Source organism: Aeromonas sp. QDB30 (assembly GCF_027707645.1).
Lineage (GTDB): Bacteria > Pseudomonadota > Gammaproteobacteria > Enterobacterales > Aeromonadaceae > Aeromonas > Aeromonas caviae.
The window spans coordinates 1-52177 of the sequence record NZ_JAPCIY010000025.1; the positions used below are offsets into that span (position 1 = coordinate 1).

A 52177-nucleotide genomic window follows, 5' to 3' on the forward strand; every position below is an offset into this window, starting at 1 on the left:
CTCTGCTGTCTGAATGAACAATATTTGTTCGAATGTATGGGGTTGTTCAAAGTATAAACACTGATGCGTCAGCCCTGATGACCGTACGAGGCCGCAGCTTGGGCAGATGGTGTTCACGAAAATGCTCGCAGCACTGTTTAAGTGTGACATCATGCTTCTGGTGGAGCTTATCCCAGAAAACTCTGGGATGTTCATTACGCTCAAGTGCACCACGGATTGCAGGGATCAACGCCCTGGCATCAGCGAGTTTAAGGTCGGGATAGCGTCCAATTTTGAGTCTCGCCGCTTTTCCTTGCCAGCGATAGCGATATTGCCACGAGATGGTGCCTCGCTCGGTGACCCGAGCTGACAATCCATCACGGTCTGACAATTCCGTCTTGCCAAAGTAGGGCTTACCATAGAGGGCCCGTAGCTTCGTATCAGTAAGTGGCATATGACTCTCCTGTGACTGGTCATCTGATTTTTCACTGACACATTAACGCGTCCTAACGTGTACACAGATATGTACCAAACTGGTCTGAAACGGACTGAATCAAGATCGGACAAAGTGAGACAATCTGAGATAACACTCCGTATAACGACTTGTTTTTCAAGCATATAGACACAATTCAGAACCACGAAATGAACCAGCAGACAAATCCTACCTTCTATTTCCACGATTATGAGACCAATAATTAATTAATTGAAATTAATTAACTAATTCCCTCCGCATCATATTCTGTACCAGATTTGGTACCGTTTTTGTCTGTGAGCTATTCAGGCTCTGTGAGCGACCCTGCACTAAGTTAAACCTCCATCACTAACTGGATCGATTTTTTGCGCCCAGCCCAGCAGCACGGCGACCACGCTCGCCGTGATGGGCTCGAGACGGACGATCACTCTTCCGCCCCACGGGCCACCGGGTAGCGCAGCTTGATCTCCGCCACCTTGTCGCGCCATGCCTGCTCGGCCTCCGGCGTTTTGTCGTACTGCCACTCCAGGAACAAGGGGTCGGACTCCGCCACGTAGGCGCGCTGGCGGCGCGCCAGTTGCCCCTCTGTCAGCTCATAGTTGTGCTGGGCGAGCACGGAGGCTATGACCTCCTCACTCATGCCCAGCTCCGCCATAAAGGCCGGATCGTAGTTGTCGTGCGTTTCGCCGTCGTATAAGTAGCTCATCTATTTGCCCCGCTCGAAATGTTAAACAGGCTGCAGCGCAGCCGCCAGGTGTTTGCATGCGCGGCGTGCGCACACCACGATTGGATGCATGGTCGGCAGTCGCCTGCCGTTAGCCTGCCTGCCGCTATCGCCCGTTTGAAGCGGCGCAGCTTGTAGCGGATGCGCTTGATGCTGTTTTTGCGCAACAGGCGGTGGGTGGGGTAGATGCGGTAGCCGAGGAAGTCGAGCGCCCTGCCGTTATCCGGCCCAACCGGGAATATCTGGGTCTTGCTGTTAGTGGTCAGGCGCAGCGCACTCCACAGGAACTGCTCGATGCGCGCCCGCCACGTCTGCAGCTGCGCCTTGTCGTGATGCAACACCACAAAATCATCCATGTAGCGGATGTAGTACCGGATGCCGAGATCGTGCTTTGCGTAGCGATCCAACTCGTTGAGATAGAGATTGGCAAACAGCTGACTTGTCAGGTTGCCGAGCGGGATCCCGACACCCGGCCGCCCTGGGCTCGAGTCGATAATGGCATCGAGCAGCCTGAGCGTGCGATCGCAGTGGATGTGGCGGCGCAAGATCGCCTTGAGGCGGGCGTGATCGATGCTGGCGAAATACTTGCTGATGTCCGCCTTCAGGCAGAATAGTGGGCCGTGAGCTTGCCTGATCGCCCGCATCCAGCGCTGTGCCCTGTTTGCCCCGGCATGTACCCCCTTGCCTTTGCGGCAGGCGTAGCTATCGAATATAAAGCGCGGGTCAAGCGCTGGCTCCAGTACATTCATGATCGCCCGGTGGACAACTCGATCCACGAAGCGGGGTGCCGAGATCAGGCGCTGTTTCGGCTCAAAAACATAAAACTCCTCGTATCCGCCGGGCTGATAGCTGTCGTGCAGCAGATGATTGTGGGTGTCGTGCAGGTGCTCTTCCAGGCGCTGCATGTAGCGCAGGGAGGCGGGCGAGGTGCGTTTTCCGCACAGGCAGCGCAGGGCAGCCTGGTGCAGATTGTCAAACGATATGATTTGGTCGTACATGAGGGCCTTAAAGTCGGCGGACCGGCGCACCGGTGCCGCCTGTTCAGTTTTTCGGCGATAGCCGAGGCATCGACATCCCTTTGATAATGCACTGGACAACGCCCCGTGAGGTGTTGCCTTCTGGCTGCTGCCAAAGGCGGGGCGAAACCCAATGTTCGTGTTCGTGTTCGCGCGTGAATTGTTCAGATTGAGCGCAGCCAGGCCAGCGTTGGCCCCGTTGTTCCAATTGCCGCCACGATACGGGAGTCGCATGATGTCGGAGCCCATGATTAGGCGGCTCGCTCGTATTTGAGCCAGCCGCCGATCATCCTGCCGATCTCGAGATTGAGACCGCTCCAGTGCTGATATTTGTTGATGGGTAGATAGGTCAGGTCTTTGGCCAGCCTGATCTGGTTTTGCAACACCGCCAGTTCGACATCGAGATCGGTGAGCGTGGTCTTCTTGTGATAGCGCTTCGCCGCCGTAATGACGAGGCGCAATAGCGTCAACATGCTGGTCCTGATCTCGGCCGCCAACACATGCTTCTCTGACTTCGGAAACTGGCGCAGGGCGATGTGCCCATACTGCATCATGTCGCGGATCCGCTGCTCAATAACAAGAGGCTGTTTATCCATATCAATCCTATTTACATAAGCGCCGCTATCGCGACGCCATCAAAACTCAAGGCTCAGGGCTCAAGCAAAGGCGGGGCGAAACCCAACGCTCGTGGTCGTGTACGCGCGTGAATAGCTCAGAATGAGCGCAGCCAGGCCAGCGCTGGCCCCGTTGTTCCAATCGCCGCCACGACACGGGAGCCGCTCGCCGAAGTTACGCATATAAAGGGTGCCCTGTGGCAATGCATTGGCTGGCTCCAGCAGCAGCCGCTTCATCGCCAGATTGCTGACGTAGCCGCCCGACTTTGTCATTGAGCGCCAATCTACGCCGGCTGAGTTGCCAGCGTTCGCATTGTCGCCGACAGTGCCGAGCCGATTGATGATCTTGTTTGACAGGATTGTGACGCCGCCAGTTGGGGTGCTGGCGTCGAGATAGGCACCGACAAACGTCCAGCTCGCCTCGGCCTGCGTATTGTGGGAGGACAGCTTAAAGCAGCCGTCTTGCAGCAGGAATCCGTCCTGCCACTCCCATACGTTTCCCACCAGATCGGCGATGCCGGCCGGTGATTTGTTGTGCGTTGCCTCGACGCCCATCGAGCCGGTCTGGGTTCGCCCCGTGCCGGCTGTATCACCCGGCGCCCTATTGTCGGCCCGATCGCCTACCATCCAAGTCTGGGCGTGACTGCGCCCCCAGTTGGTATTGCCAATTGGCTCGTAGCCGTTGGCCATGCACCATAGGGCGATTGCCGCCCATTCGTGCGCTGTCATCAGATGCCAGCCTGCGCCTTTTGCACTACAGGCGTTGCGGGCGGCGGTGTGATCGAGCCAGGTGCGGGGATCTTGCCGCGGCGCGCTGACAGCGCCGGAGCCGGACGCAAGATAGGCGCCGATGAATATCTCGCTCTTGATGCTGCCGCTGCCAAAATCGAACGCCGTCACATCGCCAGTGCCCATATCGGCAGTCATGCCCAGGTCGGCGTAGCTGAAGCGCGGCAGCACGAACATAGCATTGGCGTTGCCAGCGCTGTCGCGAATGATGGTCTGGCTGCCGCCGGTTGCCCGCTCCAGAGAGTAACGCTCCGAGTCAAGGATTGCGGGGCCGCCCACGCGCATCAGCGAGCCGGTCCCGGCTTCGGCCGTGGCATTGGCGGCCGCAGCGGCGCGATCCGCTTCGGTCTTTGCCCGGTCGGCTTCGACCTTGGCGCGGGCCGTCTGCCCCTCCCCCTCGCTGGCGACTTTCTTCCAACTGGGGATGGTGGTGTTGGCGCCGGTGTCCGGGTTGAGAATGGACACATCCCCCGAACCGGTCAGCCAGGTCATCATGCCGTCAAACCAGGTGCGGTACTTGCCGACCAGGGAGGCCAGGTCGGCGGCAAACTGGCTGATGGTCGAGGTGCGGGTGATGTCGATCCGGTACGCCTGGTTAGCCAGAGTGCCGCCGCGATAGGCATCAACCAGCAGGATGCTTTCATCGCTGACCACCGTATCCACTTCATAGGCGGCATTGTCTGGGCCATAGAAGGTGTGGCCCTTCTGGATAGGGAGGGTGCCGGTTTTCCACTTGGTGCCAAAACCGGTGATGGTCTTGCTGCCATTCGTCACCGTCACGTTGCCGGTGCGCTGCCAAAGTCCTGCCATTGCAAAGTTCCTTGAAAAGAAAACCCGGCACAGGGCCGGGTTGTTGTGGTGGCGATTTTCCGCCTATTACTGAGTGAACACCATGGCGACCGAGCCGCGCACTCGATAACCGCCCGTGAAAGCGATGGTAACGGAGGTGACCTGGTTGGGCGGGATCACCACCGTTCGGCCACACACTGTGCTTGTGAAATTACCTGACCCGGTTGCAGACACCGAATCCGAGGTGGTAGAGCCATTAACAGTGATTGAGCAAGATGCTGAGTTTGTGATCTCCTTGTCAGCGTGGTCTCCGCCCCCTCCCTGGGTACTACCTCGAGCATAAATTTCTATGCCAGAGATCACCAGGTTTCGGGTACGGGAAAACGCCGGGATGGTAAACGAAACCCGGTCGCTGGTGATGTAGGACTCCAGGGCATAGACCCGCGTCACATCGCCTTCAATCTGGTTAACGCTCAGTTTTCCCAGGATCTGGCAGTTCTCTCGCATCACCACGTTGTTAAACGTGCCGCTGTTGGCATTCACCTCGCCGGTAAACGAGCCGGCGGCCGCGTACAGCTTGTTGGTGCGGATAGTGCCATCGGCATAGATGATGGTGTGCCACCCCTCGCCCCAGCCACTATAGGGGCCGCCCCGACCAAAGCCGGCATTGCCGCCCTTGAAGTCGCTGTTCACGATGGTGGCCGCGTCGATGTCGGTGACCTTGATGTACTTGGCGATCACGTTGCCGATCTCTGCCGTGTCCATCATGGCGTGGTTCATGAACACAGTGCCGTTTTTAATGATGAACGGGTGGCGTTTACTGGCGGCGCCCGCTGCCCGCGACATCACGGCAAACACATCGGTATCCACGACAAAGGAGGTCAGCGTGGTGCCGTCCGCGTTCAATTTGACGGACAGCCCAAAGCCGCCGCCCTCGCCGTTGATCTTCGCCTTGGTGTACCAGCCTGCCTCGACCTCCCCGCGCAGGTTGGCCGTCGCGGTGGCGCCGCTCTGGACGGCGGCGTTGGTGTTGTTGAGGTTGGCCTGCACCTTGGTGATGGCCTCGGCGTTGGCCTTGTCTCCCGCCACCTGGGCCTGCTGGGTCTGCTGGATGGCCGCATTGAGGGTCTTGTCGCCCTCGGTCACCTTGGCCTGCAACTGGGTCACCTGGTCAGACAGCGCCTTGTCCCCCGCCGCCTGGGTGCGCTGGGTTTCCAGGATCGCCGCGTTGAGGGTCTGATCGTCCCCCTCCAGGGTGGCCTGCAGTTTGTCCATGCGGGTAGCCAGCGCACTGTCACCCGTCACCTGGGCCTGCTGGTTCTTCTTGATGGCCGAATCGAGCACCTTGTCATCGGCCACCACCTTGGCCTGCAACTGGGTCAGTTGCTCGGCCAGGGCGCTGTCACCGGACACCTGGGCCTGCTGGGCTTGCTTGATGGCCGCATCGAGCACCTTGTCGCCCGCTACCACCTGACCTTGTAGCTGGGTCAGCTGCTCGGCCAGGGCGCTGTCACCCGCCACCTGGGCCTGCTGGGTCTGCTGGATGGCCGCATTGAGGGTCTTGTCGCCCTCGGTCACCTTGGCCTGCAACTGGGTCACCTTGTCAGCCAGCGCCTTGTCCCCCGCCGCCTGGGTGCGCTGGGTTTCCAGGATCGCCGCGTTGAGGGTCTGGTCGTCCCCCTCCAGGGTGGCCTGCAGTTGCGTGACCCGCTCGGCCATGGCCTGGTCGGCGGCGCTCAGGGTGCGGTTGCTTTTCTCCAGGGCGGCGGCGGTCTTGCTGTCTGCCGCCTGGTAGTCGGTCTTAAGCTGGCTGATCTCCCGGGCGGTGGACTGCTCCACCCCGGCGATCACCTCCCTCACCCCGGTGAGCGCGGCGGACGTTGCCGCCTGCTCCCCCTCAAACTCGGCCCGGAACTGGGTCACCTCGCGGGCCAGTGCCTGGTGTTCATCTGCCTGGGTATCCTGACGACGAGTGATCGTGGCGCGGGCCTTGCGAGCCCGGTCCTCGTCCTGATCATCTGCCAAGGTGTTGCCGATGCTGGCCAGGGCGGTCAGATCGACTTCTGCTGACAGGTCATCCTGGCGAGCGGCCAGCGCCTTGCCCTGCTCTGCCACGGCCTCAGACAAGGTGCCCACATCGGATTGGGTCTTGTCGGTCTTGGTGGTGAGCTGTTGCAAGGCCTCGCCGGTGGCCTGCTGACCATCGGTGACCACCTTGCCCAGGCTGGTGAGCTGGGCGGCTTGATCGCCGCTGGCTGTCTTGAGCTGGCCGATTTGCTCGGCGAGCGCCTGATCCCCCTGCGCCAGGGTGCGCTGGGTTTCCAGGATAGCGGCGTTGAGCGTCTGATCATCCCCCTCCAGGGTGGCCTGCAGTTGGGTTACCCGTTCGGCCATGGCCTCATCGGCGGCGCTCAGGGTGCGCTTGCTCTCCTCCAAGGCGGCGGCGGCCTTGCTGTCTGCTGCCTGGTAGTCGGTCTTGAGCTGGCTTAACTCCCGGGCGGTGGACTGCTCCACCCCGGCGATCACCTCCCGAACCTCGGTCAGACGGGCAGTGGTGGCGGCCTTCTCTCCTTCGAACTTGGCACTGAGATCGGTGACCTCGCTCGCCAGGGCCTGATGAAGATCAAGCTGCACCTGCTGGTCACGGCGAATGGATGCCTCGGCCTGGCGGTGACGCTGCTCCCCCTTATCGCCCGCGAGGGCGTTGGCAATGGCGGCCTCGGCGGCTTGGTCAGCAGCCTTGGCCGTCAGGTCCAGGGTGGCGGTGATCTCGTCAAAGCGGCCAGCGGTGATCCCGCCGTCATTCTCGACAATCTGCTCCAGCGCCCGGATCGCGCCCTCGGCGGTGTCGGTACGCACCTCGACCCCGCTGACCCGCTCAGCCAGCACCTGGTCAGCCTCGGTGCTGACCCGCGCCACTTCGGTGATGTTGGCCAGCAGGGTCTGGTCGCCCCCCTCCAGCTCGGCCTTGAGGCCCGACACTCGCTCGGCTAGGGCCGACTGGGCATCGCTGTTGACGGTGATCCGTTGCTCTGCCGCCGCGAGCCGTTCGCCCTGCTCGGTCACGGTGGACTGGGCGGCCTTCTGCTGGATCTGCCCCAGGGCGGCATCCAGGGAGCTGCTGACCTCGGTCAGGCGCTGCTGTTCGCTGGTGAACTCCGATTTGGTGACCGTCTGGGTGATCTTGGCATTGATGCCATCCAGCACCTGCTCGGCCTCGGTCAGCCGTTCGCCCTGGGCATCCACCACTGCATGATCGGCCTTGGTGGCCAAGGTGCCGGTGGCGGCGTCCAGTTTCTGGTTGACCTCGGTAAAACTGGCCTGGGTCTCGTCGCGCAACGCCCGCACAGCGTCCATCTCGATCTGGCCGGTGCCCGGATTAACCGTGAAAATGGCATCGCGAAGATCGCCCATTTCACTCTGTACACGGTCAATCTTGCCGTGCAGCTTGTCTTGCTGCAGGACTGCGCCGATCCCCATCTGTCCCAGGCTGTCTTGCTCGTCGCGCAGCAGGCTTTCGGTCTGTGTCGCCCGCTCATCGAGCGCGGCCAGGGCAGACCCCAGCCCAGTCAACTCCCGATCGATCACCGGCACTCGCTCGGCAATCGGCGCGACCGTCTCGCTCAGGTCGGTAAACTCCCGTTCGACTTGCTCCAGCTGCCCCACGATGTCAGGGATCGCCTGGTCAACGATGTCCTTGATCTGCTCGATGGGCTTGCGCAGCTCCTCGCGCAGGTGTTCGCCACCGATCTCCCCATCCAAGATGTCGAGAATGGAGGCGGCGTCGTAGGAGGTTTTCCCGCTGGCCGCAAACAGACCAGATTTGCCGTAGGCGTTGACGGCCCGCAACCACACGTAATAGGTGGTGTCTGGCTGCAACCCTTGAAACGTCATGAACGCACCCACGCCTGCATTGGTGGCCTTGGTCTGCACCTCGGCCAGGGGCAGCTGCACTTTGCTCCACCACCATTCGCAGAGGGTGCCGTAGGACTGGCCACCGGTGAACACCGGGCGGAAGGCCAGGGACCAGTTGCCTGCCTCAACCTCGACCCCCACGGGGATAGCGGGCACCTGGATGGTGAAATTGACCGACGCAACCGGCGACGGGGCGCCGGTCATGGCGATGGCGCGGACTTGGCCCACGTAGTTTCCGGCCGCCAGGCCATTCACCCGGCAAGATTGCCCAGGCACCTGGGCGGTCAGCACAGTGACCGGCGCTTTGCCTGGCTCGATGCGCTGCACGATCACCTGGTTGTAATTGACTGTGCCGCTGTTGCGCCAGCTGAGCACCCCTTGCACCACCTCGCCTACCGTCTCCACGTCATAGCGCAGCTGATCCGGCATGGCCACGCCACCGGTTGGCAGCTCGGTTATTGTCGGTCTTTCCATCGGTTTGCCGATGGCATCGGCCCAAAAATCGGGCGAATCCTCGCGCAGGGTGAGATCCACCCCACCATCCAGGCTGAATGACCAATCTGTGACGCGATACTCTGTGCCATTGATGCCCATGGCCGGTAGATAAAACCGGATGGTCTGGCCGGGGCGATAGCGCCAGCCAGAGAGGTTAACCGAGCAAGTCACAGTGCTGGCAGCGCGGCGCTGACGCAGGATGATATTGGCGATACGCTGGGCCTGGTGTTCGCTGGTAACACAGCGCAGATCGAGATCTTCCAGCAGCGGCTGGCCGCCATCCTCTTCCACCCACTGCGGCACGATAACCGCCGGGAAGTCGGTTTTTTTAAAGGTGATCGGGTCAACGAAGGTGCCTGCCACCTGGTTGATTTTGTCGCTGCTCGATGGCTCTGGCAGCAGCTCCAGATCCCCTATCAGCTGATAGGGGCGCAGCTCGTCACTGGCGGGGCCATAGTAGGCACCGGCCAGAATACCGAATTGGCCGCCGATATAGGTCGGCTGGCCACAGCATGCCATGTGCAGGGCTTCCAGCACCTTGGCGCGGGGCTCGGTCAGGTCGAACTCCACGTTGGTGGTATAGCGCGGCTCCACCTTGCCATCGGCGACCGTTACTATCTCGTCACAGATATTGGCGGCAACGATAAACTCGTCCATGCGGATCTCGTCATCTGGCACCCCTAGCCAGCTGCGGTAGTAATCGAGGATCACCAGGGCGCTGTTGTCGCTCCATTTCCACTTGTTATCGCGGGGATCCCAGACCTCCTTGCCGAACTTCTCGATCTTGATATTGGGCAGACCGGCGGGGAACTTCTCGGCGTCAAACTTGAGCGATAGGCGTAACCAGGTAATCCCCTGGCCGATCATGTCAGACTTCCAGTCGGCGCACTTATCAAGCAGGTACGGGTCTGCCGTCTGGCGATCTATATGGAGCTCCCAACTGACCAGATCGCCATAGGTGCCGATCACGTCATCACCGAGCCAGATATCACCAATGCGGGTCAGCTTGGTGCCAGACAGTACCAGGGCAAGGTGCAGCCATTCGCCTTCGTCCTGCTCGCCGGGTTCCTCGGCGGCAAAGCTCATCAAGCCGGAGGAGATCACCCGACCATAGACGCAGCTCTTGTCACTGGCAGCGGCCCGCAATACCTGGCTGCGTTCGCTGGCGCTGGTGTAGTCACCGAGGCTGGGCTTTTTCATGGTGAGCATCATGGTGGCGCTCATCACTGCCGAGCCGATGGCGATGGCCGTGGCGGTGGATACAACCAGGGCAGATCCGGCACCGGCTGCGATACCTGCGATAACGGGGATAGCGGCGGCGGGCATTACTCGACTCTCCAGGCAAACAGGGGAACAGCGTCAGGAATGGGGCGGGCACCCTGCTCGGTCATGGCCCATACCTGACCGGCCCACATCACGGCGGCGGTCTGGCCCTGCGGGCCGTCAAAAACCAGGGCATCACCGCGCTGGGCCATCGCCACCGGGATCCGCGCAAACAGCGCATCGAGGGCGGATGGGATATCGCCATGGGTTTTGGCGAGCACCCGCTTGGCTCCGATCTCGGTGCTATAGCGCCCGCGATAGGCGGCGGCAGGGTCTTTGTCACAGGCCGCCCGACAGACATCCGCCACAAACAGACAGCAATCATTTTCACCCCAACAAAAAGGCCGCTCACTGGCGGCCTGAATGGTCTTGATGATGCGGATTTGCCAATCTGGATGGCGCATGGTCAGTCCTTATAAACAAAGCCGGGGGCGTCTTTTTTGCTACCAAAGTAGATAGAGCGGTCTGCCATCTCGTTCTGGTATCGGAAGAAACGGTCATTGGGGTACAACCGTCGGTGACTCTCGTCGGTGTTGCGCATATTCAGCCCCTTCTGCCAATCCTCGAAGATATTGGAGATGGTGAGCTGAATGGTGTTGGTCTTGCCCGCTTTGATGGGGGTCTGGGCGATGCGTCCCTTGAATTGCAGGCAGGCTTTGAGCGGCACCTCGGCGGGGCCGATCACCACCAGATAGAGCCAGGCCATCCGGTCAACGATGCGCTCGCGCATCACCTCGGCCAGCATACTGTCATCGAGCCCGGAGAGGCTGACATTGAGCTTGGTTGGCGAGGTAGACAGCTGCTCTTTCTGAGCGCTGACTGCCCCCATCGAGCCCACGCCGTAATAGGTCTCGCCGCCGATCACCAGCTCACCGAGACCGGAGTGAATGCGGCTGATGCCGCTCACCAGATCCAGCTTGAGCGCATAGAGCGCTGACACATGGGGCTGGTTAAGGGCGGCCATCACATCGGGATCAAGGCCGACAATCATGGATAGAAGCTCTCCACAAACTTGATGGTGCCAAGGTCACGCACCCTGGCGTTCAACCGGCGGGACTTGCCAGCCCCAGCACCATCCAGGCGAAACACCCCCATCGGGCGGGCAACCATCAGAGGGGTTCCGCTGGGATAGTTGTTGCGCAGCATCGGCGCAACACGCACCGTGGCAGCGCCGGAGAGATCGGATTGCACATCCGCCACCACCCGCTTTAGCTCGTCACCGATCTGGATCCAGTCGCCACGGCGCAGCACCAGGGTGGATGGTGTCCAGCCACGGCTGGTAAAGCTGGTGCGCATGGTCAGCCCCTCACTGACGATGGGGGCGCCATGCACCGGCTGGATCGGATGGGCAAAGTCCCACATCCGCACCCGGCTGGATGGGCCGTCCAGCTGGGCGATAAACGCCTCAAAGCGGCGAGCAACGTCTCCCTCCATCCGGCCCATGGTCAGCTCCATCAGCCATTTGCTGCCAGGGGTGCTGGCGACCTGTTCGCTACCGCCCCAAGGGTTTTCAAATATGCGGTGGTTGGTTTGCAGCGCCAGGGTGTTCTCGCGCACCCGGAACTCGGCTGGCCAGTCGTAAGTTTCCATTAAACCCCCAACATTTTTCGACCCTTGCCATAACTGCCAAAGTCCTCAATCATCATCTGGTATCCCTGCTTTGCGGCGGAGGTTATAACCGCATTGCGGTCATCGTCGGTCATATCGGAACTAAAGTGCAGGTGCTGCTCGAACACAGCACCAGCGGCAGCAGCGCCACCGCCGCCACTCATCAGCTGGTCATACATCTGGTCGATGCGCTGGGCTGATTTGTTGGTGTAAACCCGCTCACCCTTGTCGAGCAGCCAGGTGCCCTCGCTCGGGATCTCCTCAATCCCTGAGTGGGCCATACCGGCAATCGAGGTGCCTACAACCAAACCAATGGATATCGCCGTCTGAGCTTCTATCATGGCGCGAGCAGCTGCAGCGCCTATCAGGCCGCCGGTCATGGCGGCAAACGCCTCAGCACCGGCGGCTGCTTGCTGACCGGCGATAATGATGGATGGGATCGCCATCAGCTTCTGGGCGGCCAGCAGCGCCTTCATTACCCCGGTTTGCTCCTTGCCTGACTGTGACAGCATGTCGGTGGTCAGACCGATGGTCTGGCTGGTAAAGCTGAGCATGTCGCGGGCGGCTTGCTGCTGCAGGTTCTTCTGCTTCTCAATCCGCTGACGCTCCTGCTCGGCAAGCTGATCCTGCTTGCGCTGATCCGCCTCCAGCTCCTTGGCCATCGCCTCTTCACGCTTGGCCATGTAGTCAGCTTGCTGCTCGGCGAAGTGATCCGCCTCCTTCTGGCGGTACTCCTCTCGCAGCTCACTCAGGCTCTCATAGCCGCGGCGCCGCAGCTCGGCCTCACTCAGTTGCAGTTTGTCGATCTCGGTCAGCCGATCCTCATGGGCCAGCCGCAACTTTTCGAGCTCGTTGGCGTACTGCATATCGAGGGTGGCGAGCCGCTTCTCCCCCTGATCCAACAGCTTCTGGGTATCAGAGCTGGTATCGCGGGAGCTGACCGGCTCGGGCGGCTGGTACTCCGGCTGCTCACCAATTCCAAACCGCTTCTTACCATATGCATCCTGAATGCGGCCGATCTCGGCCTCAATCTCGGCGCGGCGTTGCTGGAGCTCAGGCAAGGCTGAGCGGCCTGCCGTGTCGCCAAGAATGGCATCGAGCAGGCCAACCCCGCCGAACTCCTTTTGCCTGGAGGTCTCTTTGATCTGGTCGTCCAGATCTTTAAGCTCCTCGCGCAGGTTGCCGAGGCGGCGACTCATGCCGTCTATTGTGCGGGGGTTATCCGCCCAACTATCAAACAGGGTTCCCCAGTAGCTCACGGCATAGCCGAGCTTTTCGGTTAGCCAGTCGATTTGCTCGGAAGCACCGAGCACCCCCTGGGCAAACGAGCTCTGCAGGCGCAGGCTGATGTCCTTTAGCTTCTGATCCAGCTCTTTTAGCTGGCTGATATCGGTCTCTGACAGCGCCACATTTAGGCTTCTATAGTGGCTGGTTAACCTCTGTAGCTCTGCCCCATGGTTCTGCAGGAGCGGCTGCAAAACAGAGACATCGTTGGCAATCGACTCCAGATAAAAAACTTGCTCGGCGGCGGAAACATTTGTTGCATCCATCGCATTTTGAATTGCAACAAGCGCATCCGGGCCAGCCATTTGTTGTAGTTTCTCGATGGTTAACCCGACTTTTGGGGCTATGTTATCCATCCAGTCCTTGAACTCGCCGCCGCCAGTAGCCGAGAAGTCGCCGAGCTTATCCTGTACGTCTTTGAGCATGTCTGACAGCTGATCGCCGCTAACGTTGTATTGCTCTGTCGCGTATGTCAGCTCCTGCATCACCTCCACAGACACGCCAGCTTTCAGGGCCATCTGCTCCATCTCTCGGCCCTGCTGAGCCAGCGAGCTAACCGAGGCAGCAAGACCCACAGCCGTACCAGTCAGACCGAGTACGGCACCTTGCACCACACTGAATCCCTGCACGATAGCGACAGATTTTTCAGATAACAGATCGGCGGTATCGTTGAATGAACGACCAAAACCAAACGTGGCATCCTCGGCGTTTTTTGCATCTTGCGCGTAGCTTTTCAGTACCCCGATAGCTGAGCGAACATCCGCATTCAGCTTGCTTGGGTCAGCACTGAGCAGCACTCTTAGATCAGCGACATCAGTCGTCATGTAAAAGACTCCACACCGGGGATAGTGGCGGCGAGCGCAGCCACATCGTCACAGCTCTGCTCTGGTCGTTCAGGGCGGTTGTAGTAAAAATCAGAGGGGGCTGGGCAGTTCTCGGCGCCAAGGTGCGGCAGCAGGTTGGTGTAGCAGATCTGCCCCATTTTATACTGGCCGAGCCGGTAATCGAACGGGTATTCGGCGAAGTGGCCGCACCACTCGATATACTCGGTGCTGCTGATCTCGCTCAGCATCCGCCGCCAGTCCAGGCGGCGACACTGGCGGGCCATCATCATGACCCGCTGGCGCTCCCCCTCTAACCTTTTTTTGGGTCAACCGGCTCCGGCTTTTCCGCATCTTCGGCATCCGCTTTGGCGAGGCTGGCCAGCCCGCTGATCTCCTTGACTGCCATCGCCATGCGCAGCACATGGGCCGAGTCTGGGTAATGGGCCAGCACCCAGGCTTTCATCTGCTCGATATCGAGCTCTGGGTGCTTGTGGTGCAGCCCCATCGCGGCCAGCAGCAGATTCAGCTCGTAGGTGATGCGGTGAATGGCCAGCAGGGTTTTCTGCTGTGCGCGCTGACTGGCTTGCTCGTCCACCTCCGGCCAGTCAACGGAGAGCAGGGCCGCCTGATAGTCAAACAGCTGCAGGCCGTTTAGCTGCTGCAGCTCGACCTTTTCAGAGCCAACCTTGCTGGTGAGTGTCAGCGTGCGGCGGGCAACCAGGGCACTCATGCCGCATCCTCTTCGGCCAGAGACGGCTTGCCGGAGAGATCCACCTTCACGGTGCGGGTGATGGTCTCCTTGATAGCGATAGGCTTGCCGATGCTGGAGATAAAGCCGTAGAAGCCATCCACCTTGCCGTTCGGGTACTTGATCAGGAACCAGCGCAGTTCTCCGCCCAATTCAGTGACCAGGGTTTTCTGGGCCGCGTCATCCGGTTTCCATGCCAGGGTGAAGCCCAGCTGACCCGCATCTTTCTGGCCAGGGGTTTTCTCTTTCCAGTCCGGGTTGGCCGCATCGAGATAATTCTCTTCAGTTGTCTCGACCGACATATCCGGTGGGGTCAGCTCTTTGATATCCGCCAGCCGCACCACTGAATCAGCGGTGGCGATGCTAGGCTTGGTCGGCCCCGGCACTTTGGCCATATAGAGCTCGGTGCCAGCGCCCTTGACGGTTTTATTGGTATCGGTCATCAGTTATCACTCCAACTTGCGTTAAAGGTCAGGGTCAGGCTGGACAGCCCGGTGCCCTGTTCGTCCAGGCCATAGCTCCAGTTGGCCAGCTCCAGCCCCTCATTAAGCAGGCCGTTCAGGTTGGCGCCGGCCAGTGGGTCGAGATTCTCTGCCAGCACATCGAGCTCGGCATCGGCCTGGTTGCTCTCCATCACATAGAGCGACACCATCAGCTGGGCGCTGTCGCCTGGCATGTCAAGCGCATACTCGGAGGGGGCGCCCTCCATCAGGTAGCAGAAGGCCACCGGCAGATCTTCCTGGTCAATCGAGAATGGCCGGTTGGCAAAAACCACCCCAGGGGATGGGCTAGGATTGCGGCCAAGCAGTTCGACAACCTTATGGGCCAGCGCCTGCCGGATAAGGGTTCGTTTGGTCATAGTGAGTCCAATAAAAAACCCGCCGAAGCGGGTTATTTGGTGGTTGAGGTTTGCCGCCTGGCATCCCATCGGTTGAACATGCCGTTGAGTACCAGCGTCATGCCGACCGTGATGGCAAAGCCAAGCCAGCCGCCCTGATAGGTGCCCGCCGCGATCAGCGCCAGCATCAGCAGGGCCACGGCGATTTTCAGGATGATCATGCTCTCTCCTTCTGTTGAGATCAGGATCCTAGCCTCATTTAATCGCCAGTTGAAGCTGACGCAGCAGCGCCTGCTGCATTTCGCGGGGCATGTCACGGCTCATCGCTGCTTTTGCCTCGCGCTCGTAGTGCTCGGTGATCGGGGTGACCAGCGGGATCCGCATCACTTCCAGGGCGTGACGCCCCTTGCCGACACGGCGCAGGATCTGCCAGCTCCTGAGTTTCGTGTCAGAATACTTACCGCCGCGGCGATACTCACCGAACCCCTTTGAACCATCAGCAACAAAACCACCGGATACGCGATGGCGGCCAACCTGCATGTCGCCAGCCTGATAAGTCCCCCCACGCCTTGTCAGCCTCTGCTGAGCAGGGCCGAGCTTGATCATGGGGATTGGGCGGCGGCGAACCCTGATCACTGAGTTAGGTGACTGTGGGGTGGCCTTGAATATCTTCACTCGTGGCCTTAGCAACTTGGCCGGAACCTTCACTCTCTCGTCCTTTGCCGTCATCCTTATTGCCCTACCTGATGCACGAACACTGATCCGGTTAACGGCTTGCGCACTAGCCTTTGGAACAACCTTGGCATGTATGGCAGTAAGATTATCAACGGCTTTTTCAAGGTCTTTCTGGATGGCCATACCGCCTCACTTGATGGGAATGATCAGCTGACCTGCTCTCATATAGGGGACCTCTCTGACGGTAGTAACCAGGCCAAGGCTTGGCACCTCTACCTTGTCACCGTTACGGAAACGCACCCCTGGCGGCGGGCAGCTCACCGCGAGCTCGCGCAGCACTGTCGCCACCTGGGCAAACGCATCTGGCTGTTCGTCATAGATCACGGTCAGCGGCTGCCCGGCGACAACGGCAGGGATCCCCATGGCCTGATCAACGGCCACATTGAGGCGACTGACAGCCCGCTGCCAACGGGAGCCGGTCACCATTACTGGACGATCAGCGCGTCGGCGTAACCGCTGGCGCCGCTACTGACCAGCTTGCCGAAGTCGTCCGCGTCCTTGGTGGTGTCCGCGACCAGCTTGTCACCATCCCATTTGACGGCAGCACCAACCGTGGTCAGCGTAGTGTCGCATGGGAGAGACCAGACACCGGACAGGGCGCCGGTAAACTCGGCTCCGGCAGCGGCTGTCTCCAGCGGGACAACCGTCAGAGCGCCCATCTTGATAGGCTTGCCGGCAACCACACCACCGGTCGGGGCGACAAACGCCAGCTGGGAGCCGGTACAAACGAAATTCTTTGCCATGTTGTGTTCCTGTTGTTTGCCAAAAGATGGCCCGCCGTGGGCGGGCCGTTCCGATTACTTGCCGGCAGCCTTGACCAGGCCGCGATGGTCGAGGGCAGAAACCCCCGCATCGATGCGAACCTTGGTGGTCACGCCGTCAACGGTGAAGCCTTCCTGCTGCTCAATCCATGGCGCATCCATGCCGTCCAGATAGGCAACCTCAACCGTGTCGCCACCCTGCGCAGCCAGGAACCACTGGGCCACATCGCTATCGGAGAGGCGCGGCTCACCGATCACCTCGGCAAAGCCCTTGAGCGGGTTGCTGATGCCGGAGTTGGCATCGGCTCCTGGGACGGAGGTGCTGTTGATCAGCTGTAGCGCGGTATCTTCCAGCTCAATCGGCACCAGAACAAAGCCCGGGCGGATGTTGAGAGCGCGACCATTACCACCTTCTGCGGCCGCCTTCTGGCTGCGCATCAGCGCCTTGGCAGCAGAGAGTGCCTTGATGCTCATGGCAGAGTCTGCACCGCTCAGCATGTTGTGGTGATCGGCGTGGAACAACGCCTTGTTGTCCGGCATCTTGATGTTCTTGGTCAACACGGCATAGACCAGATCTGCGATGGTGCCACGCGCCGCCGCACCCATCAGTTTCGGGATGCGGGTCAGCAGGTCGAGGTCATCGTTGATGATCGCCTGGCGGGTGATGCAGAACAGCTCGCCATAGGTCGCCAGCTGGATGGTGGCGCCGGTGTCGTTCAGGGTGATGTGCTTGTACTCAGCACCCTCTCGCACTTTGCGCAGGCTGGCGATATCACCCAAGCCGACACGCTGTGCCACCTTGAAGTCGGACAAGGTGCCCTTGCGCGTCCACTTCTCGAAAGTCTCGTTGGCGGATTCCCAACCTTCCAGCACTGACTTGTTGGATACATCCATCAGGATCTTGCCAAAGTCGGAACTGGTGTGGGTGAAGGCCATGCCGACATAGTTCATCGGGCTCATGCCGGAGGTGGATACCCCGCGACCTTCCAGTGATGCCCGCGCCAGCTCGCGCAAGCTGAAACCGTCATAGCGGTTGTCACGCTCTTTCTCTGCATGACCACAGCGGGCCATCAGGGAGGCGCGAACAGAGTCGCCGATCAGGTTGCCGTTGCCAGCGTGGATATGCACGGTGGAACCCAGCGGGCCGGTTTCACTGGCGCCGGTGCCCAGCGCGGCCTTGATTTTCTCTTTAGCGGCTGCGGCGGAAACATCCATATCAGCCAGGCACTCGGCCATCAGCTCAGGGAAGCGGCCGCCGGTCAGCGCAAACAGATCCTGAATGTCATTGCGGCGAGCCTGCTCCTGTCGCTTGAAGGCAGCGACAGCATCATCACCAGCGGGCTGCTGGGGTTGGCCAGGCAAAACGGCGGTCGTGGTGGGATTGGCCGGTACAGGAGCAGCTGTGCCAGCGTTCGCTTTGGCGCCGAACAGGGTTCGGGCCTGGGTAGGAATGTTGTTAAAGTCTTTCATCTTGTTCTCGTTCACGTAGGCGGCAGCCGAGATCGGCTCTTCCAGGACATCGACAAACCCCATCTCTTTGGCCTGCAGGCCATCGAGCCAGGTATCTGCCGACAGTAGCGCGGCCAGCTCCTCGCGGGGCTTGCCGGTTTTATTCTCGTAGGCGTTGAGCAGCAGCGCCTCGTTGCGATCCAGCCAATCGGCCAGATCTCGCAAGTCGTCCGCATTGCCGACTGCGCCAGACCACGGCTTGTGGATCATCACCCAGGCATTGCTCGGCATATGCACGGTGGCATTGGGCAGGCAGAGAATGACCGAGGCCATACTGGCCGCCAGGCCATCGTTCCAGATGTCGATCTTGCAGGTGAGGCGGGCCAGGGTGTTGTAGATGGCAAACCCGTCCATCACATCACCGCCGGGGCTGTGAATGTGCAGATTGATTTGCTTGGCACTAAACACCCCGGCGGCCTTGCAGTCCGAGATGAATTGTTGAGCCGACACACCCCAGTAGCCGATCACGTCATAGATGTAGATCTCTACCGTGGGCTCTGAGGCGGCCAGGGCGTTGATGGTGTACCAGCTGCGGGGGCTCTGGTTATCGGCGGCGGGTTGGTCGCTGGCGGCCTCCGCTCGCGCTGGCATCAGCGCGGTCAGGACCGCCGCCGTCAGGTGGTGCTTTTTCACTGGGTTGTGCTCCTGGATCATTGGCTGGGTTGGAATCGGTGATGACGTTGTTTTGCTTCTCCCATTCCAGTTCGGAAAGACGCTGGTCCCGCACCTCGTCAGGGTTCCTGTTGCGAGCCCGGATCCACTCAGTCACCGTGCCAGCACTACCACGAATCACAGCTTTCCAGCCGTTGGCCTCGCGCTCCGGGTCAATCCAGGGCATGACAGGGGCCAGATAGATGGCATCGAACAGGGTTTTCATATCCAGCTCGGGAGGCAACTCGAGCGGGTCTTTGCTGCGCAGGATTTCGGCTCGCAGCCAATCCCGAAAAACAGGGCGCGACCAGTTGGCCACAAACTCATCCTGCAGCACGGCAAAGCCTTCCCACCCCTCAACCAGCTCCTGGCGCTGGGCGGAATAGGTGCCGTCATAGTCGCGGGCCACGCTCGAATACTGGCTGCGGGTGCCAGCACAGGATGAGCGCAGCTGACCCGATCGCCAGACGTTCAGAGCGGTGTTTGGCCGGTTGGACTGGATAACCCCGACATCCTCGCCGGGGCGCAGGTCGTCAAAGGTCATGCCCGGCGTGATGTCGATCATTCGCTGCGCTTGCGCGGGTGAACCATCTGGCGGCGCCTGGTATCCCTCCGGGTGTTCCTTCTTGATGAAGAAGGCGAGCGAGGCGCTGATCCGGGCGGCTACGCGCTCGGCCTCTTCCACCGACTTGAGGTCAGCGAGGCGAGTGATGACACCGTGCAGCAGCGTAACGCCGCGCAGCTGATGGATCCGCTTGCGCAGGGCCAGGTGATACATCTCGCTGGCTTCAACCTCCTTGGTGCGGTAGCGATAGCCCTGCATTTCGCCGGGGTGATCGAACATCACAAAGTAGGATTTCGGACGGCGCCAGGCATCGAGCTTGATCCCCTGCCTGACGCCATCCGCCACGCTGTTCATCTCGAACGGCACAAAGTCAGGCTCCAGCACCTCCACCGAAAAGGGTGTATCCGAGTGATGCTGATAGCCCTTGATGGTGCCGAGCAGGCGGCGGCCAAACACCTCTCCATCGCGCAACCAGGTGCGGCAGACCAGCCGCTCCATGGCGGGACGGGTGTAGGTGCCGGTGGTTTCCGGTTTGAGTGACCAGGCAGCCCAGCGGCGGCGGATATCCTTGGCGAGGTCATCCAGCAACTGTCCATCGACCGAGCGGGGCTGCGGCTCGATCTGGATGCCTTTGCCGCCGACAATCCGCTCCTCCATCTTGTCGAGAAGGCCGATCACAATGTCATGGTTTTCGTCCAGGGCTCTGGCCTGCTCGCGCAAGCTGATCGCCGATTGCTGGGTGGCCACGTTGGCGCCACGCCGTTCCCGCTTGGCCTGATGGGTTCTAGACGGCATTGCCGCCTCGTAGGCCATCATTCGCAAGCGGTCGCGCATCCGGTTGGCTGCCCAGCCGGGGGAGATAAACCCGACCAACTTATCTATGGCTCTCATGTAAACCTCGCGGCGGCATAGGGCTGACGGGCAGGGTTGGCCACGCTGGCGCGGCGCTGCTCCCACTCCCGCCGACCAGAGCGGAGTTCGTTGAGGTTTTCAGAGGTCACAGTGCGGCCCTGGAACGTTACCTGCTTGCCGGCCAGCACATCGCGCTCGGCCTGCAGGTACAGCTCGATCATGCTGTCGATATCGCTCAGCTTCACAGCCAGCCTCCTGAGTTTGTGCCGAGCCAGCTGTTGCCTGCTGCCGTGGGTCTTGGCTGCGGGCGGGATACCGGCTCGGCGTGGTTGATAGTGGTTGGCTGATGCCGGGCGACCAGGCGCCAGCCTTTGTGCTGGACGCCAAGGCGCACGGCGGCCAGTGAGTAACCCGCGCAGTCAGTGGGCTCGTTGCGGGCGCCGGATGGGTTAACCCAGCGATAGACGCGGCGGCCCTTGATAAACTCCAGCCGCTTTCGCTCACAGGTCAGCCCCTTGAAATAGTGTTCATCTGCCCACTCGGCGACAGGGTGGTGCCGGTAACCAGGCAGCGGCCCGGATAGCGATGCAGGCACATCGGCCAGGCGGGCGTAGATCACGTCCTTGGCGGTGTCGGTGCCGACCTCCGACAGGTAAACGCCCTGCCGGTTCTTCTTGCGCGGGAAGGTGATGATGGGTTTGCCCATCACCGTGGCCCCCTTGATAGGGATATATTTGCGCGGGTTGCGGCGACAGAACTGATAGACCTCATCGGTGTAGTGACCACCCGAGTCAATCAGCACCAGGCCGATATCCATCACCTCACCGTTGGCCTTGATAAACTGGCGCGAGAACTGCTCGTGCAGTCGATCCCAGATCTCGGTGTGCCCGAGGTTGCCGTACAGGCGCTGGTAGTCGATCACCCAATGCTCCTCCCCCACGCCCCAGCCGGTGATCTCGAACTCGAAACGGTCATCCTGGGTATCAGCCCCGACAGTGATATAGAGCACCCCATCAGGGACGGGGTGCGGCCATACCTCGCGGCGGGCGGCAAGCGCCTCCCACTCCAGTTTCTCACCGGTCTCCTCTTCCCAGGTCTCGCCCAGCGTGGTGTTGACGAAGGTCTTTAGCTTGCCCTGGTCATCCTTCGCTTTGAGGAAGTCAGAGACAATCCGCACCCATGTCGTCAGCGGGCTGTAGGCCGTCCAGATATGGAAGGTCACCGACTCGGGCGGCGGGATCGGCTGGTCGTCACTGTCGAACCAGTCGATGGAATCCCGCGTCCAGATGCCGGTTCGCTCACAGATCCAGCGTTCCACCGTCTCGTAATCCATCTCATGCTGACGAATGGCACAGCCATTTGCCTCGCACAGATAGAACGCCGAGTTGTGGTTGTTACCGTCCCACTTGATCCCGAACTCGGCATCGGGGCCGCCCCACTTGAGGTACTGCTCGGCATGGCAATGTGGGCACTTCACGTGATAACGCATCAGGTGTTGCGATTCGCTGGCCGCCCGCTCTATCTGGCACTGCCCCGCGATCTTGGGGGTAGAGCCACGGATTGATTTTGGGTGGGTCGAGCCCTCCATCCGCTTGTCACCGAGGAACGTGGGCGAACCCTCGTGATCGATGTCAGCATCGAAGGCGGCCAGCTCGTCATAGATACCGAAGTCGGGAGAGGCTTCTCGGTAGTTTGCCGCCGCTTTACCACCCCGGATCTCTAACCCTCGCCCGTTGGCGAATCGCTTGAGCTCCAGCGTGTTGTCTTTGTGCTTCTTCCCATACCAGGGCGCGAGCGCCTTTAGTCTGGGGACATCACGGATCATGGGGTCAACGTGCTTTTTGACGAACTTTTCAGCATCACCATCAGTGGGATGCCAGATCAGTCCGTTGCGCTTCTTGTGCTCCAACAGGTAAGCGGCCACACCGAGCAGCATCTTGGTGTAACCAACCCGCGCCGACTTGACGAAATTGACCTCTCGAATGTCGTCATTGGCCATCGCGTTGATGATGGCCACCTGGAACGGCAGCGACTTCCAGCGGCCCTCCTGATAGGAGGACTCCACCGGCAGGTAGTAATGGTCATCCATCCACTCGGCGGCGGTCTGCACCGGCGGCCTGAGCAGGGCTGACAGCCCAAGGTTTACGGCAGCCGCCAGGCTACTTACTTGTGCTGTCGATATATTCATCCAGTAACTCCGGCAGCAGATCACCCAGGGAGGCCGCCTCGTTGCTGGCTATGACCAGTTCGCGCTGGAGCCCCTCGATGTGCTTGGTCTGCAATTCGGGATAACGGCGGCGCATAGTGAGTGGAACGGTGTCGAGCAGACTGCTGACCTTTGCGGCGATGCGCGTCAGAGCGAACGTTGCAAACTCGGTCGGCACCTGATGGCGCTCAGCGATCCGGTTCTCGCGCTCGGCCTTGTCGGCCTGCTCCTTGGTGAGCCTCCACCGTTGGAAGTCCAGTTGATCCTCATCCATGTCTTGAGGATCCGTTGGTTGGTGTTTTTGGATCGCGTTCTCGATCCGGTTATCCACAACCGAGCGCACATCAAAGTAAACGTTGCGCCCGATCTTTTTTACTGGCTTAACTCCCCACTTATCAAAGGCTTGCACCGAGATCCCCAGGCTTGCAGCCATGTCGGATTTTTTCAGCCAGCCAGGCGCAGGGCGATCCTTGTCTGATGGCTCTGACATGAAAACAACAACCTCACTTCTTGGGGTTTCATATGTAGTGAAAAACCGCGCCCCGTCCGACCCGTAAGGCCGGGGGGTGGCTGGGAGTACCTTTACCCTGGGGGGTGGGGTATTGCGGTAGTTGGGTTAACGGGGTTGAGTCAATGAGAGATAGGCTCTTTCGCAGGCTAGTCCTGACGCTCGAGCTCGGTCATACGCTGCTGCCAGCTCACCCGCTCTTTCATCAGCCCGGCTGAGCAGGTCGGCGAGCACCATGGCAGGATGTCCGGCTGCCGGGCCTCCTTGGGCAGCCCCGGGATTGCTGGCGCACTGACTTGCTCGGGCTGCCAGGCGGCGGGCTTGCTCGCGCAGCCGGCCAGACTCAAGGTCAGCAGCAGCGGCATCAGCCTGCGCTTGGGCGATTTCTTCTTGTGCATGGTCTCTCACCTCATCGATTTCAGCCTGCCGGCGCTGCTCTTCCTCCCGAGCCTTCAGCTCAGCCTTAGTTCTGGCTGTGGCAAGGCGGGCAGCCTCTTCATTCCACTTTGCCTGCCAGGTCTTGCGCTCCCCCTCCTCCCCAGCAGCATGACCGGAGCGATAGAGCGCCACACCGCCGCCGGCCAGGGCGGCTATCACCAAGGCACCGGCCAGGAACGGCAGCACCTTGCTCTGCTGAGTCACTCCCATCACACCCCCTTGCACTTCGCATTGAGGCGCAGCCGGTCTTTCCAGAGCCCGGGGCATACCCGGTTCCCCGGTACCGAGCAGTCCTGGTTGCCGGAACGCTTGAATAGCAGGATCGCCTCGCAGGCCCCGGGGTAGTCGCCAGCGTTCAGGCGCTTCACGATGGTGGATCGGCAGAAGGCGCCGGGACCGATGTTGTGGGAGAGCTCGACATAGGCGTCGAACTCATACTGGTGGAGTGGCACCTTGATGCAGGCCTTGAGGGCATTCTCGAACACCCGCACCTCCCGAAGGCTCCTGTTCACCGCGGCGACGGGCGTGATGGTGTCACCCATCTTGACCCCTTCGGTGCTCCCAAAGCCGATAGTGGGGAGCTTGGTACCGTGTACTGGGTCGGGGTAAGCCATCGGCTCAAACCCCTCCCGATTCAGGATCCCCACAAAGCCGGCAGCACTGAGAGTGAGCGCCGCTATGGCAATTCGTACTTTTGTCATGCCTACCCCACCTGCTTGGCGCGTGGCTTGATGATGTTCGACCAGATAAACCAGCCGATCTGAACCGAAAGCCACACAAGCGTCGCGATCAGCACCCAGTCATTCAAAGAGACACCAGCCCACGACATACTCACCACCGCTACAGGAGGGGCAGATTTCGCAGTTTCACCGACCACAGTGGTAGCGATCTGCTCATGGCCTTGATTCATGAATCCACCCCAGAAACGAAAAAACCCCGGCTAAGCCGCAATGCTGTTCAGATAAGCACTTTTTTGACTGATTATTCATAAATTGGATTTGAGTTGAGGGGGCAAGGCTGTGTCCAGTCGATCTTCCTCCAGCCTTTATCCAGCGGGGCTTGCAATAGAAAGAGGGAGGCATCATGCCTCCCTCGATTTTTTGTCCTGATACTACGTGGACTGGAACTCAAATTCTCTTAAGTGAACAGCATTGCGGCTAAGCCGAGGTTTGAGAGCAAGAAACAAAAAAAACCGCAACCTTTCGGGTGCAGTCTTCCATCGTTGGCAATCAGCCTACACAAAATTGCAGGTGGCCGTCAAGCCACCCTCACCTGCACAAGCAACAACCCCGCCGAAGCGGGGTTCTAGGGGCAAGTGACTTACCGCGTCGTATACCAATAGCGCGTCTGCGCCGCTGACTCCTGCTGGTGGCACCAATCCAGCACGGCCAGATAGAGCGGATACCAGCCCAGCTCCCATTGCCCACGGGTCAGTCCACCAGCCAACGGTTCAATGGCGCGTCTGATCTGAGTACCCGGGATGGGGCGTAGCCCGGTACCACCACAGCGTGGGCACACCTTATCAATCGCCTTGCCGTGCAGGCGGCTCAGTTCCAGGTCGCGGATCACTCCCCGCCCCCGGCAGAACTGCGGGTGACAGGAAGCCCCAGGAGTGTCAGCAGTGCGGCAGTAGTGTTCCAGGGCCAGCTCGGCCACCCGGCGCAAGGCCATGCCATGGCCACGTTCCTTGTTGGCCCCCACATAGCGGGGGGCAATCTTGGCGCACTCGGCTTGCACAGCCAGCAGGGCCTTCTTGGCATCCCCTAGGTCTTTGCAGTAACGCGCCATCACCAGCGCCATGCCGGCACCATTGTGCTTCTGAACCATTCCCAATGCCGTCATTACATCACTCTTTGTCAAATGAGAACGCCCCGTTGACTGCGCCTGATAGGCCTGCAGCATCACAGAACGCGGATCCCCAACCGTAATTGCATACTCAAAGCGCATCCATTACCTCCACCGACACCGAAACCTTGCCTCCCTTCACCACTTTGCCGCGCTGTACCGTCAGCAGGTCGATCTGGCTGTCATCCAGCCACACCCCGGCGTGGGTCAGCGCATCCAGCGTCGCCTTGAGCATATTGTCCAGATCCCGGGCGCGGCGATCGGGCGGGCAAGCCAGCAGCACTACCTGCAAGCGGCCATCGAGGCGCATGCCAGCCAACCGGCTGATCAGGCACTGCTGGGCGGCAGCAGCACGAAAGCGTCGTCCCTTCTCACTCAGCAAGGTTCTCGGCTTGCCGCCCACGGCCACATTGCGCCAGATCTGATTGGTTGAAGGGGGCCACGGCAGGGTCACTGTCCATGAATCAGCTTTTGGCATTGAACACTCCCAAGGAGCAAGCCAGCTCCAGTGTGTTGATAACGTGCTCCAGCTGCGAACCGTGCTGGGCCTCCCAGGCCTTCCACCCGATCCGGTGCAACTCCATGTGTGGCTGGTGGGCTAGCGGGAACACCATCAGATCGTGTGCCTTGCTACCCATCACACTCATCCCGTGACCCACCACATGGTGCGCCTCGACCCCCTCACGCTGGCCGGTCACCACACAGGGCAACTGCCGGACAAAGGCCAGGTAGGCCGCGCACTCCCAGCGCTGGCGTTTTGGCTTGCCCAGGTGCAGGGCCGCGGGCTCCGGATCGATATGACGGATGGCAGGTTTGGCATTGATGCGGGGCCGCAGATCGGCGAGCGGGTCACTCTCGGTCACTTCCAGGCGGTGCTGGCGATAGCGGGCATCCGTCTCCCGGTGACCGCGGGGTGACCACTTGCGATCCGGTTCGATGGGGGCCAGGCGGCAGGCCGCACGAAGCAGCGGATCCGGCAGTGACGGCAACACCTTGAAGACGGTCGCCCACCAGCACAGATCCCGGGCGGTGAGCTCTGGCACGGCCACCCCGCACCAGCCAGCCACCCGCTGCAACACCACCCGCGCCAGCCAGTCGGCCACATCAGCGAGGCGGAGCGGCAGCTGCCCGGCGTGGTGCTCGTTGTCGTGATGCCAGCACAAAGGCAGATGGACCCCCTCCACCTCTGCGGTGACGGTTTCCCCAATGCAGCCATCGGCTATCACGCAAGCAGTGGCATTGGCGGTCAGCAGCTCCCCGCCGGCGGCATTCACCACCGCGGCGCAGGCCAGGGCCCCCGCCAGCTCGGGGAACTGGGCCAGCAGGTCGCCACCCAGATCGCGCACCAGGCGCACCGGCTTGCCTGACAGCTGATGGCGCACCGCTGGCAGGTCGTCCCCCAGCGGCACCAGGGCCAGGCCCAGTGCCTCCACAAATACGGCGTTGGCCATCGTCATGCTTGCCCCCTGATCGCGTTCAACTGCTGGCGGAACCACTCGCGGTGCAAGTCCTCCACCTCCTCGATGGCGGCCACCACCACCTCACGCCCGATCTCATTGCGCCGCCGGCGCCAGACCAGCAGGTGCGCCTGCTTGATCAACTCAATGCGCTGCCGTTCAGACGATGGCAACAGGGCCAGGTTGTGACTCATGCCGCCACCCCGCGCAGGATGCCGTCACGGATCAGTCGCTCCACCAGCCACTGCTGGCCCTTGCCGGTGATCAGGGGGGTGAAGCTGATCCGCCGCTCGCCGTTGCTGTCAAACGAGCTCTCCCGGGTCGCGAACAGCCCTCGGTCCACATACTCCTGCATCGGCAGGTTCCAGCGCTCCCCGCGGCAACTCATCAAGATCTTGCGTTCCCTCAGCAGGGTGAACAGGGTATTGGGGCCAAGGCCCACCGTCTTGGCGAACGCCGACAAGGTGATCCCCTTCTCCACACTGGCGATCTGCTTCGCAAACGCCACTGCCGGGGCATCCAGCGCCACCTTTCGCTCCAACTCCATCTTCTGCTCTGCAAGCTCAGCTGCCAGCCGCAGCGCCTCCGGCAGCGTCTGGGGGATCATCATCGCGGGCTGGTGGACCTGCTGCTCCAGCTCCTGCCAGCGATCAACCACGGCAGCGGTGAATTCAGGAGACAGCCGAGCCACCAGCACCAATGAATCACGCTTGTTCAACCGGTACTCGGTGTATTCATTGCCATTGTGTTGAAATGGGAACTCAGCCAACGGCTGGGTTAATAAACCAGCAGTGAAAAGCCGATCTGCCGAGCGCTTCACGTCGGAATGATTGCTTTTCACCAACTGAGCTATCTCGCGGGTGCTCATTACCGGGCTGGCATTTGTCTTCATCAGTTCCATCACTTCACCCCCATCGACACATTCGCGGCCAGATACACAGCCAGGCCAATCATCACCACCACCATCAGGGTGCTCTTCATGAAATCGCGCATTTGATCATCTCCAACGTGGCGGGCCGCTGTTGCTGGCCGCGCAGGGCGTTTACCGCCGCCATCACTTCGCCGAGATCGGCATCCTGCACCAGGTAGTGCCCGGCACGGTGGGCGGCAGAGGTGGCCCCCAGCTGGCGCGGACAATCCGACACCTCAAGGCGCACCTGCACCGGCAGCCAATCCTTCACCTCGGGGTACACCGCTACCCGCACATGCTTGGCGGCTTTGATATCCCGCTCGCAGGCTTCACTGAATGTCACTGCCATCACTGCACCCCCAGACAACTGATGTTTGCTCTGAGCAGCGAGGCCTGCAGCGCCACTGCGTCCTTGGTGATCACATCGACCGATGACAGCTCGAAATCGTCACCTTCTCCGACACAGGCCAGCACCAGCTCGAACTCACCGGCGTTCTGTGCCATGGTCCAGCTCCAGCCGGTGGGCGCCTCCGGGATCTCGATATCGAAGGTGCAGGGCCACATCTTGTGCAGCAGAGTCATCGCAGCATTGGCGATCAGCTCGTGTTTATTGGCCACCATGCTCACCTCCCCGCTTGAACAGCTTTTTCAGGTTTGCCACGGCGCGCTGGCCGGTCTGCTGGTAAAACTCCGGGCTGTGCTGGATCTGCGCCCGGGTTGGCAGCCCCTTCATCACCTCGGCATTCAGGTCTTCACCGGCCATCATCCGGCGCACCAGCTGGGCATAGGCCTGATCGAACACGGCGCGGTAAGCGTCTGCGCTCAAGGTCTGGCGCTCCCAGCTGGTCGCCTTGGCGGCCAGCTCAACGGCGGGATGGGTGTAACGGCGGGTGCGAACCTCAACCAGCGCGCTATCCAGCGTGGGCAAGCCCAATGACTCCGGCGTTACCTCACACCACTTGATGAACTTGCTGGTGCTCGGGAAGAAGTCCCCGCCGTGGCTGCGGGCCATCCGCATCCCCAGCTGCAGCTGCTCGCGGCTGGTGCAACCGGCATCGACAAGGGCGCGGGTCCACTCGGCCAGTGCGCGGCGCTGATGGTCGTCAGTGGGGAATGCCTGCTTCCATGCCGGGAACACCGCTTTCAACTGCTCGAACAGGGTGGCCACCATCTTGGAATCCCGATCGGTCAGCGGGCGCTGCTGCGGGGTGATGGTCTCCACGGTCGGCGCGGTGGCGATCTCGTGCAGCACAGCACTGAGTGGTTTCATGGTCATCAGAAGCCCTCCTGCATGCGCTGGTTGAGCTCAGCGGCCGTCATGGTCTGGGTCAGGTCGGTGTGGTCATTGCGGCGCGGCGTGAAGGCCTGAAGGCCATTGCTGCCGCCACGGTCTTGGCACTTCGACAGCCAGGCGTTGATAAACCGGTTGATGCCGGTCTTGGTCTTGCGCTTGGTCGGGTTGGCAATCAGCCAGCCAGTCATGGTGCGCAGCTCTTGGGCTACATCCACCGCCGGATACAGGGCTTGCATCTGGGCAGCGAACGATTCGGTTACCTGATGCTCACCGCTGTTGAGCGGCATGGTGATCACCACAGGCTCTTGCGGTGCTGGCTGCTTGGCGGGCAGTAAAACAGGCTCAGCAGAAACAGATTCAATCACCACCGGCGTGGAGGCCGCGATAGCGGGCTCGGCGCTAGTGTTTTGATCTTTTGTCTTTCTTGTCTTTTGAATAGTGTCTTTTGTGTATCCCTGTTTCGGGGAATCTGCCTTCCCTGTTTTGGGGAAACTTTCCTTCCCTGTTTTGGGGAATGTTTCCCTGTTTTGTGGAATGTGCGTTTGCCACTCAGAAATGACCTTGTTCGGGCCAGTTTTACGACCACGGCTGATGAGCACACCCATGCGCAGCAACTCGTTCTTGGCAGTGCTTACCCGAGTGGCCGGGATGTTGGTCGCCTCTGCGATCTGCTCGTTGGTCATCCAGTCCATAGACTTGTTGAAGCCGTAGGTCTTGCGGATGACAGCCAGGGCCACCTTGTACTGGTGCTTGGTCAGGTCAGCCTCAATCAGCGCATCGAGCAGGTCGTTAGCCAGTCTGGTGTAACCATCATCACAATCTGCCACCATGACCTCCTGTGGCTTCGCTAGTGCGCTATGAGCGGGGAATTGAATAACGGTGGCAAGGTTACCCATGAGCCACCTCCTGCAGGTGCTGCATCAGGCAGCTCAGGTGACGCTTGGCCTGCTCGGGGGTTGCCGGGATCTTGATGCCGCGCAGCAGACCGCCATAAACCAGATAGGACTGGCCCTGACTCTCAACCAGACGCGGGATCACAGCCGGGATCACGTTGCGGCGCTTACCTTGCGCTTTGGCGCCAGCTTCGGTACGCTTATCCATGTTGTTTTCTCCAAGAAAATTGACCTCGGGTCGGGCTGTTACAGCAGCGCCGGCCCAATCTTTTTGAACTCCATTCATCACTTCGCTCCTCCTTGCACTGCCACTGGCAACGGACGTACCTGACTTGCCACTGACTCTTCCAAACTCAACAGCTCCCTGATGGCGCGATGCACTGCCGCCGTAATTGCCTGACGCTCGATCGGGTCAATCACCCCGTCCTGACGCGCCAGATGCAGCTCACCGAACACCGCCCCCACCACTGAGGTGACGGTCATCACCTGGTCGGCCAGCTCTTCCTCGCTCACCGTGCTATCCGGCAGAGCCACCAGCACATGGCCACGAGACAACGCCCAGGCTTGCAGAATGGCGTTGTCACCGGTCAGCTCGGTCACAGCCATGGCCTCAGACAGGGTCAGGTGATGGTCTTCGCACTGCGGGTTGAACTTGTTGTTCAGGGTGGTCGGGCGCTTGTTGCCCATCAGCTTGGCCAGCTCGGTGATGTTGTACCGGCGGCTCAACTGATAAGCGGCGTCAATAGGGTCAGATGCGTGGGAGTGATCCCGCTTGACTCTCGTGGTTGTTTTTTTGGCTTCTGTCATGATGGTCGCACCTGCTCAGTTTTCAGCTTCCCCTTGGTGAGGAGCTGGATCTGACAAGCGCGACCGTAAGGGATTTCTTCCCCCCATAGCGACACTGCCGACTTGCTTATGCCGAGTGCTTTCGCGGTCTTTGTTACCCCGCCAAAGTAGGCGATAACGTCTAGTTTCTTCATAGCCCCTCCTGTCGATGAGGAAAGGTTAAGCAAGCGCAACTCTCCGGTCAAGCACAATTAACGCCAAAAGGTTTAAATTACTTAACTATGAGCATCGGAGAACGCATCAAGCTGTCTAGGTCGCGCCTGAAAATGACCCAGCAGCAACTCGGCGACAAAATAGGCGCAAACAAGGCATCCATTTCACAGTGGGAGAATGGGGTGTACACCCCTGACGCAAAGAACCTTTCCGAGTTGGCAAAGGCACTCTCCGTCTCTGTGTTTTGGTTGATGGATGGGAAGGGCGAGCCTTCTGGTCAGAACATGGAAATAGCATCACCAGACACTCACCGGATCCCGGTGATCAGCTATGTGCAGGCGGGGGTATGGACAGCGCCGAACGAGATCCGCGAGTGCGATGGCAATATGGCCTACATCACCACCGATCTCGAGCTGGGCGAGCGCGCCTTTGCCATCGTGATCCGGGGTAACTCCATGGAGCCGGAATTCACCGAGGGCGATCTGGTGCTGATCGACCCGGACGAACCGCTCCACCCTGGCGACTTCGTGGTTGCCAAGAACGGCGAAGAAGAGGCCACCTTCAAGAAGTACCGCCCCCGCGGCTACAGTGAAGACGGCAAAGAGATCTTCGAGCTGGCCCCGCTCAATGACGATTACGCCACCATGCGCTCGGATCGCCAACATATCCAAATAATCGGCACCATGGTGGAGCACCGTCGCCGCAGGAAACGGCGTTAACAGCGAGTGACAATATTAGAATTGGCAATCGATACCTATCACTATTCGGCGACCCAAATTCATCGTGTGATGGATGATGGTCGTACCGGAGCCAGGTTATGCCGGTGCAGTGACGGCAACGACTATGTCATCAAGACGCTGGGGGAAGTTCCCCCCTATGAACTGATTGCCGAATGGATTTGCGCACATCTGGCCATCGCCTTCGGCCTGCCGGTTCCGCCTTGTAAGCTGGTGATCGACATGCCACGCCTGATCAAGCACAGCGGCGATGTGTGTAACGAACCCGATGATACGGTTGGCTTCGCCTCCCTCTATCAAGACACCGCAGTGACATTGACGAGGTTGGCTTCTTTATCCGTTCTGCCTCGGCTCAAAACTGACATTCTGGTTTTCGATGCTTGGATAAAAAACGGGGACCGCACCCTGTCTGGGCACGGTGGTAACGTCAATTTGCTGCAGGACATACTCAACCCACAACAACTATGGGTTTTTGATCACAATCTTGCGTTAAACCCTCATGAGAACCTTGCCACCTTGGCTACCCACCATGTGTTTTGTGGTGAAAATGCGGGGGATAGCCTGGATGACATCGTAACGAAAGCAGAATATGAAACAAAAATTCAGCACTGTATGGCGCTATTACCGCAGATCATAGCCACCATTCCAGATAGCTGGATTGAAGAGGCTAACAGCCGTTTGCCCGATGGAAAAGAGGTGATTAACGATGTCATCTCCCCCATACTGAGCAGGTATAATGACCCCGATTTTTGGAGCTGGATTACGCCATGAAGCATGAAGTGCTCTATGCCACTGTGCAGTTCCGCCCCTACCGAGAAACTGAAGAGTTTGCCAACGTAGGGGTGGTGATGTGCGCCCCTAAAGTGGGATTCTTTGACTATCGTCTTGAAACTAGAAGCTTTTTAAGGGTCACAAACTTTTTCAGTGACCTGGATCGCCAACTGCCAAACCGGGCCACTCACTATGTCGCCAGCGAGCTTGAGCGCGTCAAGCAGATGACGGCGCGTGGTTACACCCCGGAAGGCTTAAGGACGTTGTTCCAAGAGGTGACCAAGGTCAAAGAAGGGATCATCTACTACAGCCATGTGCGGCCCGCCATCATGGATGGCGAATTGCAAGATACGCTGGACGGTCTTTACCAACACTATGTTCATCACAGTTTTGCCAAACACCCCTCGGCAACCGAACAGTTGGAAAGGTCAATGCGAACACTGCTGGAGCAGCACGACCTGCGCAAATACTATCAGCAGCGTAACCTTGAAGATGCATTGGGGCTGGTCAAGGCGAACATCCCCTTCACTCATCAAAAAAATGGGAAGACCATGAAGGCTATTCGCCCCTTGAGCCTGATGCATGGCACCCCCAACAAGATTGTTGAACATGCTGAACAATGGGCTGGACGGTTTACCCGACTCTTTAGCGCCAACATCGTGACGCCAGAGACAGTCTTGCTGCCGATTGCAGAGCCGGATAACCAACAAGAGCCAGGGATAGCCAAGGCGCTGAATATGGCCAGAAACATTTTTACCGATAGCCATATCACCACTGTGTCGGCTAACGACGAAGAGAAGATATTGACCTTCGCCGCACAAATATAAAACTTACCAATGTAATAAAGCCCGCTATGTCGGGCTTTTTCTTTTTATATTTCAGGGAATGACACTGCCCACCAGCACGGTGGGCTTTTTTACACCCACACAGTTAAGCAATCACAACTTAATGCTTTACTTTTTGGTTTGGGTGGCTTAACTTAATCCCAGATACACCAGTAAACGGGATGAACCATGTCGAACCAACAACGCAAAATCGTCTACATCGCAGGGCCAATGTCTGGCCTGCCGGAATACAACCGCCCTGCCTTCAACACCGAAGCGCTCCACCAGCAGCAAAAAGGCCACATCGTACTCAACCCGGCAACCCTGCCGGACGGACTCACCCAGCAACAATACATGCAGCTCTGCTGCCCCATGGTGATGATGGCCGATGAGGTGATCATGCTGCCTGCCTGGATTAACTCCCAAGGCGCCACCGCCGAATTCAACCTCGCCATGAAGTGCGGCAAGGTCATCCGCCAAGCCGAAGATGGCTTTGCCTGGTACCCCACCAGCCCCGAGGTGGCGGCATGAACCACTACGCCCAAGCGCTGGCCGAACTGCAGGCCCAGCCTGACCACGAGCTCAAGCAGATAGGCGACCAGTGGCAGACCCCCAAGGCGCTGGCCTGGGGCCTGTTCCACCAGTTCGCCCCCACCCTGGGGCCGGTGGTGCTCGACATGTTTGCCGACGACTGCAACCACCTGGTGCCGCACTACTACGATGCCGAAGACAACGCCCTCACCCAGGAGCTGGCCGCCGACCTGCGCCGCCTCGGTGGAGCAGCTTACGCCAACCCGCCCTACTCGCGCCCCTGCACGGATAGCGAGGGGAACCCCATCACCGGGATGGAGGCCATCCTCAACTACTGCCGCGAGCAACGGGCGCTGGGCGCCAAGATCATGTTGCTCATCAAGGCCGCCACCAGCGAAACCTGGTGGCCGGAAGATGCCGACTTCATCCAGTTCATCAGCGGCCGCATCGGCTTTGAGGTACCGAGCTGGTACGTGCCCCGCGACCCGAAGAAGGACAAGCCCAGCTCTAGCGGCTTTGCCTCAGCCGTGGTGATCTTCGACGCTAGCTGGCAGGGCGAGCGCCGCCCCGAGGCACGCCTGCGCCGTGACGACCTCATCACCACCGGCACCATCATCCTCGACATGATCCACCGCCAAGCGGTAGAGCTCACCCTGGCCGCCGATCACGTTATCCGTAACGCCACGCCCAAGCTGACCCCCGTGGTCACCCAGGAGCAACCCGCCGAAACAGAACCGGCCGCGGGGGAACCACCAGCAGCCGACGATAACGAGGCCAGCGCCGCTGCGGCTGCCGAACTGGGCTATGCCGATGCCAACAGCATCATGGCCAAGCAAATTGAATGCGTTGATCTCGGCGAAGAGCAACAGGATATGGTCAGGGGTTATGTGCAAGGCTGGCTGGACGAGCCTTATCCACTCTCCGAGATCTTCTATCGGCTCGATCTGGCCGTCGCCAACCTGCTGGCCGGCAAGCCTATCCATCAGGGCTTTGTCGCAGAAGAGAGTCGTTCCCCCACCCTGCCCCACTGGCAACGCCACCCCGCAGTGAAGGGGGTTATCTACCAGATCGACGATGCGGACATCCTGACCCCGGCCAGGACCGCCGAGCTGGCCGCCTGGATCATCGACAACCTGACGGCGCTAGGCGATCTGCAGGAACTGGCCACCGCCAAGGCCGCCGAGCTGTTGGCGCAGAGTGCCGAAGCCACCATCCCAGAGCCAAACCATTCAGAGCGGCAGCTCGAGCTGCTGGATGCCCACCACCCAACCGAGGAACCCAGCACCAAGCCGCTGGAAGACTGGGCCTTCGACTACCAGAACGACGAGCTCAATCTGGGTGGCGCCGAGTGGTCATGCTTCGTCGCCGTGCTGACTGTCCTCTACGGCTCCAAGGAGCACTACACCGCCCGGGAGGTAGCGATCGCCATCTCGGTAAGCGACGAGCAGCTCATGGACGAATACACCACCCTGGACGAGGAAACCAAGACGCTGCTGCGTAAGACTGTCTCCACTCTGAAGCAGGTTGAGGGATACAACTTCACCGAGTCCTTCACCATGCTCGACCTGCACCGCCAGGAGGCCGTCATCGCCTTGCTGAACGCCCTGCATAACGAGCCGACCCTCAGCCCCGTCACGCAAAAGAGCGTGATGATCAACGCCATTACCAGAGTGAATGAGGTGGCAGCATGAGCATCATTCAGGAGGTTGCCGAGTGGGTTCATGCCCGCACCGGGCGAAGCATTGAGCGGCCGATTGGCACCATCACCACCCGCGATCGCTGGGCTGTCGTGGACGGCGACAGAATGCGAATGCTCACGGCAGAAGAAAACCTGCTGGCAATGAGCTTCCCGCGCGACATCAAGCGGCCAAACAACCACCGGTTGACCGTTCACATGGCAGGCAACGCAGTTCCGCCGCTGGCCGGAAAGCGGATCATCCATGCACTGATGGGGGCAGCATGAAAATCCAACTCACCCCGGCAATGCGCATGCAGCTGTTCTACGCCGAATCGCTCGAGATTGAACTGCCAGAAGGCTGGGCGCTGGTACCGAAACAGGCCACGCCAACCATGATCGCCGTCGGCCAGCATGCTGACGATAACGCCCCTACCCTGCGCGATGAGCAGGTGGCCCGCGTGTGGCAAGACATGGTGACCATTGCACCCACACTCGACCAGGATGGATGGAAGATATGACCAAGCAACAAGCCGCCGTACTCACCATTCTGGCACTCAACACACTGGCCGCTTTCGTGGCGCTGGCACTGATTTAAGGGGATTGCGATGAAACACGAGCTCAAGATTAAGCCGGAATACTTCGCTGCAGTTGTCAACGGCGAGAAGACATTCGAGATCCGCAACAACACCGATCGCAACTTCCAAGTCGGCGACACCCTGATTCTCAAGTCTTGGGATGGCAAGTTCAACGGAAATTTTGTGGAAAGGACGGTCAGTTACATCACCGACTTCGAGCAAAAGCCTGGATATGTGGTGCTTGGGCTGGCAAACAAGCGCGATCAGGAACTGGCCGAACAGCTTGCAGATGCAACCCGCCAGTGTGGTGTGATGGCGGAGCTGCTGAGGGAGGCAATCGGCGAAGTTCCGCAAACGCAGTCATTCCCATCACGGTGCGACGCGGCACTGGCAGGAAAACTTCCACATCAACAAGATCTGAGTCTGCTTGATTTTGCAGTTACTAGCTGGCACCAGCAGGTTGCTCACCGCCCCATGGAGAACGTTTATCGCAGGACTTTGGATAGCGTATGGAGACAGGTTATCAGGTTTGCTGGTGAAGACCCTCAATCCATTATCGGACCATCTCACGATGACTTGCTCCACAAAGAGCAAAAACAGGAAGGTGGGTCTTTATGAGCATCGTTCAAGACGTGGCCGAGTGGGTTCACACCAGAGCACAGGGGGCCGTCAGCGCTGACGTGGCGGCCGAGTTCAACGTCAGCACCTCGCGGGCCAGCGGGATCATCGCAGCCATTCACCGCGAACCGAGATTCGATACCCGGGTTGAGAAATGCCAGATCTGCAACTCGCTCGGGGCACCGGCATCAGGCCGCCGCCTCTATGTGGACAAGGTCACCCCGTCACAGTGGGAGTACAAACCGGTGATCGGCACCTATCGCAACGGCACGACCGTCCAGTTCGGCAGCATCCACGAGGCGCACCGCCAGATGGGGTTTGATCGGGAGATGATCTCCCGCTGCCTGCGCGGCAAGCAGAAGCACCACCGCGGCTACCGATGGCAGGTAGCAAAAACAGAGCAGGTGACAGGATGAAGGTACACCTCAAGGAATGGGCTGACGTTAAGCCAGGGTATCAGCAAGAAGCCTACGAGCAGTGGGATCGTGAAGGATTGGTGCCCCACTACGTCAGAAAGTGCGACCAGCTGATGGTTAAGCAAAAACACGCAGCATCGCTCACGGATAAACCGGCAGCTGTGACCTGCAAACACTGCCTTAAGGCAATGGCAAAGAGATAGATGGAGCGAATTATGGAACGGGTAACGATTGAGATAGACAGGGACGACCTGCCGACCCATACGGATGATGAGTTTGAAGAGTGGGTGCGGTTTTGTGTCGGCTATCAGGCCGATATTGATAGCACCAATCCGCTCTCGGATATGGACATGACCGCCCAGTCGGTAATGGTCGGCTGATTGATAGAGGAAAAACCATGCGACTAGGAAAATTTGCAATACAGGGTGACAGGTTCAGACGCCACGACTATGAGCTGATGCGGGCCATCCAGAAAGATATGGTCGTGCTGGATATCGAGCACAACCTCTACCGCGACACCGCCACCCACACCGCAGAGCACCCGGCATTTGATGAGGTTGAACTGGGCGAGAAGCTGCCAACCTACGAAGTGCTGGTTGACGTGGATGACAACGACAACATGGTTGTTGAATTCAAAAGGATCGCAGAATGAAACGAGGCATCAACAAGGTCATCCTGATCGGCAATCTTGGGCAGGATCCGGAAGTGCGCTACAACCAGGGCGGCGGCGCGGTGACATCCATCACCCTGGCCACCTCAGAATCATGGCGCGATAAGCAGACCGGTGAGCAGAAAGAGCGCACCGAGTGGCACCGGGTTGTTTTCTTGGGCGCGTTGGCTGAGGTTGCAGGAAAGCACCTCAAGAAAGGGACGCAGGTCTACGTCGAAGGCAAGCTGCAGACCAGAAAATGGCAGGCGCAGGACGGCAGCGACCGCTACACAACTGAGGTGTTGGTCGACAGCTTCACCGGGGTACTGCAGATGCTTGGCGGCAAGCCGCAGCAAGGCAGCCCGCAGAAGGCTCAGTCCCAGCCACCAGCCAGGCCTGCCGCCACTACATCTGCGGGCCAGCAAAGCAACGAGCCGCCATTTGATTACGATGACGACCTGCCGTTCTAGGATTCACCGGAGGATTTATGTTAGAGCCCATTGAGAAAATTGAGCAGAAAGAACTGATGGTGATGCTGGGAAAAGGTCGAACCGCCTTGTATCACCTCCGCAATAAAGACGCGACCTTTCCCAAGCCTATCGACCACCAGCCACTGCGCTGGATCAAATCACACGTCATGGCCTGGATTGACAGCCACAACCGGATCAGTGGCAACGCCTAGCTCCCGCTGGATCACTGTCCACCAGCGCTCATAGGCAGCCGCTTGATCCTCAAGCCAGTCATGTTTGTTGTAAACAGCCATCACGCCAAGCAGGGTGTGCCCCAGCATCACTTCGGTGATATGGGGCGACACCCCCATTTCCGATAACCGGGTCGACAGCGTTCGACGAGCATCATGAATCCGCCAATGGGGGATCCCCAGGCTGCTGCGTAAGCGGCTCACCAGCCGATTGCACGAGTGGATCTCCAACGGCCCATTCCCCTCCCCCTGACCTGGGAACAGATAGACCGGGTCCACCGACGCCATCGCGGCTCGTTCGAACAGTTGCTTGCCCACCGATGTAATGGGGCGGCGGATAGGCCTGCCGGTCTTGCTGATCTCCGCCGGCACGGTCCAGACCATAGACTCGAAATCCAGGTCCTGACGCTTGAGCGTTCTGGCCTCGGAAAGCCTGCACCCATAGACCAAGCAGAGCAGATGAATCACCTTGTTGCCGGTGCCTGCCCGGCTGGCCTCGATGGCACGCCAGATCTTGGCGACTTCGGGAACCGTCAACACTCGGTGTCCGGTCTTGGCGGGAGCTCCGACATCTCGAGCCCGCAGACTCATCATGTTGGGCATGTTGATCGTGCCGCGGCGAACATGCCAGTTGAAGCACGCCTTCAACGCCGTGATCACCGCCCGGGTTACCCCTGGTGCCCGCTCACTGATGGCATCGAAATAGCTCAACCACATGTCCATGGTGATCTGGTTGATTGGCCGGTCAGGCAAGCGGTTCTTCACTGACGAGAAGGTATAGCGATAGTATTTCTGGGTGCCTTCTCGGCACTCCCGCATCACGTACTTCTCGAACCACTCATCAAACAAGGCTGCAGGCGTAGGCTCGTCGCCCGAGGCACTGATCGGCGTAACACCGCTTTTGAGCTCATCGGCCTTTATCCGGGCCTCTCGCAAGGTCAGAGCCGGGTACCGACCAAGAGAGGTCCGAACCCGCTTCCCGTCGACCACATGCCGAACCTGGAACGCAACCACCCCCTTCGGTGAGACCCGGACACTCAACCCATCACCGTCGCTCACTTCGCTCGGGCCAGCATATGGTTTACCATTCACCCCTCGAAGCCAGCTATCTGATAACGCCATTGCTACCCCATTAAAATTTTGTACCACTCTCATGGGGTGTTTTGTACCAGATAATGTACCAGCAGGCCATTGAACAACGTCAGGTTTGGGTGAACGATGAAAGTGTCTTCGGAATTTGCACCTCACCAGAACAGCACTAAACCCTGAAAAATCAATCAGAAGCGCGAACATACAAGAACACATGAGCACATCAGCGAAGCAGACCACCCAGCCCACTTACTACTTCCACGACTACGAGACCTTCGGCATCAGTCCGGCCAAAGACAGGCCGTCGCAGTTTGCGGGCATTCGCACCGATGCGGATTTCAACATCATCGGCGAGCCGCTGGTGATTTACTGCAAGCCGCCGGCAGATTACCTGCCGGAGCCGGAAGCCTGCCTCATCACCGGCATCACGCCGCAAAAGGCGATGAAGGACGGCCTGTGCGAGGCGGACTTCATCCGCCAGATCCACGCAGAGTTCGCCACCCCGGGCACCTGCGTGCTCGGCTACAACAGCATCCGCTTCGATGACGAGGTGACCCGCTACACCCTCTATCGCAACTTCTATGACCCCTATGCCTACGCCTGGCAGAACGGCAACTCCCGCTGGGACATCCTCGACATGCTGCGGGCCTGCTACGCCCTGCGCCCGCAGGGGATAGAGTGGGCCCTGGACGACGAGGGCAAGCCGAGCTTCAGGCTGGAGAAGCTGACGGTGGCCAACGGCGTGGCCCACGCCAACGCCCACGATGCGCTCTCGGATGTGCTGGCCACCATCGAGATGGCCAGGCTGGTGAAAAATGCCCAGCCCAAGCTCTTCGAGTACCTCTTTGATCTTCGCAACAAGAACAAGGTGAAGGCCCTCATCGACGTGGTGACCATGAAACCCCTGGTGCACGTCTCCGGCATGTTCTCCCCCTGGCAGGGGTGTGCGAGCTGGGTGTCGCCGCTCGCCTGGCACCCCACCAACCAGAACGCGGTGATCATGGTGGATCTGACCCGTGACCCGACTCCGCTCATCGAGCTCTCCTGCGAGGAGATCCGCGAGCGCCTCTACACCAAAAAAGAGGAGCTGGGGGATCTGGCCGGCATTCCGGTCAAACTGGTGCACATCAACAAGTGCCCGGTACTGGCCCCGGCCGCCACCCTGACGCCGGAGCGGGCGGACGAGCTGGGCATCAATCGGGCTCAGTGCCGCAAGAGCCTGGATCTGCTGCGGGCCCACCCCGAGGTGCGGGAAAAACTGGTGGAGGTGTTCAACCAGGAGTTTGCCGGCAGCACCGACGGCGACCCCGACACCCAGCTCTACGCCGGCTTCTTCGGCCACGGCGACAAGTCCACCATGGATCTGGTGCGCGCCACTCCGGCGGATCTGCTGGGGGAGCGGGAGTTTGCCTTCACGGATCCCCGTCTGCCCGAGATGCTGTTCCGTTACCGCGCCCGCAACTGGCCCCACACCTTGAGCGAAGCGGAGCAGAAGCGCTGGCGCCTGCATTGCAGTGACTACTTCAGCCGCCGCCTGCCGGATTATGTGCCGCGCCTGGAAGCCCTGGCGGAACAGAACCAGGGGAACGAACGGAACTTTGCGATTCTAAAGAGTCTCTATCACTACCTTGAAAATCTGTGAGATGTGAGCCGTTTCACAGTTAAAAACCGATGCGTTTCCCCGGCTCGCGACATAATGGGCAGGGAGCCCAAGCTCCTGATAGTGTGAATATTTAGATGCGCTGACGGCATGGATGCCGTGCTTTCGACTGTTGGGGAACTCTCGTTTTATGCGTTCAGCTCTGCCTGCTTTGACACTCGTCGCCTGTGCCCTGCTGCCCCAGGCCGCCCTCGCTGGCGCCCGGTTCGAGGTGCCGGACTACCTCTTGCGCCTGCCGGAGCAGACCTACCGGCTCATCGAGCGCAATTTCAGCACCCTCTACCAGCAGACTGACTTCACCCCGCAAATCACCAACAGCTATTTCAACCACTCGGATCTCTACCGCTTCGCCGGCATTCCCCTGGCCATCACGCCGCAAAACGGCTTCCAGATGGAGGTGTTCGGCCAGCTCTACAACAAGTCGTCCCAGATCTATGCCCAGATGAGCCAGGATCTCTCCCTCTATCGCACCCTGCGGGTGGACATGATGGGGGATCAGAGCGACGAGATCGCCATCGGCATGGGGCTCGGCATCCCCCTGACAACCCGCCTCACCGTCAAGGCGCTCGCCTCCAGCAACGAGATCCCGGGCTATGGCTCCGCCAATTACGCCATCGGGATGGAGTGGCACTTCTAGAGACCATTTCGCCACTGCAAAAAGGCTCCCTCGGGAGCCTTTTTGCAGTGCAACGCCATCAGGGGTAGCGGATCACAGCCCCCTGCCCCCCTTGCAGCACCAGGGTGCTCCCCAGGGGCGTCTCGTCCCAGAAGTCCGTGCCCCCCGGCGCCAACGGGCACTCGCAGGCGTGCTCCCCCCAGTTGAACAGGCAGAGCAGCTCGCCGCCCCCGGGCAGCGCCACCCGCCCGCGCTCGAATGCCATCCCCTCGAAGCGGGCCGCCGGGGTGCGCGCGGCGCACAGGGCGAGCAGCTTGCCAAGGCGCGCCCCTTGCGCCTCGTCCAGATCCTGCAATCTGTCCCCCGCCAGTACCATGCCACCGCTCGCCACCAGGGCGGCCAGGTGAAAGTCGTACTCGGCGCGGCTCCCGTGCTGGCCCGGGATATCCCGCAGGCAGACGCAGTCGGGGTCCAGCACCCAGAGCCGCTCGTGCTGCCAGGCGCGGCAGAAGGCTTCTCGCGCTATCTGGCGAAAACGGGGGCCCTGGCGCTCCACGTCATCGCTCACCCGCATGCCGTGTACCAGGCCGAGGCTCGGCCACAGCGGCGCATTGCAGCCGAGCAGGAAGGCCCCCTCCCCGGCGCCGCGCAGGATGGCGGCCATGCCGCGCCGATAGGCCTCCACCCGGGTGGCGGCGGGGTCGTGGAAGCGACCACCGTGGATGGCCCCCCAGAAGTTGGCATCGAGCTTGAAGTAGTGAATGCCCCACTGGGTACGCAGGGTGCGAAATACCTGCTCCAGGTGCGTCTGCACCTCGGGGTGGGTGCCATCCAGCACGTACCAGGGGGTGCAGCGCCAGCCCCCGTAGGTGACCCGCTCCGAGGGGAGCGGCAGGCCATCCTCCCCTTTCACGAACCAGTCAGGGTGATCCTGGAACACTTGCGAGCCGGGCTCGGCAATAAAGGGGGCGACCCAGAGCGCAGGCTCGCAACCGGCGGCGCGGATCTCCCCTGCCAGGGCCGCCACCCCCTCCTCGAACTTGGCGGAAGGGGTGAGCCAGTCCCCCATCCTGGCCTGATAGCCATCGTCTATCTGCACGTAGCGCAGGGCCGGGAAACGCTCGGCCCGCACCGCCAGGTTCTCGCGAATGTCCGCCGCGCTCACGTTCGCGTAGTAGTGATACCAGGAGCACCAGCCGCTCGGGCGCGTGGGCACCTCCCCCACCAGGGAGCCGTGCTCGGCGGCGATATGCTGCGCCAGCGTCGCGAGCAGGGCCTCCCTGTCCGGCCCCTCCTGGCAGATCAGCGCCTCGCTCTGCCAGTGCGCACCCGGCGCCAGGGTGCGCCCTTCGGTGTTCATCACGATCTCGAGGCGCCCGTCGGGATGGAGGCGAAATTCCCCGCCAAAGCGCTGGCAGCTCGCAAAGGCCAGCAGCAGCCAGCCCCCCTCCTGCGCCACCAGCAGCAGGTTGTGCACCGTGTGGTAGCCATGGTCGGCGGTGATGCGATAGACAGACGCATCGGGGCAGCGGCCCAGGTGCTCGGGGGCATTCCAGCGTCCCCCGGTCTGGGCCAGCATCTGGAACCCCTCTCCGTAGATGGCCGCGTCGGGCGCAAGTCCGAGATCCCCCTCAAACAGCCGCCAGTGGTGGACGGCCTCGGACTGCTTCCCGGTGTTGTCAAGCCTCACCCGGCAAAGCGGCCCCTCCCACTGGCGGGTTTGCAGCAGGGTGTCAGGGAGGGCGGGATCGGCGGGCAGTTGGCGCAACCGGGCCAGGAGAGAGGGGGTCGACATGGGAACTCCTTCTTGTGAATGGGGTTGAAGCCGGGCCATTGTATCCCCTGCGGGCCAGTTGACCCTGTTCCCTCCCCCCCGTGCCTGTTAAACTGCGACCTTGCTCACACTTGCCAAGATGAGGCCCCCGTGCTGCTGCAACGCACCCTGCGCTACCTTCGTGATTTTCTGGTCATCATCGCCTGTCTGCTGGCAGGCAAGGCCATGGCGGCCATCCTGCCCTTCGCCTTCCCCGGCAGCATCATCGGCATGCTGCTGCTGTTCGTGCTGCTCTCCTTGCAGATCGTCCGCTTCTCCTGGGTCGAGCTGGGGGGCGGCCTGCTGCTGCGCCACATGGGGGTGCTGTTCGTGCCGGTGGCGGTGGGCCTGGTGGCCTGGCTCGAGCCCCTGCGCCAATCCTTCGGTCTCATCATGCTCTGCGTCGTGCTCGGCATCGTGCTCATCCTGGGCGCGGTCGGCCACCTCTATCAAAGGATGAACAAGCCATGATCCTCTGGTTCGCCCTGCCCCTCACCCTGGCCCTCTATTTCATGACCCGGGCCCTCTACCGCCGCCTGCCCTGGCCCGTCATCAATCCGGTGCTGATCCCCACCGCCGTCATCATCGGCCTGCTGCTCTGGCTCGATCTGCCTCTGGATCAGTACCAGCAGGGGGCCTCACCCCTGACCGCCCTGCTGGAACCCGCCGTGGTGGCCCTGGCCCTGCCGCTGTACCAGCAGGCGCGCCAGATCCGCGACAAGCTCACACCCATCCTGGCCTGTACCCTCACCGCGGTGCTCATCTCGGTCTGCACCACCCTGGGGGTCGGCCACCTGATGGGGGCGGATCCGGCGCTGCTCGCCTCCATCGCCACCAAGTCCATCACCACGCCGCTCGCCATGAGCGTCAGCCAGTCCCTCGGCGGCATTCCCGCCATCGCCGCCGCCGTGGTGGTGGTGGTGGGGATCCTGGGGGCCCTGGTGGGCTACCCCCTGCTCAAGCTGATGCTGGTCACCGACCCCGAGGCTCAGGGGCTCGCCATGGGAGCCTGCGCCCACGCCATCGGCACCGCCGCCTCCGCCGAGCAGGGGGTGACCCAGGGCGCCTTCTCGTCGCTGGCCATGGTGGTGTGCGGCGTGCTGACCGCGGCCATCGCCCCCCTGCTGTTCGCCCTCTACCACTGGCTGACCTGATCCCCGTTGCCATGGCCGCCCTTGCGGCCATGGCCTCTGTGCCCTTTCACCGTTTCCATCCGATACCCTCGCCTCCCTGATGCCGGGAGCTGGCGCACAGATTGCGAAAGACAAACGTTTCCTTTACCATCCCCGCCCCTTTACCCATCAAGGCGTGAGCGCGCTCACACAATTCGCCGCGCTTGCTCCCTACAATGGCCCCCCAATTGGCCTTTGAGGACACAGTATGCATCCCCGCTTTGCCAAGCCATTCGAGACCCTTTCCGCCCCGCTCCAGGCCGCCCTGCTGCCCATGCTGGGGGACGATTTCCAGGCCCGTTTCACCCCGGACCAGGTCGCGACCCTGAAAGCCGCCACCGGGCTGGATGACAGGGCCCTGCGTCTGGCCTTGCTGCCGCTGGCGGCCGCCTGCTCGGTGGCCCCCATCTCCAGGTTCTTCGTCGGCGCCATCGCCTGCGGCCTGAGCGGCACCTGGTACTTTGGCGCCAACATGGAGTTCGCGGGCCAGGGGCTGTTCCACTCGGTCCACGCCGAGCAGTCCGCCATCTCCAACGCCTGGCTGGGTGGCGAGACCGGGATCTCCGAGATCACCGTGAACTACACCCCCTGCGGCCACTGCCGCCAGTTCATGAACGAGCTGAGCACCGCCAAGACCCTGAAGGTCTCCCTGCCGGACGATCTCAGCGAGCTGCAATCCTTCCTGCCCCACTCCTTCGGCCCCGCCGATCTCGAGATCACCGATGCCCTGATGAGCCCCCAGGCTCACGACGAGCTGGTGCTCGAGAGCGACGACCCCCTGTGGCAGGCTGCGCTCGCCGCCGCCCGCCAGAGCTATGCCCCCTACAGCCAGGGCTATGCCGCGGTGGCGCTGCAGTTCGAGGACGGGCGCATCTTCTGCGGCCGCTATGCCGAGAACGCCGCCTTCAACCCGAGCCTGCCGCCGATGCAGATGGCCTGCGCCCACGCTGTGCTGGGTGGCGAGGATCTCGCCACCGTGCGCCGCGCCGTGCTGCTGGAGAGCAAGGATGGCCAGATCAGCCAGCGGGACTCCGCCCAGTCCACCCTGAAGGCGCTGGGCTCGGTCGAGCTTGAGTACAAAGCCGTCTGACCCCGGCATCCGCCAACGGGAAGGGGAGCTGCGGCTCCCCTTCTTGCTCTCTGCCCCTCACCCCCTTTCTCTGCGCCTCTGGCGCCGTGCATCAGATGCCCTCTTGCCCCATGTGAGGGCGGCCTCCCTCCGATGACCTTATTGGCAGACCTCCTCTGCGGTGGCGGGAAGCCCAGGTTAAGGGGCCAAGACCCCACCCCGCCCCTTGCGGTCCCCGTGTGTGACCCCACAATGCATTTGCCAAGCCACTGGGATCCCGCCTTTCCATGGATTTTGCAAATGCTGTTCCCTCGATGCGGAGAGGTATGGCGGCGGCGGGAAACGTCGGGGAAGGGGTCAATGCCCCGCCCCCGCCCCTTGCAGCCCCCGTGTGTGACCCCAAGATGCATTTGCCAAACCACTGGGATCCCGCCTCTCCATGGATTTTGCAAATACCTTTCCCTGCCGTTCCCTCGACGCGGGGCGGTATGGCGGCGGCGGGAAACGTCGGGGAAGGGGTCAATGCCCCAGCCCCCTGTCGGCTTGCTTCCCCCTGAAATACAGCGGGGGAGCCACTGGCTCCCCCGCTGTCATTGATGTGGCCGATATGGCGGTACCGACCCCTGTCAGGACTCCCACAGGATGCGCTGGCTGCCGGACCAGCGTTCGCCGATGTCCGCGTATTTTTGTTCCAGCAGGTGGCGGCGGATCTTCATGGTGGGGGTCAGCACCCCGTTCTCGATGTTCCAGGGGCTCTTGACCACCAGGATGCCCCGCAGGCGAGCGTGGGATTCCAGCTTGTCGTTGACCCGGTTGAGGGCAGCCTCCAGCTGGGCCTCCACCCCGGCCTTGTCCCCCTTCATGGCGCTCTCGGCGAGCTGCACCAGGGCGACCGGCTGCGGCATGCCGTAGCCGATGACGCAGAGCTGCTCGATGATGGGCTCCTGCCCGAGCATCCCCTCGATGGGCACCGGGGCCACGTACTTGCCCTTGGCGGTCTTGAAGACGTCCTTCATGCGGCCGGTGATGGTGAGGTAACCCTCCCGGTCCAGCTTCCCCATGTCACCGGTGTGCAGCCAGCCCTCGGCGTCGATGGCCTCTGCACTGTGCTCGGGATCCTTGTAGTAGCCCACCATCATGCCGTCGCAGCGACAGAGGATCTCCCCCTCGTCGGAGATCTTGATGGTCACCCCGGGCCCGGCCTTGCCGACGGTGCCTATCTTGTCCGCCCGGAACGGGTAGTTGAGGGTGGAGTAGGCGTGGTTCTCGGTCATGCCCCAGGCCTCGGTGATATGGATGCCGATGCTGTGATACCACTCCAGCAGCGCCGGGGCCACCGGCGCAGAGCCGCAGCCCAGCACCCGCGCCTGATCCAGCCCCAGCCCCTTTTGCAGCTTGCTCTTGATGAGGCTGGAGACGAGGGGGATCTTGAGCAGCAGCGCCAGCTTTTTCTGGGGCAGCTTCTCGTGGATCTTGATGCGGAACATGGCCCAGAGCCGCGGCACCGAGATGAAGACGGTGGGACGGCAGCGCTTGACGTCCTCGATGAAGGTGTCGAGGGATTCGGGGAAGGCGATGGTGGCACCGCTGAACAGGCTGCCGCCGTAGATGTAGACCCGCTCGGTGATGTGGGCAAGGGGCAGGTAGGAGAAGCCGCGATCCTCGGCGGTGAGGGAGACCGCCTCCACCAGCTTCTCGCAGGACCAGGCGTAGCGCTCCACGCTCAGCATGGCCCCCTTGGGCTTGCCGGTGCTGCCGGAGGTGTAGACCAGGCTCAGCAGGGCATCCGGCGCCTGCACCGGGCTGTCCGGGATGGGGTCGTATTGCGCCAGCAGATCGTCCCACTGGTGGGTGGCCGGCATGGTGTCGTAAGGCAGGGCGATACGCAGCAGATCCCCGGGCACCCCCGCCTCCTGGCTCTTCCAGTCGTCCAGCTTGCCGACGAAGATCGCCCTGGTTTCGCTGTGGCGCAGCACGTATTCGATGGTGTCGACGTTGGCGGTGGGGTAGATGGGCACGCTCACGTATCCCCCCATCTGCATCGCCAGATCGGCGATGAACCACTGGGCGCAGTTCTTGGAGAGCAACGCCACCTTGTCACCGGGCACCAGGCCCAGGGCGCGCAGTGCCGACACCATGCGCCGCGCCTCGTCGGCGACCTCACCCCAGGTGAAGTCGACGTATTCGCGGTGGATGGTCTGACGCAGATAGATTCGGTCGGGACACTGCCGCTCCCAGTGATAGAGCATCTCGAGCGGCAGTCTGGTGGCAATGCGTGAGGTGGAGGCCATGGTTTAATCCCTGAAACAAAAGGCGAGCCTCATTATTAACCTTTTGATAACACTCAGGGAAGCAGATTACTTAAACTTGTGTTTGAACTGCGAATGGGATCAAGCTTCCGCCTGGGCCTGCAGACGCTTCCACATCTCCTGCACCAGCACCTCGTCCTGCTCGGAGAGCTCACCCTGCAAGATGGCCTCGTTCAGGCTGCGCAGCACATAGCTCTTGACGTCCCGCACCAGGGTCTTGCCCTCCAGCTCGGCGCGCGCCACCGCAAGGGAGATGTGCCCTCGCAGATAGCCGCCCGCAAACAGCTCGTCTTCGCTGGCCGTGGCGACCATGGCGTCGATCAGTCCCAACAACTTGTGTTCAAAATCGTGAATCGTCATTTAACGCAGCCTCATTTCCGGGGTTGCCGGCAAAAAATTCGGGGAGTGGAACCGCGATCCGGTTGATCGCGGCTCTCTGGCGCCAGGCCAGCCGCATCCTTGATGTCCTATTCCGGGTTGGCCACCGGGTAGATGACCTGATCCTTGTATCCCGTGGTTATGCGCAGATAACCACTCAACGACCGGTTCAGTGCCGGATCGTCGGTGTCCACCAGCAGCGGACGGCCTTCTAGCGCCGCCAGCTTGGCTTTGGTGGCGAGCACCTGGATATGCTCGCGCCCGACGGCCCGGATCACGTCTGGACTCAATTGCTGATTTCCGCGCCCGAACAGATGTCCCTGACCGCCGATCAGGGTGATGATCAGACGGCAGCGACGGCCGCGGATCCGGGTCAGGATCTCGGCGGCGGACAGATCCTGCCCGATAAGTTGGCCATTTTCCACCAGATCCACACCGAGCAAGGTATTTTCCAGACCCAGCTCCCCCATGCAGGCGGCCACCGTGCTCCCCGACCCCATCAGGTAGAGGGTATCGGGCTCCATCTGCTCCACCACACCGGCGGCAAGATCGGCGAGCACCAGCTCCTCGGACTCCCGCCCCCCCTGCTTGACCGCCTGCACGTAGCGCAGATCCCCGGGCACCAGCAGCTGGCCGTAGTGGCGGGCGCGCACCTTGCCGGCGCGAAACGCCTCCTCGTCGATGTCCATCACCTCCGCATCCACCAGGCTCAGGAGCTCCCCCGCGATCATTCTGGCCGCCACCCGGCCGCTCGCCGCCGGCGTCACCCCATAGACCCCGGAGTGGATCTTGCACCCCGCCGGGATGCCGAGCACATGGCAGGACTCCCCCACCGCCGCGCAGATGTCCCGGGCGGTGCCATCGCCACCGGCGAAGAGCAGCAGATCCACCCCGGCATCGCGCAGGGCCAGGGCGGCAGCCCGGGTGTCCTCGGCGCTCGTCTGCGCCCCGGCAGGCCGATGGACGATGCGATGGGGCAGCCCCAGCTCGGCGGCGAGGTCGGCCCCCATCTCTTCGGCCACCGTCAGCAGCTCGAATGGGGTGGTCAGCTCGCACAGGGGCAACAGGGCCTGGCGGGCCCGCTCCCGGGCCTTGGGGACGGCCCCGCGCGCCAGCGCCTCGGCGACCATGCCGTCACTGCCCTTGAGACCGACGGCCCCGCCGATGCCGGCGACGGGGTTGATGATGAGCCCTAATCGAAACATGTTTCCCTCCTGTTGGATCGCCGCCATTTTTATCTTTTCCCGCCACTGAGACAAGCCATGACCCCCTGCTAAAATGCGCGACTTCTACCTCAATCACTGTTCAACCAAGGTTCCATCATGCTGGAATGGATTGCGGACCCCTCCGCCTGGGTCGCGCTCGCCACCCTGACCCTGCTCGAGATCGTGCTCGGCATCGACAACATCATTTTCATCTCCATCCTGGTGGGTCGCCTGCCGGAAGCCCAGCGCCAGAAAGCGCGCATCCTGGGGCTGGGGCTCGCCATGGGCACCCGCATCCTGCTGCTGCTCTCCCTGGCCTGGGTGATGCGCCTCACCGAGCCCCTCTTCACCGTGCTGGGGGAAGCCATCTCGGGACGGGATCTCATCTTGCTGGTGGGGGGTCTGTTCCTCATCGCCAAGAGCACCCACGAGATCCACCAGAGCCTGGAAGGGGCCGCCGAAGAGGCGGGTGTGGTGAGCAAGACCGCGGGCTTCCTGTCCACCCTGGTGCAGATCGCCATCCTCGACATCATCTTCAGCCTGGACTCCGTCATCACAGCCGTGGGCATGGCGGATCATGTCCCTGTCATGGTGCTGGCCATCATCATCGCCGTCGGCGTCATGATGTTTGCCGCCAAGGCCATCGGCGACTTCGTCGATACCCACCCCACCATCAAGATGCTGGCCCTCTCCTTCCTTATCCTGGTCGGGGTGGCGCTGATGGCCGAAGGGCTGGATCTGCACATTCCCAAGGGTTACATCTACTTCGCCATGGCCTTCTCGCTGGTGGTGGAGATGATCAACATCCGCCTGCGCGGCCACCAGGAGCGGGCCAAGTAAACCGCGACCTGCCGAGAGATGGCCAAACAAAAAGCGCGACCCAGGGTCGCGCTTTTTTATTGCCCCGCCAACGGGGCGCCTTGGGCTCAGAGGGCGTTGCGAGCGGCCACGGCGTCCGCCAGGTTGCGCAGCAGCACCTCGGTATCGGCCCAGCCGATGCAGGCGTCGGTGATGCTCTGGCCGAAGGTGAGCTCGCACCCGTCCACCAGATCCTGACGCCCTTCCACCAGGTGACTCTCCACCATGACGCCGAACACCGCCTTGCTGCCGGTACGCAGCTGACCGGCCACGTCCTCGGCCACCAGCATCTGGTTCTTGAACTGCTTGCTGCTGTTGGCGTGGCTGAAGTCGATCATCACTTTCTGGGGCAGACCCGCCTTGTCCAGACCACTCACCACCTCATCCACGTGACGGGCGCTGTAGTTGGGCTCGCGGCCACCGCGCAGGATGATGTGACAGTCCGGGTTGCCAGCGGTCGAGACGATGGCGGAGTGGCCGTACTTGGTCACCGACAGGAAGTGATGCGGGGCGCTGGCGGCGCCGATGGCGTCGATGGCCACCTTGATGGTGCCGTCGGTGCCGTTCTTGAAGCCCACCGGGCAGGAGAGACCGGAGGCCAGCTCGCGGTGTACCTGGGATTCGGTAGTACGGGCACCGATGGCACCCCAGCTCATCAGATCCGCCACGTATTGCGGGGTGATCATGTCGAGGAACTCGGAGGCGGTCGGCAGCCCCATGTCGTTGAGATCCAGCAAGAGCTTGCGACCCAGGCGCAGGCCGTCATTGATCTGGCAGCTGTTGTCGAGGTAGGGATCGTTGATCAGCCCCTTCCAGCCCACTGTGGTACGGGGTTTTTCGAAGTAGACCCGCATCACGATCTCCAGCTGATCTTTCAGCTCGTCGCGCAGCACCTTGAGGCGTTTGCCGTATTCCAGGGCGGCGACCGGATCGTGGATGGAGCAGGGGCCGATCACCACCAGCAGGCGATCATCGTCGCCGGCCAGGATGTTGTGGATGGCCTGACGGGATTCAAACACGGTGGCCGAGGCGGTGTCGGTCGCCGGAAACTTCTCAAGCACCGCAACCGGGGGCAATAACTCTTTGATTTCACTGATACGAACGTCGTCGGTTTGATGCTGCATGACCAAGTTTCCTGCTAGATGACTGCGATAAAGAGATCTCAATCTAGCCCTGTGCCGGGTCGGTGTAAATAGAAAATTACATTCTTCGACAAGGAATTTTATTATCGCACCTTGCAAGTTTGCATAATGCTGCTAGGAGGCATGAAAAAAGGTTCTTCGCGGGATCCTGGGAAAGTGGAAGTTGACAGACAGGGTGCTGGTAAACTGGTTGTCGCCAAACACACCACCACCATCACCCTGCTGTCGCCGTGCATCATATTGATATTACCTCCTTCTGGCCAGGTTATACCGTCATCGCCCAAGCGCTTTCTGCCAACCATCACACCCTGTTTACCCTTGAGCCT

Annotated in this window: 63 protein-coding genes and 1 pseudogene; 20 read left to right on the forward strand and 44 right to left on the reverse strand. The window is 60.9% G+C overall.

Annotated elements, in window-relative coordinates; genetic code table 11:
- Positions 1–46: 46 nt before the first annotated feature.
- The 38 genes from PG896_RS09770 to PG896_RS09955 form a co-directional block, all read right to left on the reverse strand.
- The gene (locus tag PG896_RS09770; protein ID WP_270835635.1) at positions 47–433 is read right to left on the reverse strand and encodes an Arm DNA-binding domain-containing protein; all 387 of its coding nucleotides are present in this window, start codon (positions 431–433) and stop codon (positions 47–49) included.
- A gap of 442 nt (positions 434–875) precedes the next feature.
- Complete coding sequence (locus tag PG896_RS09775) at positions 876–1157, reverse strand: hypothetical protein (protein WP_270835636.1); 282 nt, start codon at positions 1155–1157, stop codon at positions 876–878.
- Complete coding sequence (locus PG896_RS09780) at positions 1154–2440, reverse strand: reverse transcriptase/maturase family protein (protein ID WP_270835638.1); 1287 nt, start codon at positions 2438–2440, stop codon at positions 1154–1156. Before PG896_RS09780 ends, PG896_RS09775 begins: the two co-directional genes overlap by 4 nt.
- Positions 2441–2442: 2 nt before the next feature.
- Positions 2443–2787, reverse strand: coding sequence for a diversity-generating retroelement protein Avd (avd, locus tag PG896_RS09785; RefSeq protein WP_043162866.1), 345 nt, complete (start codon positions 2785–2787; stop codon positions 2443–2445).
- A 60-nt stretch (positions 2788–2847) separates the two neighbouring features.
- Complete coding sequence (locus PG896_RS09790; RefSeq protein ID WP_270835639.1) at positions 2848–4404, reverse strand: hypothetical protein; 1557 nt, start codon at positions 4402–4404, stop codon at positions 2848–2850.
- A 66-nt stretch (positions 4405–4470) separates the two neighbouring features.
- Complete coding sequence (locus tag PG896_RS09795) at positions 4471–10119, reverse strand: phage tail tip protein J-related protein (protein WP_270835640.1); 5649 nt, start codon at positions 10117–10119, stop codon at positions 4471–4473.
- The gene (locus PG896_RS09800) at positions 10119–10520 is read right to left on the reverse strand and encodes a DUF6950 family protein (protein ID WP_270835641.1); all 402 of its coding nucleotides are present in this window, start codon (positions 10518–10520) and stop codon (positions 10119–10121) included. Before PG896_RS09800 ends, PG896_RS09795 begins: the two co-directional genes overlap by 1 nt.
- 2 nt (positions 10521–10522) lie before the next feature.
- Positions 10523–11107: a hypothetical protein gene (locus PG896_RS09805; protein WP_270835642.1), complete on the reverse strand. Its 585-nt coding sequence runs from the start codon at positions 11105–11107 to the stop codon at positions 10523–10525.
- On the reverse strand, positions 11104–11706 hold the full coding sequence (locus PG896_RS09810) for a hypothetical protein (protein ID WP_210538058.1): 603 nt from the start codon (positions 11704–11706) through the stop codon (positions 11104–11106). Before PG896_RS09810 ends, PG896_RS09805 begins: the two co-directional genes overlap by 4 nt.
- A complete protein-coding gene (locus PG896_RS09815) occupies positions 11706–13832 on the reverse strand; it encodes a hypothetical protein (RefSeq protein WP_270835643.1) in 2127 nt (708 codons plus the stop codon). Before PG896_RS09815 ends, PG896_RS09810 begins: the two co-directional genes overlap by 1 nt.
- Positions 13829–14122 carry a phage tail assembly protein T gene (locus PG896_RS09820; RefSeq protein ID WP_270835644.1) on the reverse strand — a complete coding sequence of 98 codons (294 nt, stop codon included), beginning with the start codon at positions 14120–14122 and terminating at the stop codon, positions 13829–13831. Before PG896_RS09820 ends, PG896_RS09815 begins: the two co-directional genes overlap by 4 nt.
- Positions 14123–14142: 20 nt before the next feature.
- A complete protein-coding gene (locus PG896_RS09825; protein ID WP_270835645.1) occupies positions 14143–14562 on the reverse strand; it encodes a hypothetical protein in 420 nt (139 codons plus the stop codon).
- Positions 14559–15023 (reverse strand): phage tail tube protein, encoded by a 465-nt coding sequence (locus tag PG896_RS09830; RefSeq protein ID WP_201903007.1) that lies wholly within the window; start codon positions 15021–15023, stop codon positions 14559–14561. The genes PG896_RS09825 and PG896_RS09830 overlap by 4 nt, the downstream gene beginning before the upstream one ends.
- Positions 15023–15439, reverse strand: a complete 417-nt coding sequence (gene gpU, locus PG896_RS09835) for a phage tail terminator protein (RefSeq protein WP_210538062.1) — start codon at positions 15437–15439, stop codon at positions 15023–15025. The genes PG896_RS09830 and gpU overlap by 1 nt, the downstream gene beginning before the upstream one ends.
- 32 nt (positions 15440–15471) lie before the next feature.
- Positions 15472–15639, reverse strand: coding sequence for a hypothetical protein (locus PG896_RS09840; RefSeq protein WP_164980045.1), 168 nt, complete (start codon positions 15637–15639; stop codon positions 15472–15474).
- 34 nt (positions 15640–15673) lie between these two features.
- Positions 15674–16276, reverse strand: coding sequence for a phage tail protein (locus tag PG896_RS09845; protein WP_210538063.1), 603 nt, complete (start codon positions 16274–16276; stop codon positions 15674–15676).
- A gap of 6 nt (positions 16277–16282) precedes the next feature.
- On the reverse strand, positions 16283–16579 hold the full coding sequence (locus tag PG896_RS09850) for a hypothetical protein (protein ID WP_270835646.1): 297 nt from the start codon (positions 16577–16579) through the stop codon (positions 16283–16285).
- Positions 16579–16896 (reverse strand): DUF2190 family protein, encoded by a 318-nt coding sequence (locus tag PG896_RS09855; RefSeq protein WP_270835647.1) that lies wholly within the window; start codon positions 16894–16896, stop codon positions 16579–16581. The genes PG896_RS09850 and PG896_RS09855 overlap by 1 nt, the downstream gene beginning before the upstream one ends.
- A gap of 54 nt (positions 16897–16950) precedes the next feature.
- Positions 16951–19056, reverse strand: coding sequence for a ClpP-like prohead protease/major capsid protein fusion protein (locus tag PG896_RS09860; RefSeq protein ID WP_270835648.1), 2106 nt, complete (start codon positions 19054–19056; stop codon positions 16951–16953).
- The gene (locus PG896_RS09865) at positions 18968–20530 is read right to left on the reverse strand and encodes a phage portal protein (RefSeq protein ID WP_270835649.1); all 1563 of its coding nucleotides are present in this window, start codon (positions 20528–20530) and stop codon (positions 18968–18970) included. The genes PG896_RS09860 and PG896_RS09865 overlap by 89 nt, the downstream gene beginning before the upstream one ends.
- A complete protein-coding gene (locus PG896_RS09870) occupies positions 20527–20736 on the reverse strand; it encodes a hypothetical protein (RefSeq protein ID WP_041211165.1) in 210 nt (69 codons plus the stop codon). The genes PG896_RS09865 and PG896_RS09870 overlap by 4 nt, the downstream gene beginning before the upstream one ends.
- Complete coding sequence (locus PG896_RS09875; RefSeq protein WP_041205566.1) at positions 20733–22679, reverse strand: phage terminase large subunit family protein; 1947 nt, start codon at positions 22677–22679, stop codon at positions 20733–20735. The genes PG896_RS09870 and PG896_RS09875 overlap by 4 nt, the downstream gene beginning before the upstream one ends.
- Positions 22651–23187: a terminase small subunit gene (locus tag PG896_RS09880; protein WP_041205565.1), complete on the reverse strand. Its 537-nt coding sequence runs from the start codon at positions 23185–23187 to the stop codon at positions 22651–22653. Before PG896_RS09880 ends, PG896_RS09875 begins: the two co-directional genes overlap by 29 nt.
- A 126-nt stretch (positions 23188–23313) precedes the next feature.
- Positions 23314–23910: a DUF2514 domain-containing protein gene (locus PG896_RS09885; RefSeq protein WP_309295576.1), complete on the reverse strand. Its 597-nt coding sequence runs from the start codon at positions 23908–23910 to the stop codon at positions 23314–23316.
- Positions 23853–24344, reverse strand: a complete 492-nt coding sequence (locus PG896_RS09890; protein ID WP_042047483.1) for a lysozyme — start codon at positions 24342–24344, stop codon at positions 23853–23855. Before PG896_RS09890 ends, PG896_RS09885 begins: the two co-directional genes overlap by 58 nt.
- 2 nt (positions 24345–24346) lie before the next feature.
- Positions 24347–24553, reverse strand: coding sequence for a hypothetical protein (locus tag PG896_RS09895; protein WP_033132437.1), 207 nt, complete (start codon positions 24551–24553; stop codon positions 24347–24349).
- 410 nt (positions 24554–24963) lie between these two features.
- Complete coding sequence (locus PG896_RS09900) at positions 24964–25485, reverse strand: antitermination protein Q (RefSeq protein ID WP_233421499.1); 522 nt, start codon at positions 25483–25485, stop codon at positions 24964–24966.
- Positions 25486–25579: 94 nt separating this feature from the next.
- On the reverse strand, positions 25580–25966 hold the full coding sequence (locus PG896_RS09905; RefSeq protein WP_171269711.1) for a RusA family crossover junction endodeoxyribonuclease: 387 nt from the start codon (positions 25964–25966) through the stop codon (positions 25580–25582).
- A complete protein-coding gene (locus PG896_RS09910; RefSeq protein WP_270835650.1) occupies positions 25953–26945 on the reverse strand; it encodes a DUF968 domain-containing protein in 993 nt (330 codons plus the stop codon). Before PG896_RS09910 ends, PG896_RS09905 begins: the two co-directional genes overlap by 14 nt.
- Positions 26942–27139 carry a DUF3283 family protein gene (locus PG896_RS09915; RefSeq protein WP_270835651.1) on the reverse strand — a complete coding sequence of 66 codons (198 nt, stop codon included), beginning with the start codon at positions 27137–27139 and terminating at the stop codon, positions 26942–26944. The genes PG896_RS09910 and PG896_RS09915 overlap by 4 nt, the downstream gene beginning before the upstream one ends.
- Entirely contained in the window at positions 27136–27846 is a 711-nt protein-coding gene (locus PG896_RS09920; protein WP_333563591.1) for a phage antirepressor KilAC domain-containing protein, read from the reverse strand. The genes PG896_RS09915 and PG896_RS09920 overlap by 4 nt, the downstream gene beginning before the upstream one ends.
- A gap of 76 nt (positions 27847–27922) precedes the next feature.
- A complete protein-coding gene (locus PG896_RS09925) occupies positions 27923–28204 on the reverse strand; it encodes a hypothetical protein (RefSeq protein WP_270835652.1) in 282 nt (93 codons plus the stop codon).
- Positions 28204–28476, reverse strand: coding sequence for a hypothetical protein (locus PG896_RS09930; protein ID WP_270835653.1), 273 nt, complete (start codon positions 28474–28476; stop codon positions 28204–28206). Before PG896_RS09930 ends, PG896_RS09925 begins: the two co-directional genes overlap by 1 nt.
- Positions 28463–29131: a replication protein P gene (locus PG896_RS09935; RefSeq protein WP_159158930.1), complete on the reverse strand. Its 669-nt coding sequence runs from the start codon at positions 29129–29131 to the stop codon at positions 28463–28465. Before PG896_RS09935 ends, PG896_RS09930 begins: the two co-directional genes overlap by 14 nt.
- Positions 29131–30045: a replication protein gene (locus PG896_RS09940; protein ID WP_270835654.1), complete on the reverse strand. Its 915-nt coding sequence runs from the start codon at positions 30043–30045 to the stop codon at positions 29131–29133. The genes PG896_RS09935 and PG896_RS09940 overlap by 1 nt, the downstream gene beginning before the upstream one ends.
- Positions 30038–30250 carry a hypothetical protein gene (locus PG896_RS09945; protein ID WP_199428472.1) on the reverse strand — a complete coding sequence of 71 codons (213 nt, stop codon included), beginning with the start codon at positions 30248–30250 and terminating at the stop codon, positions 30038–30040. Before PG896_RS09945 ends, PG896_RS09940 begins: the two co-directional genes overlap by 8 nt.
- Before the next feature lie 77 nt (positions 30251–30327).
- Positions 30328–30849, reverse strand: coding sequence for a phage regulatory CII family protein (locus PG896_RS09950; RefSeq protein WP_052497104.1), 522 nt, complete (start codon positions 30847–30849; stop codon positions 30328–30330).
- Positions 30846–31022 (reverse strand): Cro/CI family transcriptional regulator, encoded by a 177-nt coding sequence (locus PG896_RS09955; RefSeq protein ID WP_102948868.1) that lies wholly within the window; start codon positions 31020–31022, stop codon positions 30846–30848. The genes PG896_RS09950 and PG896_RS09955 overlap by 4 nt, the downstream gene beginning before the upstream one ends.
- Before the next feature lie 87 nt (positions 31023–31109).
- On the opposite strand from PG896_RS09955, the pseudogene PG896_RS21160 reads away from it, so the two are divergent.
- The 13 genes and pseudogenes from PG896_RS21160 to ssb form a co-directional block, all read left to right on the forward strand.
- Positions 31110–31301: pseudogene (locus PG896_RS21160) on the forward strand (helix-turn-helix domain-containing protein); the annotation flags it as partial.
- Between the two features lie 24 nt (positions 31302–31325).
- The gene (locus PG896_RS09960; protein ID WP_333563592.1) at positions 31326–31760 is read left to right on the forward strand and encodes a LexA family protein; all 435 of its coding nucleotides are present in this window, start codon (positions 31326–31328) and stop codon (positions 31758–31760) included.
- Between the two features lie 21 nt (positions 31761–31781).
- On the forward strand, positions 31782–32549 hold the full coding sequence (locus PG896_RS09965; protein ID WP_270835656.1) for a HipA family kinase: 768 nt from the start codon (positions 31782–31784) through the stop codon (positions 32547–32549).
- Positions 32546–33376 (forward strand): DUF3037 domain-containing protein, encoded by an 831-nt coding sequence (locus PG896_RS09970; protein WP_270835657.1) that lies wholly within the window; start codon positions 32546–32548, stop codon positions 33374–33376. The genes PG896_RS09965 and PG896_RS09970 overlap by 4 nt, the downstream gene beginning before the upstream one ends.
- A 186-nt stretch (positions 33377–33562) precedes the next feature.
- Complete coding sequence (locus PG896_RS09975) at positions 33563–33904, forward strand: DUF4406 domain-containing protein (protein WP_270835659.1); 342 nt, start codon at positions 33563–33565, stop codon at positions 33902–33904.
- Positions 33901–35595, forward strand: coding sequence for a phage N-6-adenine-methyltransferase (locus PG896_RS09980; RefSeq protein ID WP_270835660.1), 1695 nt, complete (start codon positions 33901–33903; stop codon positions 35593–35595). The genes PG896_RS09975 and PG896_RS09980 overlap by 4 nt, the downstream gene beginning before the upstream one ends.
- Positions 35592–35867 (forward strand): DNA cytosine methyltransferase, encoded by a 276-nt coding sequence (locus tag PG896_RS09985; protein ID WP_223955455.1) that lies wholly within the window; start codon positions 35592–35594, stop codon positions 35865–35867. The genes PG896_RS09980 and PG896_RS09985 overlap by 4 nt, the downstream gene beginning before the upstream one ends.
- Positions 35864–36100, forward strand: coding sequence for a hypothetical protein (locus tag PG896_RS09990; protein WP_270835661.1), 237 nt, complete (start codon positions 35864–35866; stop codon positions 36098–36100). The genes PG896_RS09985 and PG896_RS09990 overlap by 4 nt, the downstream gene beginning before the upstream one ends.
- A gap of 87 nt (positions 36101–36187) precedes the next feature.
- Positions 36188–36775: an ASCH/PUA domain-containing protein gene (locus tag PG896_RS09995; RefSeq protein ID WP_270670062.1), complete on the forward strand. Its 588-nt coding sequence runs from the start codon at positions 36188–36190 to the stop codon at positions 36773–36775.
- Complete coding sequence (locus PG896_RS10000; protein WP_270835662.1) at positions 36772–37191, forward strand: hypothetical protein; 420 nt, start codon at positions 36772–36774, stop codon at positions 37189–37191. Before PG896_RS09995 ends, PG896_RS10000 begins: the two co-directional genes overlap by 4 nt.
- Before the next feature lie 215 nt (positions 37192–37406).
- Positions 37407–37571: a hypothetical protein gene (locus PG896_RS10005; protein ID WP_156129306.1), complete on the forward strand. Its 165-nt coding sequence runs from the start codon at positions 37407–37409 to the stop codon at positions 37569–37571.
- 17 nt (positions 37572–37588) lie between these two features.
- Positions 37589–37843, forward strand: a complete 255-nt coding sequence (locus tag PG896_RS10010) for a hypothetical protein (protein WP_270835663.1) — start codon at positions 37589–37591, stop codon at positions 37841–37843.
- Entirely contained in the window at positions 37840–38310 is a 471-nt protein-coding gene (ssb, locus tag PG896_RS10015) for a single-stranded DNA-binding protein (protein ID WP_270835664.1), read from the forward strand. Before PG896_RS10010 ends, ssb begins: the two co-directional genes overlap by 4 nt.
- 158 nt (positions 38311–38468) lie before the next feature.
- Here ssb and PG896_RS10020 read toward each other — a convergent pair whose 3' ends face one another.
- A complete protein-coding gene (locus tag PG896_RS10020; RefSeq protein ID WP_270835665.1) occupies positions 38469–39662 on the reverse strand; it encodes a tyrosine-type recombinase/integrase in 1194 nt (397 codons plus the stop codon).
- Between the two features lie 181 nt (positions 39663–39843).
- On the opposite strand from PG896_RS10020, the gene sbcB reads away from it, so the two are divergent.
- Together sbcB and PG896_RS10030 are read left to right on the forward strand one after the other, a co-directional pair.
- On the forward strand, positions 39844–41271 hold the full coding sequence (gene sbcB, locus PG896_RS10025) for an exodeoxyribonuclease I (RefSeq protein ID WP_270835666.1): 1428 nt from the start codon (positions 39844–39846) through the stop codon (positions 41269–41271).
- A 148-nt stretch (positions 41272–41419) separates the two neighbouring features.
- Entirely contained in the window at positions 41420–41926 is a 507-nt protein-coding gene (locus PG896_RS10030; protein ID WP_039038881.1) for a hypothetical protein, read from the forward strand.
- A gap of 58 nt (positions 41927–41984) precedes the next feature.
- On the opposite strand, the gene PG896_RS10035 is transcribed toward PG896_RS10030, so the two are convergent.
- Entirely contained in the window at positions 41985–43700 is a 1716-nt protein-coding gene (locus PG896_RS10035) for a glycoside hydrolase family 36 protein (RefSeq protein WP_270835667.1), read from the reverse strand.
- Between the two features lie 129 nt (positions 43701–43829).
- Between PG896_RS10035 and PG896_RS10040 the strand changes: the two genes are divergently transcribed.
- From PG896_RS10040 to cdd, 3 genes are all read left to right on the forward strand, one after another.
- Entirely contained in the window at positions 43830–44189 is a 360-nt protein-coding gene (locus tag PG896_RS10040) for a CidA/LrgA family protein (RefSeq protein ID WP_201888916.1), read from the forward strand.
- Complete coding sequence (locus PG896_RS10045; protein ID WP_270835669.1) at positions 44186–44872, forward strand: LrgB family protein; 687 nt, start codon at positions 44186–44188, stop codon at positions 44870–44872. Before PG896_RS10040 ends, PG896_RS10045 begins: the two co-directional genes overlap by 4 nt.
- Before the next feature lie 226 nt (positions 44873–45098).
- Positions 45099–45980 (forward strand): cytidine deaminase, encoded by an 882-nt coding sequence (gene cdd / locus PG896_RS10050; protein WP_010674459.1) that lies wholly within the window; start codon positions 45099–45101, stop codon positions 45978–45980.
- 605 nt (positions 45981–46585) lie between these two features.
- Here cdd and PG896_RS10055 read toward each other — a convergent pair.
- From PG896_RS10055 to PG896_RS10065, 3 genes are all read right to left on the reverse strand, one after another.
- Positions 46586–48250 carry an AMP-binding protein gene (locus PG896_RS10055; RefSeq protein WP_270830461.1) on the reverse strand — a complete coding sequence of 555 codons (1665 nt, stop codon included), beginning with the start codon at positions 48248–48250 and terminating at the stop codon, positions 46586–46588.
- A gap of 99 nt (positions 48251–48349) precedes the next feature.
- Positions 48350–48628: a YfcL family protein gene (locus tag PG896_RS10060; protein WP_010674457.1), complete on the reverse strand. Its 279-nt coding sequence runs from the start codon at positions 48626–48628 to the stop codon at positions 48350–48352.
- A 107-nt stretch (positions 48629–48735) separates the two neighbouring features.
- The gene (locus tag PG896_RS10065; RefSeq protein WP_270835670.1) at positions 48736–49851 is read right to left on the reverse strand and encodes an ATP-NAD kinase family protein; all 1116 of its coding nucleotides are present in this window, start codon (positions 49849–49851) and stop codon (positions 48736–48738) included.
- A 117-nt stretch (positions 49852–49968) separates the two neighbouring features.
- On the opposite strand from PG896_RS10065, the gene PG896_RS10070 reads away from it, so the two are divergent.
- On the forward strand, positions 49969–50691 hold the full coding sequence (locus PG896_RS10070; protein WP_010674455.1) for a TerC family protein: 723 nt from the start codon (positions 49969–49971) through the stop codon (positions 50689–50691).
- Between the two features lie 86 nt (positions 50692–50777).
- Here the strand turns inward: PG896_RS10070 and aroG are convergent, their stop codons facing one another.
- Complete coding sequence (gene aroG / locus PG896_RS10075; protein WP_010674454.1) at positions 50778–51833, reverse strand: 3-deoxy-7-phosphoheptulonate synthase AroG; 1056 nt, start codon at positions 51831–51833, stop codon at positions 50778–50780.
- A gap of 141 nt (positions 51834–51974) precedes the next feature.
- Between aroG and PG896_RS10080 the strand changes: the two genes are divergently transcribed.
- Positions 51975–52177 (forward strand): hypothetical protein (locus PG896_RS10080; RefSeq protein ID WP_270835672.1); only part of this gene is annotated, 203 nt, incomplete at its 3' end.

What these genes read in the sequence shown, in the direction of transcription:
- PG896_RS09770 (WP_270835635.1), bottom strand. Translation starts at nt 433, where the DNA reads ATGCCACTTACTGATACGAAGCTACGGGCCCTCTATGGTAAGCCCTAC.
- PG896_RS09775 (WP_270835636.1), bottom strand. Translation starts at nt 1,157, where the DNA reads ATGAGCTACTTATACGACGGCGAAACGCACGACAACTACGATCCGGCC.
- PG896_RS09780 (WP_270835638.1), bottom strand. Translation starts at nt 2,440, where the DNA reads ATGGGCTCCGACATCATGCGACTCCCGTATCGTGGCGGCAATTGGAAC.
- avd (WP_043162866.1), bottom strand. Translation starts at nt 2,787, where the DNA reads ATGGATAAACAGCCTCTTGTTATTGAGCAGCGGATCCGCGACATGATG.
- PG896_RS09790 (WP_270835639.1), bottom strand. Translation starts at nt 4,404, where the DNA reads ATGGCAGGACTTTGGCAGCGCACCGGCAACGTGACGGTGACGAATGGC.
- PG896_RS09795 (WP_270835640.1), bottom strand. Translation starts at nt 10,119, where the DNA reads ATGCCCGCCGCCGCTATCCCCGTTATCGCAGGTATCGCAGCCGGTGCC.
- PG896_RS09800 (WP_270835641.1), bottom strand. Translation starts at nt 10,520, where the DNA reads ATGCGCCATCCAGATTGGCAAATCCGCATCATCAAGACCATTCAGGCC.
- PG896_RS09805 (WP_270835642.1), bottom strand. Translation starts at nt 11,107, where the DNA reads ATGATTGTCGGCCTTGATCCCGATGTGATGGCCGCCCTTAACCAGCCC.
- PG896_RS09810 (WP_210538058.1), bottom strand. Translation starts at nt 11,706, where the DNA reads ATGGAAACTTACGACTGGCCAGCCGAGTTCCGGGTGCGCGAGAACACC.
- PG896_RS09815 (WP_270835643.1), bottom strand. Translation starts at nt 13,832, where the DNA reads ATGACGACTGATGTCGCTGATCTAAGAGTGCTGCTCAGTGCTGACCCA.
- PG896_RS09820 (WP_270835644.1), bottom strand. Translation starts at nt 14,122, where the DNA reads ATGATGATGGCCCGCCAGTGTCGCCGCCTGGACTGGCGGCGGATGCTG.
- PG896_RS09825 (WP_270835645.1), bottom strand. Translation starts at nt 14,562, where the DNA reads ATGAGTGCCCTGGTTGCCCGCCGCACGCTGACACTCACCAGCAAGGTT.
- PG896_RS09830 (WP_201903007.1), bottom strand. Translation starts at nt 15,023, where the DNA reads ATGACCGATACCAATAAAACCGTCAAGGGCGCTGGCACCGAGCTCTAT.
- gpU (WP_210538062.1), bottom strand. Translation starts at nt 15,439, where the DNA reads ATGACCAAACGAACCCTTATCCGGCAGGCGCTGGCCCATAAGGTTGTC.
- PG896_RS09840 (WP_164980045.1), bottom strand. Translation starts at nt 15,639, where the DNA reads ATGATCATCCTGAAAATCGCCGTGGCCCTGCTGATGCTGGCGCTGATC.
- PG896_RS09845 (WP_210538063.1), bottom strand. Translation starts at nt 16,276, where the DNA reads ATGGCCATCCAGAAAGACCTTGAAAAAGCCGTTGATAATCTTACTGCC.
- PG896_RS09850 (WP_270835646.1), bottom strand. Translation starts at nt 16,579, where the DNA reads ATGGTGACCGGCTCCCGTTGGCAGCGGGCTGTCAGTCGCCTCAATGTG.
- PG896_RS09855 (WP_270835647.1), bottom strand. Translation starts at nt 16,896, where the DNA reads ATGGCAAAGAATTTCGTTTGTACCGGCTCCCAGCTGGCGTTTGTCGCC.
- PG896_RS09865 (WP_270835649.1), bottom strand. Translation starts at nt 20,530, where the DNA reads ATGAGAGCCATAGATAAGTTGGTCGGGTTTATCTCCCCCGGCTGGGCA.
- PG896_RS09875 (WP_041205566.1), bottom strand. Translation starts at nt 22,679, where the DNA reads ATGAATATATCGACAGCACAAGTAAGTAGCCTGGCGGCTGCCGTAAAC.
- PG896_RS09880 (WP_041205565.1), bottom strand. Translation starts at nt 23,187, where the DNA reads ATGTCAGAGCCATCAGACAAGGATCGCCCTGCGCCTGGCTGGCTGAAA.
- PG896_RS09885 (WP_309295576.1), bottom strand. Translation starts at nt 23,910, where the DNA reads ATGCCCCGGGCTCTGGAAAGACCGGCTGCGCCTCAATGCGAAGTGCAA.
- PG896_RS09890 (WP_042047483.1), bottom strand. Translation starts at nt 24,344, where the DNA reads ATGACAAAAGTACGAATTGCCATAGCGGCGCTCACTCTCAGTGCTGCC.
- PG896_RS09895 (WP_033132437.1), bottom strand. Translation starts at nt 24,553, where the DNA reads ATGAATCAAGGCCATGAGCAGATCGCTACCACTGTGGTCGGTGAAACT.
- PG896_RS09900 (WP_233421499.1), bottom strand. Translation starts at nt 25,485, where the DNA reads ATGACGGCATTGGGAATGGTTCAGAAGCACAATGGTGCCGGCATGGCG.
- PG896_RS09905 (WP_171269711.1), bottom strand. Translation starts at nt 25,966, where the DNA reads ATGCCAAAAGCTGATTCATGGACAGTGACCCTGCCGTGGCCCCCTTCA.
- PG896_RS09910 (WP_270835650.1), bottom strand. Translation starts at nt 26,945, where the DNA reads ATGACGATGGCCAACGCCGTATTTGTGGAGGCACTGGGCCTGGCCCTG.
- PG896_RS09915 (WP_270835651.1), bottom strand. Translation starts at nt 27,139, where the DNA reads ATGAGTCACAACCTGGCCCTGTTGCCATCGTCTGAACGGCAGCGCATT.
- PG896_RS09920 (WP_333563591.1), bottom strand. Translation starts at nt 27,846, where the DNA reads ATGGAACTGATGAAGACAAATGCCAGCCCGGTAATGAGCACCCGCGAG.
- PG896_RS09925 (WP_270835652.1), bottom strand. Translation starts at nt 28,204, where the DNA reads ATGGCAGTGACATTCAGTGAAGCCTGCGAGCGGGATATCAAAGCCGCC.
- PG896_RS09930 (WP_270835653.1), bottom strand. Translation starts at nt 28,476, where the DNA reads ATGGTGGCCAATAAACACGAGCTGATCGCCAATGCTGCGATGACTCTG.
- PG896_RS09935 (WP_159158930.1), bottom strand. Translation starts at nt 29,131, where the DNA reads ATGACCATGAAACCACTCAGTGCTGTGCTGCACGAGATCGCCACCGCG.
- PG896_RS09940 (WP_270835654.1), bottom strand. Translation starts at nt 30,045, where the DNA reads ATGGGTAACCTTGCCACCGTTATTCAATTCCCCGCTCATAGCGCACTA.
- PG896_RS09945 (WP_199428472.1), bottom strand. Translation starts at nt 30,250, where the DNA reads ATGGATAAGCGTACCGAAGCTGGCGCCAAAGCGCAAGGTAAGCGCCGC.
- PG896_RS09950 (WP_052497104.1), bottom strand. Translation starts at nt 30,849, where the DNA reads ATGACAGAAGCCAAAAAAACAACCACGAGAGTCAAGCGGGATCACTCC.
- PG896_RS09955 (WP_102948868.1), bottom strand. Translation starts at nt 31,022, where the DNA reads ATGAAGAAACTAGACGTTATCGCCTACTTTGGCGGGGTAACAAAGACC.
- PG896_RS09960 (WP_333563592.1), top strand. Translation starts at nt 31,326, where the DNA reads ATGGAAATAGCATCACCAGACACTCACCGGATCCCGGTGATCAGCTAT.
- PG896_RS09970 (WP_270835657.1), top strand. Translation starts at nt 32,546, where the DNA reads ATGAAGCATGAAGTGCTCTATGCCACTGTGCAGTTCCGCCCCTACCGA.
- PG896_RS09975 (WP_270835659.1), top strand. Translation starts at nt 33,563, where the DNA reads ATGTCGAACCAACAACGCAAAATCGTCTACATCGCAGGGCCAATGTCT.
- PG896_RS09980 (WP_270835660.1), top strand. Translation starts at nt 33,901, where the DNA reads ATGAACCACTACGCCCAAGCGCTGGCCGAACTGCAGGCCCAGCCTGAC.
- PG896_RS09985 (WP_223955455.1), top strand. Translation starts at nt 35,592, where the DNA reads ATGAGCATCATTCAGGAGGTTGCCGAGTGGGTTCATGCCCGCACCGGG.
- PG896_RS09990 (WP_270835661.1), top strand. Translation starts at nt 35,864, where the DNA reads ATGAAAATCCAACTCACCCCGGCAATGCGCATGCAGCTGTTCTACGCC.
- PG896_RS09995 (WP_270670062.1), top strand. Translation starts at nt 36,188, where the DNA reads ATGAAACACGAGCTCAAGATTAAGCCGGAATACTTCGCTGCAGTTGTC.
- PG896_RS10000 (WP_270835662.1), top strand. Translation starts at nt 36,772, where the DNA reads ATGAGCATCGTTCAAGACGTGGCCGAGTGGGTTCACACCAGAGCACAG.
- PG896_RS10005 (WP_156129306.1), top strand. Translation starts at nt 37,407, where the DNA reads ATGGAACGGGTAACGATTGAGATAGACAGGGACGACCTGCCGACCCAT.
- PG896_RS10010 (WP_270835663.1), top strand. Translation starts at nt 37,589, where the DNA reads ATGCGACTAGGAAAATTTGCAATACAGGGTGACAGGTTCAGACGCCAC.
- ssb (WP_270835664.1), top strand. Translation starts at nt 37,840, where the DNA reads ATGAAACGAGGCATCAACAAGGTCATCCTGATCGGCAATCTTGGGCAG.
- PG896_RS10020 (WP_270835665.1), bottom strand. Translation starts at nt 39,662, where the DNA reads ATGGCGTTATCAGATAGCTGGCTTCGAGGGGTGAATGGTAAACCATAT.
- sbcB (WP_270835666.1), top strand. Translation starts at nt 39,844, where the DNA reads ATGAGCACATCAGCGAAGCAGACCACCCAGCCCACTTACTACTTCCAC.
- PG896_RS10030 (WP_039038881.1), top strand. Translation starts at nt 41,420, where the DNA reads ATGCGTTCAGCTCTGCCTGCTTTGACACTCGTCGCCTGTGCCCTGCTG.
- PG896_RS10035 (WP_270835667.1), bottom strand. Translation starts at nt 43,700, where the DNA reads ATGTCGACCCCCTCTCTCCTGGCCCGGTTGCGCCAACTGCCCGCCGAT.
- PG896_RS10045 (WP_270835669.1), top strand. Translation starts at nt 44,186, where the DNA reads ATGATCCTCTGGTTCGCCCTGCCCCTCACCCTGGCCCTCTATTTCATG.
- cdd (WP_010674459.1), top strand. Translation starts at nt 45,099, where the DNA reads ATGCATCCCCGCTTTGCCAAGCCATTCGAGACCCTTTCCGCCCCGCTC.
- PG896_RS10055 (WP_270830461.1), bottom strand. Translation starts at nt 48,250, where the DNA reads ATGGCCTCCACCTCACGCATTGCCACCAGACTGCCGCTCGAGATGCTC.
- PG896_RS10060 (WP_010674457.1), bottom strand. Translation starts at nt 48,628, where the DNA reads ATGACGATTCACGATTTTGAACACAAGTTGTTGGGACTGATCGACGCC.
- PG896_RS10065 (WP_270835670.1), bottom strand. Translation starts at nt 49,851, where the DNA reads ATGTTTCGATTAGGGCTCATCATCAACCCCGTCGCCGGCATCGGCGGG.
- PG896_RS10070 (WP_010674455.1), top strand. Translation starts at nt 49,969, where the DNA reads ATGCTGGAATGGATTGCGGACCCCTCCGCCTGGGTCGCGCTCGCCACC.
- aroG (WP_010674454.1), bottom strand. Translation starts at nt 51,833, where the DNA reads ATGCAGCATCAAACCGACGACGTTCGTATCAGTGAAATCAAAGAGTTA.